Genomic DNA, 57671 nt, shown 5'->3' on the forward strand with positions numbered 1-57671 from the left:
ACTGTGCGTGAGCAGCGAAATATGGATCTATCTAGCAATAATCCGGGGCCCGATTCTGCTCGTCAGCATGGAGAGATGCCCCATCTTGTCGCGTTTCGTGGCTTGATATAGGGCAGCGTGTTCCGTCACGGCAACGTCAGCACTCAGCCTCTCCACGATCTCGATCCCCGACGACTTCACCGCCTGAATCTTCTCCGGATTGTTCGTCATCAGGCGAAGAGATCGCACCTTGAGAAACCGAAGGATGTTCACCGCCAGGGCATAGTCTCGAAGGTCGATCGCATGCCCAAGCCGAAGATTTGCTTCGATCGTGTCCAGTCCCTGGTCCTGTAGCGCATACGCTCGGAGCTTTTCCATCAGGCCAATGCCACGCCCCTCCTGGTGCTCATACACCAGCACTCCAGCCCCCACCTCCGCAATCGTGTGCAGGGCCAGTTGAAGCTGGTCGTGGCAGTCGCATCGCAGAGAGTGAAAGATGTCGCCAGTCGCACACTGCGAGTGAATCCGCACCAGCGGCGGTGTGCTGTAGATTTCTCCCAGTACAAGTGCAACCGCGGTCTCAACTCGCGGTTCTCCTCCATCCACAGCCGTGTCGATACCCTCAAAAGCATGCAGGCGATATGTCGCTGATCGAGTGGGAAAGTTTATGTCTGCGATTTGCTTTAGTTTGATCAACTCAATTCATCTCCGGGTTCGTCGCCGTCTTCCACCTGTCGGGGCTATCACTTTGTTGAAGGAACGCTCGTCCGGCGGAACTGGTAGAGCACATGATCTCCCAGCATCGCAAGCGGACCCGCAAGCCCTCGATCAAGCGTCTCCATCGCCTCGAGCAGCCGCGGGTGTCGCGATACCCATGGCTCAGCGGCGCTGGGTGGCACGGTGACTCCGATGCCGATGCGCTTCTCCAACACAAACCACGGCGCGAAGGCGCGCATCATCTCGCGTTTGCGATGGTAGACCACATGGAACTCGCGCTTGGCCAGCATCGCCGGAGCCTCACCGCGCATCAGGCGCCGTAGTGCCAGATGGTGGCGCCCGCGCAATACCTCGGTCACCATCTCGCCCGGGCAAAGTGTGCCGAACAAGACCAGCATCGCCGGTGCGCCGGGCTTCATAAGTTGCGCCAGGCCACGTGCGACCTGAGATAGATCCACAACGCAATTCAGCGGCGCGAAGTTGGAGAACGCTCCTTCGAATCTCTCTCCGCCCGCAGCAAAATGCCTCTCCGCAAAGGTCTGCATGTCCTCCGCGGCAGCGACCTCTGCGCGTCCACCCAGAGCTCTGAGCTTGGCGTTTGCGATGTCCACCATTGTTGGCGAGGGGTCCGTCAGCAGCACCTCATAGCCACGTTCCGCCAGGAAGCTGGCATCCTCACCTGTGCCACCGCCAAGCTCGAGGATTCGCCCTGCCCTCGGGAACTCCCGCACCAGAGCCGCGCGAACCGCGCGACGCTGTGCCGCGACGCTGAGCCATCTCCCGAAACGGGAGTCGAAGGTTGGAGCGATCGCATCGAACGCGATAGCTGCTGGCCGCAGAGAGGTCATCCTGTCAGCCCCTCCGTCTGCCGGCCCCAGCGATAGGCTGCCCAGCTATAGCGAAGCCCTTCAACAATGTGAAAGCGGAACCGGATGAGCACGTACTTCAACTGCATGCGATATCTTCTCGCCCGCATCCACAGGCTCTCGCCTTCGAAGCCAAGCACTACCTGCGGCGGCAGACGACGCGGAAGCAACGACTCCCATAGCGAGCGCCCCATCGCCTGGCCGGAAGGCTCAAGCTCCCGCACCAGCAGCAGGTAAAGCTTGCTGCCGGGAACGTCTCCGAACACGGTGCGAAGTCCGTGAAGCCTTACCCACAAACGTATCGCCGGCGGCAGCGTATCGACCGTCCACTCCGTCAGTTTGACTGGGGCAAACTCCCCCATGACGCTCGTGATGAGCAGCGTAAGCACCCCGAGCCCCAGCGATACCTTGGGGTTCCCTTCGGCCCGCGACCGCAACTCGCTCCAGAAGATGTCGTCGTGCCACCGCGTCATCACGTGGCGATAAAACTCCAGCAGGTGCGCCGCGCGCGAGAACTCTCCGCAGATGTGTTTGTACGCATGCATACCCTGCCCAAGGAACAAGTCGACTGGGGATAGCACCGGCATATCGATGCCATAAAAGTCCCGCTCTTTCGCCCGGCTCAACACCGACCCGGCTTCCTCCCCACGCGCTTGAAGATGAAGCTCGACTGTCCGGCCGGAGGTGTCCTTGTAGAAGTCCTCCATCGAGATGCCGATCTTCTCTTCTTTCTTGAACTCCCAGCTCTTCCCGCTGACCGCGTACAAGCGATATCCTTGCCGCTCGAGCACAGCCCGAGCGGCTGCGATGGCTTTTTCCGTGATCAGAAAGTCCAGGTCGAACTGATGACGCAGCTCCAAGCGTGGGACCGACTCCGGAGCGAGAGAGAACCCTTTCAGCACCGCGTACGGCACTGCGGCTGCCTGGAACTCTTCCTGGATGGCGACTGACTCTAGGATCATGCCGCGGGTGCGCTCCGTGTTGTCGAGCATGTTCTGCTGCAGCCGGGCAAGCACGTGTTCCGGAAGAATGTGAGTCAGTTGCGACCTGCGCATGTGGTCCAGAAAGTACAACGCCAACCCGCTTACGTCCAGCCAGTGTGAAAGGCTGCGCCACTCCCTCTTGCTGACCTCGTAGAGCTCGAGGCACTCTGTCGGCAAAGGATCACGGAAGCTCAGCAATACCGCCCGGCGAAGTCTCTGCTTACGGCTCAGGACAGCCGTCCGCTCCTGGGCCGCACTTTGGCGAGGGGCGTCGCGCGGTGCGGATGAAGGCGAGGAACCTAGAGCCTCAGAAGCAGTTAGAGATCGTTCCTTGGCAAGCGTTGGCAAGACTTCATCTCCTCGGGCATCTGGCGAAGCAATGCGATATGTCCCGCAAATTGCGGTATATCTGCGGTCTTGGATCGAGAGTAGCCGAGCGCCAGCCGGGTATTGTCACGTCGTGGTCAGGAGATTGTCATCGTATTGTTGCGAAGCCCTGGATCGAACCTCGCGCATCTCATCACGGAGTCAGACCGCTCGACGTACCTGCCGCCCATACCCTCCTGACAGAAATGCCCTTCGGGAGTCTTGCTCGAAGTTTGTCGATCGGGCCACAGCTCCCACGACTCTAAACACAAAGCCAACCGCCCAATCTTTGGGGACGGGAAAGGAGGCGTTAAGCACAACAGCCCTTCAGTAGAAGGGCTGAATCGGTGGCCCTTCTCGATGGGTGCATCGGCAATTTTGCGCACATTGACTCCCCGAGGAAGACGCGGACTGAAGTGCGTTTACCTGGATGATTCTGAGAGTTGCGCGGAACCGCGAACCGATGAATGCTTTAGCCTGGTAGCGACAGTCGCCGTTGAGAGATGTCCGGCTTCCTGCCAACAAACCACCGAACTGTAAGTAGAGCATCAGAAAGTGGAATGCCCGGCCTTTTCTGTACCAGTTAGGAACGATAAAACTGGCGGAGTGAAGGGTCTGAAAAATCTGTACCAAGTCGAAGGTTAGTTTTCAGCTAGTTGTTTGAGTTGTAGCCAGATTGCGGCGGGCTGCGATCTGGCTGGCGAATTCGCCTGGCGCCCTGCCCGCGAGGGATGCGTGAGGACGACTGTCAATATATTCGCGTCTACAGGCTTCGATCAGGTGCTTTGCCTCCTTCAGATTCATGAACCAGTGGGTGTTCAGGCGCGGAAGGTCCCGTTGAAGCTTTCTACGAAGGCGTTGTCAGTCGGCTTGCCGGGCCTTGAGAAGTCGATCTTTGTCCCGTTTTGATAGGCCCACAGATCCATTGCATGACTGGTGAACTCGCTGCCTTTATCACAGAACAACACCTTGGAGACGCCACGTTCGAGTTTAAGCCTGTTCAGGGTGCGCACCACATCGTCGCCCTTCAAGCTCTGACCAACTTCGAATCGCCACCGGCTAAAATTTCAAGAGGTCGAAAATACCGAGGCTGATGATCTCCTCCGGGTTGATCCTTTTGTTCCAAACTGCCGATAGTGAGCGGTGATCTCCGCGACAACGGGAGGAGCAATTGATGCCGTATCGGACGACTACGTGGCTCTTAAGAGCGACGACGCTGTTGCTGCTATGCGAATTGGCTCTGTGCGCCTTCTTTTGCAGCGCCCGGAGAGCTCTGGGCCAGGAGTATGTCTTCCGCGCCTATCGGCAGACATCCGGACTGGAAAACCTCGCGGTAAACTCCATCGCCACAGATCGCCAGGGCTTTCTCTGGACAGGTACCGAAAACGGTCTCTATCGCTTTCTGGGATCTAGCTTTCAGCGCTTCGGGGCCGCACAAGGGATAGCCGAACCCTACATTACGGAGGTATTTGCCGCCAGCGACGGGACGTTCTGGGCCGCAAGTAACGACAATCTTTATCGCTGGGGAGGTCAAGGTTTCTACCCCGCCGCTCTTCAACCAGTCAAAATGAGCCGCAGCTCCAGTCTGGCCTCTGAAGGCTCGGGGAGTCTCCTCGTTATCACTCACAATGAGCTTTACCGCCTCCGGTACAGCCCCGATGGTGACTCGCCCGCTCCGGGACGCACGGAACGCTTCTTCTCCGCGGACCAATTGGCCGCGCATCCTTCTCTCGACCATCTTGGCGCGATCCTCGCTTTGCCCGACGGCACCCTGTGGATGGCTTGCGCGAAGATGCTCTGTTCGTGGAAGCCCAATGGCGTGGTAACGGAATGGGCGGAAGCGCAAGGTGTCCCGACGGAGCTGTACCGTTCCGTCTTTCAGGACCGCCAGGGTACCGTGTGGGCCGTTTCTTTGAATAGCATCGTAGCGTTGCTTCCCGGGGCTTCGGATCGACCCCACCCTACATTCGTCGACCGCTCTCTCCCTAAAACAGCGGGAAATGGGACCTACTCGCGTCTGCCCATCGCCTGCGATCCCATGGGAAGGGTCGTCGTATCGATGGCAGGCGGCATAGCCCGGTGGGACGGGTCCGGCTGGCAGACCGTTGGCAAATCGAACGGCCTTACCTCGACGCATCTCACCGCTCTTCTCTTCGACGAGCGCGGTAATCTCTGGATGGGTGCCATAGGAAATGGGCTCTATCATTGGGTTGGTTATGCCGATTGGCAGGGATGGATCGATAACCAGGGGCTGCCCTCCTCAAACATTTGGTCGATCGGCCCCTTCCAAGGAAACCGTGTATGGGTCGGCACGGAAAAGGGGCTTGCGATCCTCGACACCCGTAGTGGTCTCGTCACTGAGCCTGCCTTTGCCAAGAACTGGGCCTATGGCCAAGTCACGGGGATCATGGCCGCTCCCGACCGTCCTTCGGGAGCCAGCGCTCACGCTAAGCCGGGAGATGTAGCTCCCGATGAAGGTTTGACCCGCGGCGCTCTGCTCATCACTACGCTTCCCGGTAAAGTGCTCAGGGTCGAAGGACATCCGTCCCGGGTTATAGTCCTCGCCGATCTTCAAGACTATATCTACCGGCTCCTCCGCGATCCCTCTGGCCGCACGTTCCTCATCGCAGACTCCGGCGTATTTGATGTTTCGTCGGTCTTCGACGAGGATTCCCGGTCGGGGCTTCAGAACTCTGTCGCCGGACCTGATTCGTGGGCTTCGCTTGGCTCCGGCCATTTACTTCAGTCTGGGCATCGGCCCCTATCGCCTCTCCCCCAGATCCCAGCCCTGCTTGGCCCTCGGGCGTCCACGACACAAGCTTGCCTTACCCCTGACGGGGTCGTCTGGTTCCTGGGAGAGAACGGACTGGTGCGGCTGGCGCGTAAAGGCGATCGGGACCTATGGTCTCGTCCATCGCTTTACGGCTTCCCCGACCCGTTGCCCAGACTCGCCGGTATGGCGTGCGCTAGCGACGGAAGCCTGTGGATCACTGCGGCAGGTGCCACCATTTGGCGCGCTGTCTATCGTCCCGACGGAGAGGCCGCAAAAGGAATAGGTTCCAGCATGGGCCGTCTTACGGCGACCAAATTGGAACTACCCAAGGCTCTGCAGTCGGCAGCTGTAGTCGACATGCTCTCCGACTCTCGCGGATGGCTCTGGGTCGGCACGGATGATGGCGTGCTGGCTTGGAACGGCGTCTCATGGCACCGCTTCACACAGGAAGACGGCCTACTTTGGAACGACATCAACGATGGCAAGATGACTTCGGGGCCGGATGGCTCAATCTGGTTAGCGACCAGCGGTGGTCTCTCTCGCATCCTGCATCCCGAGCGAATGTTAGAAATACCCCTTCCGAAGATCGCTATCATCGAAGCCCGTATTGGGGAGCGTCTGGTCCCTCTCTCTGGCGCGCTAAAGCTGCCTTGGTCCCGGCAGGACATGAGCTTCGAGTTTGCTGCTCCAGACACGATCAACCGTGCCGGTCTGCGCTTCCACTACCGGCTTGCTGGCTTGCACCCCAGCTGGATCGAGAGCCGTGACCAGACTGCGCACTTTGAGAATCTGCAGCCGGGAGAATATTCATTTCAAGTCTTTGCGCTAGATAGCGTCAGCGGCGCGCACTCCGCTCCGATCGCCTTTGGCTTTCGAGTCATGCCGCCATGGTGGCGCACCTGGTGGTTCTATACCCTCTGCGGAATCGCCTGTTGCCTTGTGATTGGCTTGATCTTTCGTCTGCGCACCAGAAACCTGTTCGCTCAGCAGCGCCGTCTCGAAGGCATGGTGCTCGAACGCACTTCGCAGCTTGAGGCGAGCCGCGAAGAGCTGCACCGTCAGGCCACCCACGATGGCCTCACCGGTCTGCTCAACCGCGTTGCAGTTCTCGAAGCCTTCGACCAGGAGCTGGCTCGTGCCCAACGCGATGGCACTCCGGTGACTGTCGTTCTCGCCGACATCGACCACTTCAAACAGATAAACGACACGTACGGCCATCTCGCGGGAGACGAAGCCCTGCGAAGGTTCTCCGCGGCACTGGCGGCCGGCGTTCGCTCCTATGACCACGTCGGCCGCTACGGCGGAGAGGAGTTCTTGCTGATCCTCGTCGGCATCGGGCCAGGTGATATCGACTTAGGCGGCGTCCGCGAACGGTTAACTATGTTGCACAAGTCCATCAGCAGCTTGAGGGTGATCTACAACTCGGCCGAGTTTGCGATCAACTGCAGCCTGGGCGTCGTGCATCTGGAAGCCTTCCAGTGCGGTAGCGATCAGAAGCTCGCCCTCGCCGCCGCCGACGAGGCTCTCTATGAGGCAAAACGTGCAGGGCGCAACCGATTCGTTTTCGGCCATCTTGCAACCGAAGTGCTTCCCTAAGAGATTCCGGGCCATCCTCGTACCGAAAACCTCAGTCAGGACATCCTTCTGAGTGCCGTTAGCGACATTGAGGCTTCAAGGCTCTTCTGCAAGAGCGCGAAGCCGGAAATAGAGCCGACTTCGGCCATGCCAGACTCAGAGAACAACGCATCAGCTCGCCAAGGAAGCGCCCTCCCCCTGAAGAGACCTGGAATTCGATAGCTGTCGGCGGTTCTATTCGATCAAAGGAAACTTACGCAGGGGAGAGTTTGTATTCTGCAGTGTCGGGACACAGACGTTGCGTCTGCCATCAGACATAACGCCGTACTAAAGCTGCTCGTCGACCAGTAGTCGTTTTGTTGCCGTCAAATCCACGTGTTAAGAGAGGAATTCACCTTGAACCGCTGATTGATCGAGCATATGATCTGCTGGTCTCGAGCGGGACGCGCTTTTGCTCCTCCGGTCTGGCACGCGAAGCGTCACATGTACATTCGACCCTCATTTGCCTCTGCACATCGCGGCCGCAGCTACTTATCATCCCATCCCAAAGGACTTTCGGACTTTCCGCAGCCGAGAGACGAAACCATGACCCAAAGCGATTTGCACGTTTCTCAAGCCAACCTGCAATCAGCAAAGCGGCTGATGACACGAAGAGTTCTGTTTCGCGTCGCCACTAGAACTGCCATTCTTCTGGGTGCCACGGCACTGGGCATGGTAACGGGCAGTCTTTTAGGGGTCAGGGTCGCCCTTAACTTCATGCAGCATTCGTTACGGAGCTATGCGGTAGATCGTTTGGGGGAGGTGGACGACTACTCCGCTGAAGCCCTGCGAGTCCTTGCAAAGATGAATGCTTCGAGCCTGCCGCGTTGCTCGGAGGCGGAGCTCGGCAGCTTTCGTAGATTGCTGATGAACGATACGCACTATCTCAAAGACATTGGCCGCATGAGCGGAGGTCGCCTTGAGTGCTCCGCCATGATCGACCGCTCCAGTTTGCCTGAGTACGAGTTTCAGCCTGCCTTCGATGGTTCCGACAACTCCAAGATCTACATCAATGTGGAGCCTCTTCGAGTTGGTCCGTGGACAGCAATTGTCATGCGCATCCAGGACTCGTACGTCGCGTTCGACCCTTATCCGCGTAAAGCGGGACCTCCGGGGAGAGTGTTTACGATCACGATGCGCACCGCCCCCGCCGGTCGATCGCCGTATCTAGGTGGGGACCGTTTTCCTGTGACCAAGGACTTGCTCAAGGAGAATGTCGATCGCCGTGACGCGAACAACCTCTACTCGACGCAGTGCTCGGATCACTATCCGCCCTGCGTAACGGCCTCTATGAATATCCACACCGCGATCCTGGAACAAAGCCGTCAGGTGCGGGTCTGGGTGATTATTGGTGGGTTGTCTGGCCTTTGCCTGGGTCTCGTCTACATGCTCTTAATCAAGCAAGAAAAGGGCATCGAACGACAACTTCGGCGCGCCATCAGGCAGAACCGTCTGCGCGTCGTCTACCAGCCATTGGTAGACCTCGTTTCCATGAAGGTGGTCGGAGCCGAGGCGCTGGTGCGCTGGACCGACGAGGATGGACTCGTTATCTCCCCACAGGTTTTTATACAAATTGCTGAGCAGCGTGGTTTTGTGAACCTGATTACTGCATGGGTCGTCCGCCAAGTGATCGCTGATTTCGGTCCCTGCTTTCACCGAAACAAGGACTTCTTCATTAACGTAAATGTTGCTGCCTCTGACTTGTCCGATACGGCACTCTTGCCCATGCTGGAGGCTTCTCTCCGCGCCGCTGGAGCTTCGCCGCGCAACCTGGTCATCGAGATCACGGAAGGAGCAACGGTCCGGCATCGCGTTGCCATGGAGGCGGTCGCACAGCTTAGAGGCCGCGGCTATCGCGTCTTCATTGACGACTTTGGGACCGGCTACTCGAGCCTCGCCTATCTCAAGGATCTTACGGTTGATGGCATCAAGATCGATAAAGCATTTACGCAGACGATCGGGACTGATTCGGTCACGGTCGGTATCCTGCCGCAGATTTTGGCCATGGGAGAAGTGCTAAAACTGACTGTCGTCGCTGAGGGCATCGAGACTCAGGCACAGTGCGCCTACTATCGAGCAAGGGGACTTCCACTCCTTGCGCAGGGCTGGCTTTTCGGCCACGCGGTCACTCTGGAAGAGTTCCATGACCGGTGGTTGGTGAGCGAGAAGCCGCTTATCAATACCTGCTCGGTAGGAGAAACGACCGTTCGCTAGTCCCCTCATGCAGGGGCGTCGCCGGGAGCACTCGAAGGTCGTCTTAAGAGCTTCCGAGGAAACCTCCAGGCCGATGCCTGCGCGGGATTTCATCGGCTCTCCGAAGGTTCGCTTCCGCAAGGGTGCTAAGGCACTTCTTGCAGGCAGGATTCAAAGCGCAGCAGACTCGTTATTGCAATATGCTTCCCACGCCCGTGCTGCTGTAGCGGATGTCGTTGTATGTGTAGCCGAGGATATTCAAGTCATATGTGATCGTAACGGTTACGTATACACCAGAGCCGATGACATTGCCGTTGGGGTAACTTGAAGTGATGGACCCAAGTGTTCGCGGGAAAGCTGAAGACATAGGGCCTGACGATATTGTTGAGGTCTTGCTGGGTTGCAGCAGAGTAACTGGTGGCGCTATGAAGGGTGGAGTAGCGTAGGGCCGCGCGGCTGGCGAAGTTGGTATTCCCGATGCGGAAGATCATGAGACTGAATCCGAAGATCATGAGGAAGAGAACCGGCAGAATCAGAGCGGTCTCAATGAGCGAATTGCCGTCCTCTCGCCGTAGGCCGCGGTTCAGACGTCGGAAGCAACGAAGCGGATTAAGGACGACTTCCGTCATCAGTTCGTTCCCGTCCACGGAGTGGGTGCGATGGCTACTGATTTCACCGTATATGTAAGCGGCAGGCCTTTGATGGAGAAAAGGAGTGGAAGCTGGGCAGTGGCAGTGACTTGGATGTACTGATTAGGGATCCCGTACGAGCCACAGGAGGTATGGCTCGTACAGAGGATTTGAGAGCTACCTGAGGCGCAGAGGCAATATTGGGTAGCATTAATGCTATATCCGGGATGCCGCTTGCGGAGGAGGTTCCGACCGACTTGGTGTAGTTCAGATTGTTGGCCCATGGGAATGTGGTGGCGGCTTCCGCGGCGGAACGTGCGGAATCTGCGACAAGAAGATCTTGATGCAATATGACTCCGAAATCGACGACGGCAATGAGCATCAGGATCATGACGGGAAGGATGAGCGCGACCTCAATGAGGGAACTGCCTTCGTTTCTACGAACAAATTTAGGCGTGAATGTCATTGGACGAGGCTCGGAAAGAGGCGGAGCGGGTTGCCCGCAGGCAGAGGTGCGTAGTTGTTGGCCGGCGTGACCCCGGCGTCATAGTTGTACATGTTTGCCACCACCATATTGAGGTAATTCGGAACTCTGGAATGCAGTGTTCGCTGCCTAATCGAAAACCACGTCGCCAGAAGAACCGCGGCCGTCGAGAAATTTGCACCAGAGCCATCGTGAGATCACGGACGACAGTGCGGTGCGATGACGGCAGAGCTCTATAAGCGCTTGATGGTTGACGGTGGTGCGGGAGTGGAGCGATCGCTCAGCAGCCAGTCGATGTAGGTGGTGACGTCGGTCTCGCGGGCTTCTCCCATGATGCGACCAATGGGCGTGCCATCCTTGTCAAGGATGATGGTTGACGGCAGGGCGTTGCCCAAAGCCAGACGGTCGAGTGTGCCGATGTCGGCACCGGTCCAGACCTCAAGCGAAAGGTTCTGCTCCTGAATGTAAGGACTAATCTTTGAGCGGGTTTTGGAATCGTCGGCGGAGATGGCGATGAAGCGGATGCCTTTGTTGGCGTAGCGCTGCTTGAGTGTGGAGAGGCGTGGGAGCTCCTCTTTGCAGGGACCGCACCATGTGGCCCAGAAGCTGACGACGGTGATGGAGCCGCGAAGGTCGGAGAGCTTCTGGATGTGACCCGTCAGGTCCTGAAACTTAAGGTCGGGAACCGGCTTCGCCCCTGCGGTAAGGGCAAAGCCGGCGATAGCGATGGTGATCGCGAGAGTGAGAAGTTTCTTCATGGATGAGTGCATGAGTTAGAACCTGCGGGTGTAGCTGGCAAGCCAGACGTACTGTGCGAAGGCTGCGTCGCCGTGGGTCCCGTAGACACTGTCGGGGTAGCTGACGGTGCGGTCGCGACGGACGGCCTTGTAGACGCCGGCGGAGAGGATGTTTCCGCTGCGGGTGTACTCGAGGCCAGGACCGAGGGTGACTGCGTAGCCGGGGCGGCGAAAGCCGTCGTTGCTTACGGGGAAGAGGTTGTAGGCGGGCACACCTTCCCAGCGCGGCCCGACGGTGGCGGTGAGGCCGGGAGCCTTGGAGATCGGGAACGCGAGGCCGGCTTCGAGGAGGTACTGGTCGGCGATGGAGTTGAAGTCGTTGAGCGGCGTGGTGGTGCTGGTGGAGCGCTGCACGCCGTCGGTGCCACCGTTCATGGCGATGTAGTTGCCGTCGGTGTAGAGGGTGAGGTTTTGATGCAGGGTGGTGTAAGCGGACCAGTTGAGGACGCCTCCCCAACCGCCGGTGCCGGGCTGAATGGAGTAGTCGACGGGCGCGGTGGTTGTGGTGGTGACGCCGGTGGTGGCGTTGGTGGAGCTGGTGGTGTTCTTTACGTCGTCGTTGCCGGTGGGGAGATACGCGCCGAGGCCGACGGAGGCGTTCCAGCGGGTAGCTTTCGAGGGATTTCGGATCCAGGAGTTGACGGTGACGATCATGTCGCCGACGCCGGTGGCCTGGTATTCGATGGGTGAGCTCTGCGATTTGCGCGAGGCCCATAGCTCAGGGATGTCCATACTGACGCTGACGCGGGGCGTGACCTGGTAGGTGATGCCGAGGGTCGCGAGGTTAATGCGATTCTCAACCTGCGTTCCCTGCTGGGCGCGGTACTCCTGGTAGACGTCGCCGACATAGTGCTGGTAGGAGAACTGATGGCGCTCGCCGATGGTTACCTGCCAGTGGCCGGGCTGGAGATAGCCTCCCTGTTCGGTGGGAAGGCCAGCTTGCTCTGGTGAACGGGCGAGGATGCAACCCTGCGAGTGGGCGGCGACCGCGCCAACGGTGAAGAGGAGGGCAAAGAGAGGGGCAGAGATGCGGTGAAGCTTGAAGCTCATTGGAGATGTCCTTGGATTCATGCAGGCGCAGGTTCGCGATCATGTGGCGGGGTGGCCCGCGTACACGTTGGCGGCGTGCGTGGGTGCATATTTTGTGCTCACGCGATCTTAGGAAGTTGCTATGAAAGGCGCATCCACCGGAAGGATGAAATTGCTGGGCGTGCCGTAGAGGGTGCCACAGTAAGTAATACCTAGTTCTTAACAGGAGGGTTACAGGTGCGTTTGCCGATCGGCATGCAAGCTCGACGGCGGTGCAGTGGGCTGACACTCCCGCAATGTATGGTCCGCCGTCTGACTGCAAGGGAAAAGTTGAGGGTGAAGGAAAGTCTGCGTCAATGTATCCGGCCTTTGTTGGAGGTTGAGTCTCCTGGCCATGATGAGATACGCGCGTACCTGCCCTGCTAAGTCGGTCGGCCGGTGATGGCCATTTGCGGGATCAGGTTTCAGGTCCGCCGTTTTGACTGTTCTTTCATCCTGCTCGTTCCGGTGCAGGCCTCGGTGGGAAACTCAAATTGTAGCCCTGAAGTGACGCGGAACGGCTTAGGCAGCTATTGCCTCAGCTGCACCGCGATATTCCTCGCCGGTTGAGAGGACTGCCCATGCGATCCGCGCCAGCTTGTTCGCAGCCGCGACGATCAGCACATTGCGTGGAGCTCTCGCTTCAAGCGCTGTCATCCATGGACCCATCGCCAGTCGATCTCGCTTGCATCGCAGAACGACTACCCGTGCCCCGTGGATCAGGATCCTGCGCAGATAGCGGTTGCCCCGCTTACTGATGCCAGAGAGCTTCGCTCTCCCGCCAGTTGAGTACTGCTTCGGCACAAGTCCCATCCAAGCAGCGAACCCTCGTCCCTTACGAAACGCGGCACCGTTGCCGATCGCGGCCACAATCGCTGTTGCGATTAAGGGTCCTATCCCGGGGATCTGGCGCAGACGAATGCAGGCAGCGTCGCTCGAGGCGATCTGTTCCACTTCAAGGTTAAGATCGACGACCTGCTGTTCAAGATTCTTCCACTCGTTCCAGAGTAAAGCGAGCAGGTTCCGCATCCGTGGAGTCAGGTCTTGCTCAGCGTTCTCCAGGACCTGTGGTATCCGCTCTCGAAGTTTCGCCGGACTCTTAGCGAAGACCAGGCCACGCTCAAGCGGGAATGCGCGGAGCTGGTTGATCACCGACGTGCGCCGTGTGATCAATCGCTCACGCACACGATGCAGCGCCTGAAGGTCAAGCTGGTCGTATGTCTTAATGGGAACGAAACGCATGTTGTGGCGATCAACAGCCTCCGCGATCGCCTCCGCATCAAGGAAGTCGTTCTTGTTCGACTTCACGAAGGGCTTCACAAACTGCGCCGGAATGAGCTTCACGTCATGGCCTTGTTCACGAAGAGTCCGTCCCAGGAAGTGCGCTCCGGAACACGCCTCCATCCAATCAAAGCGGTCTGCATGTTGGCAGTGAAGATAATCAGCTGCTTCTGAGAGAACTTCTTCCTCAACAGGATCTTGCCGCTATCGCCGAGAGCTACGAGGTGAAAGGTCGTCTTGCCAAGGTCAATGCCAACTGAGCGAATCTGCATGTCGATGGTCCTCCTTGAACCTGCCTTCAAGATCCTCCACACTGTGTGTGGAGTTCAAGCGGCGGACCATCTCAGTCGTCGGGGTTTTGAGAAACTACGTCAGCAACGGCCGACCGAGCCGATCCGGTTTCCCATAACGCCGTTTTCGTGGGAGCGAACTGGTCAATGAGCGACTCGGTCTGTTGCGTCGGTTGAGCTTATTTGCTGTCGATCTTCCTGGCGGTTAAGTCAGAATCGATTGGCCGCCGGGTCACGGTGCGACTTGCGATGGAAGTCACAGGCAACCCGATCTTCTGCACAAGGGACTGGAAACGTGGTTCACTCTGCAGAAAATCGAATGCGGGATCCGTGGCGATCATAAGGAGCCCAAAATCGTGCAGGCGAAATGCCTCTTCAAGCATTGAGAGCGTGGGTTCCTTCTCGCCGAGTTCAGCGTGGTAGGTTGCCAGCGCCACGGGCGAGACATACTCCTTTTGTTGTCGAGCAGAGTAGAAGGCCAACTGCCAGCGGACGACCGCAGGCCATCCGCCTCTGGCGAAGGCGGTGCGAATTAAGGATGCGTCACGCGGGTCGTCAAAAGCAGAAAATAACTTCGCCGCAGCGTCTGCTGCGTCCCTATAGCTTCTCTTGCGGCGCAAGCATTCCATACGGCAATACAGAAGCGTGGGATTGAAAGGTGCGGCTTCGAGGCGAATCTTCAGGTCATCGAGAGCTTCATCGTATTCGCGGTGGTCCATAAAAATCCATCCGAGCCAAGGGGCGTGTTCAAGCGGCGCCATTTCGATTGCCTTCTTAGCTAACTCAATGGTTTCGGAGCGTCGATCCTCAACAAGCATTACATCGGCCCGGAACGCGTAAAATTCGCCGTTGCTTGGGTCGAGACTGATGGCCCGAAGGATTTCGCGGTCCGCATCCGCGGGGTTCCATCGGGCGATGAGATATGTGGCGGCCATAGCTCCGTGCGCTTCGGCAAGATTCGAATCGAGCGCGATTGCACGTGCAGAGGCTTCTTCTTCTAAAGGAAGTGCAACGCGGGGGTCAACTTCGCCGGCCACGACAGCTTTGCCGTAATAGTTCGCCAGGCCTGCCCAGGCCGCCGCGTAGTCGGGCTGAATCTCCGTGGCTTTCTGGAAATACGGCTCGGATTCAAGCTCTCTGTCGCTGTACCACAAGTACTTACCGCGAAGATAAGCATCGTGCGCCGCGGGATTGACATAGCGCTGAGTCATGGCAACAGGCGTCGCACTATCTAATTGTTTGGCGATCTCCTGAGCGGCTTCCCCGGCAAGCGCCGTGTCGCTTGTATCCCGATTGAAGCTTTGGGCCCAGATGTGGGAATCGGTGTCGGCACGAATCAGTTGCAAGGTCATGTGGACTTGGTCGCCCTTGCGCGCAATGGAACCCTCCACGATGCCCTCGACTCCGAGTTCCCGGGCGATCTCGGAGAGCGGACGATGGGCCCCCTTATACTGCATCACCGATGTGCGCGAGGTGATCCGGAGGGTCGAGTTGCGGGCGATCATGGTGGTCAGTTCGTCTGTCATGCCGGCGGCGAGATATTCCTGGCTGGTGTCGCCAGAGAGATTGTCGAGAGGAAGCACGGCAAGCGACCTGATGACTGGGGCCGTGCTGTTCAACCGATGTCTCGCCAGCAACAACGTGAACAGCAGCACGAGTGCAGAGGCAGCCGCGAGCCACAAAACCCGATGCGCATGGGTGCGCGCCGGCGCATGAATTGGCGCAGGTTGAACGATCGGGGAGGTTTCCAGCTCGCCTCTGGGAAGCTCTGGGACCCGCGGCTGAATAACCTGCGACTGGATAAGGACCGGAGCGATGAAACGGTAGCCAACTCCCGTCACCGTCTGAATGAACTTCGGCTCAGCCGGATCATCCCTTAGTGTCTGGCGCAGCTTTCGAATCGCCGTATTGATCCCGTGTTCGGTATCGACGAACACTTCGCTGGACCAGAGCCTCTCCGCGATCTCCGCCCGGCTCACCAGCTGGCCCTCCCTTGAAACCAGAAGGATCAGCAACTCCATCGGCTTGCGTTCCAGTCGCAGCGGTTGACTCTTGCGCAGCAGCTCAAATCTACCGCAGTCCAGCCGAAACTCCGAAAACTCGTAGACCATATCGGGCCCACGAGCGGTCGCAGAACTGGTCTCCGGACTGAACGCAGGATTAGACACGCTTGTCCTCGCCTTGGCAGACATCTATGGTATACGACGGAAATCTACAGATGGAAAAGACTTAGTGGTTCACCAAAACTTCACCTCGGCCTTCACCCTTACTCCATTGCTGCTTTGGTTCGCTGCCGCTAGTTTCGTCCTCAATCGGCCTCTTCAGCCGAGGAGGAGAAATCAAATGAAAACAACACATTGGAAGTGGATGAACGCGGCGCTGCTGGCTCTTACCCTTGTACCTGGCGCCCTGGCACAGTGCGGTCTGCCAGGCAAACCGATCAAACCTGCAGCGTGGCACCCGCTTTACGGAGCGCCCAGTCCGCACCTCATAAGAACTGGCTTTGAAGACTTCTTTGACCACGAACCGCAAATCGTCGGGATGTGGCACGTCGTCTTCACGGCGCAAACTCAGGGGAGCCAGAACACCCCCATTCCCGGTGGATTGGTCGTCGACAACTCGGTTGTGGTCTGGCACAGCGACGGAACGGAGATCATGAACTCCGCGCGCGCGGCTCAGGACGGAAACTTCTGTCTAGGAGTCTGGAAACATACTGGAGAACGACGGTATCTTCTCAACCATATTCCGTGGCTAGGAAATGTCTTCGACCCCACCGCGCCACCGAGTACCGTCGGACCGCCCCAGGCAGGCGCGCAGTTCATTGAGAACATAACGCTCAGCCGGGATGGTGATTCCTATAGCGGCACCTTCACCCTGCATGCCTACGACACGAGCGGAAACGTCTACGCGTCGTTTACAGGTGTGCTCTCGGCAAAGCGAATCACCCCGGAGACTCCGTTCAGCGATCTGCTCTAAGAGAGAGTTGAGTCAGGGAGGTCGCCAGTCTTCGGACCGGCGATGTCCCTGACTTGGAGTTAAATAGAGCGAAGGTCGCGGCGGCGATTCGGGGTTGAACGGATTGGCAGTGTGCAGCAGGAATTAACAAAACCAAAGAAGACACGATCGAGGCGTAGACCCGTTTAACCATGAGAGATTATCTCCCCCCCGGGGGCCATCAATGTTTAAGCTCGTGAACGGCATTTGCGGAAGGTTCAGCGTACCTGCTTGGGGTTCTTGCACTCGCAGGGATTCTTACCGCAGGCAATGCACAACCCATTGGTCCGCCGCTCCTGGGTCTTCTCAAACGCTGGCGACGGGTGGTTCGTGCCTCTGAAGAGGTCCCAATGTTTGAATTTGCCAGAACGGGGATCGCCATTGGGTGGCTCTTTAGGTTTCTTCATACCAAATATCCTAAGGCATATGAACAAGCTACAAACCTAACCTCCCTGGAAACGGGATTATCGCCAACTTCGACCCGTTCGGGTGCCTAGAGAACCGAACTTGCCGAGAACGCCCAGACTTTCGAGGAACCTCTCTTTTCGCTATGCTTGCGAGCATGCAGGATCTGTTACGGACTAGGGGGCGGTGATGAGTCCCCAGTACCGCCACATTGTCGTCAGCGGTGTCCGCGTAGCCTACATAGAGCGGGAAGCGTCCGGAAGACAATATGAAACGTCAATCCTATTGCTCGATGCGTTGCTGGCTACTGCTGAAACGCTGGCGGAGCTAATCGCCGGGCTGTCGACTGACCGTCGAGTTGTAGCGCTCGACCTCCTTTCGGCCAGTTCCTCGGACAAGAAGAGCGTAGATGTCCATCAGGCGAGTCTCACTGGGTTGATCCACGAATTCATGCAGACTATTGGTTTAGTGCAACCCGTTCTGATCGGGCATTCACATGGCGGGGCACTCGCTTTGCGGCTCGCGGCGACGGCTCCAATGGCTTTGAAGGGTCTGGTGCTGCTGGCTCCGGCGCATCCCTTTGGCGGCTACAGAAGCCGCGTCGTGAACTTCTATCTCCGACAGCCTGGCCGCATGCTCGCATTGAGTATTCCGGTTGCTCCGAGCTGAATGATTCTACGCGCTTACAACCAGGCTGCAGGATCGAAGAGCCGAATCAGGATGCGGCAACTGCGGCCTCATCTCACGGTGTTGCGCAATCGCAACACTCTACGCCGAGTGCTTGAAATACTGCAAACATGGGACGGGGACATGGATGGTTTGCGCGAAGTGCTGGAAAATTCCGCGATAGCCACTCCAACTCTTCTGATCTGGGGAGAGGAAGACCCCGTTGTCCCGATCGCCAGTGCGGCGAAGTTGGAGGATCGTCTTTTAGTGAGCGAGCGCGTGACATTGGCTGCGATGGGTCATCTGCTGGTCGAGGAAGCACCGGAAGAGTGCGCGAGACTGATTGAGAAGTGGCTCGTCGGCCTTGACGCGCATGATTTCCGATAACACGACTTTCCGGGAGCTTCACTTGTTGCTGCAAAGCTAAATTGTCGCTGGATCTGCAAAGCGGTTCTGTCATCATAGTGCGTCGTAGTCGTCGTGCGGTGCGTAATGTGGGAATCGACGTTCTCTGTCGATTTCCAAGGACTGCGGGAAGGGTGGGACGGTTTTATCGTTCCACCCTTTCCTGTAGCGTGAAGACTTATTTGTCGTAGAGTTTGAGGCGGTATCTGTCGTATGCGGCAATATCTCAGGCCTGACCGATCACAAGGCTATCCCTGGCGGCTTCAACGATCTCGACCGAGATGACATCAGCGTCGTTGACCGTAGAGCCCAGCCGGCTCTCAATGTCTCCGTTGCCGATCTGGTTGACCGACCCAGCCTGATCGGTATCGAGCAATGTGTCTTCGGTGATCACGTTGACGGATTGTTGTAGCGAGGAGATCTTCAGCCTTATGTCTTCACGCAAGGAGATGGAGGATTGGATCTCGAAGTCATGCCACAGCGGCTCAAACCCCGCCTGCCCGATCTCCACGCGATAGAGGCCGAACGGCAGATGCTGTGATGGTATTGGCGTAGTGATTGCTTTTACTCACGATGCGAATAGGTGCCTTCACTGCGACTCCGCCGGGCCGGTAATCGTGAGCTGCAATTCGCCTTGATTGGCTTGCCCAAAGGCTGTCGCGGAAAGACCTAAAAGGAAGTAGAAGGCCGCTTTCATCGCGAGAGCCACCTCGATTGGGTCACAGCTTTCCACAGGGTCTGAAGCTGTGAGTTGCCGCCTCACCTTTATATATCTCACGGCCCGCTCTTCAATGACCGGCGAGATGCGGGATCTGCTTTTGCCAGACTACGACTCCATCGACACGCTCGATCGAGGAGACAGAGCGAACTCCCCGCAGCGAATTACACAGGAAGATCTCGTCGGCGATCTCTAGATCCTGGAGCTGCAGCAATCCCTCTTCAACACCAGGGAGGTCTTTGAGTAATTGCCTGCGTTTGATGCCGGGAAGGACTCCGCAATCGAGGGAGGGTGTGATCCATTTGTTGCCTCTACGTAGGAAGAGATTGCTGATGGCTCCCTCTGTCAGGCACTCCTCTTCGTTGAGGAAGAGAAGTTCATCGAACCCGTTCTTCCGTGCCTCCGCGAGAGGGCCATCATAAAGACCTCGGTTCGTGGTCTTGTGACGCAGAAACACGTCGGTTGAGCGCGTCCGTTCCGTTGCCACGAGCAGTCGGCCGCGCCATGGAGCGTGGCTCAACGGAGTGGCATCGATCTCCCAATCTCCATTCCCGTCGAGTTCGATTCGTACCCGGCTTTCGACGCTTCCACAGCTCTCAGCAGCTACCGCCAACTCGGTCCGCAGTTGAGTTCTGTCGTATTCGATGCCAAAGTATCTGGCTGAACTGGAAAGCCTCTCCATATGAAGCGCGAGAAGTGGAATGCCGGCGTCGCAACGCATGGTTTCGATCAGGGAGAAGGGTGGCTGCCGCCTGGTGAGAAACGCAGCCTTCAAATTGCATTCCTCGAACTCTTCTTCAGCTTTGGAGCCGGCAGTAATTCCACCTCCGACACCCATCGTCAACTGATCGCCTCGAAGCTTCAAGGAGCGGATCGCGACGTTGAAACAGGATTCGCCCCTTGGACCGAAGTATCCGATCGCCCCGGTGTAAACCCCGCGAGGTTGGCGCTCCAACTCGTGGATGATCTCCATGGCCCGCCGCTTCGGCGCTCCCGTTATCGAGCCGGATGGGAACATGGTTGCGAAGATCTGCGAAGGCGAGACGTCGTCGCGAAGCACTCCCGAGCAGGTAGAGGTCATCTGAAGCAGCGTCTTGTAACGCTCGACGTGGAAGAGCTTGTCGACTTTGACCGATCCGTACTGGCAGATGCGGCCCAGGTCGTTGCGGAGCAGGTCCACGATCATCACATGCTCGCTGCGATTCTTCTCATCCGTTCGCAGATGAAGCACCGCAGCTTCATCCTCTTTGAGATCGCGACCTCGCCGCCATGTTCCCTTCATCGGACGAACTTCGATGCGACCGCGATGGGTGCGAAAGAAGAGCTCTGGTGAGAAGGAGAGAACAGGGCCATCAGGCTCGTTGAGGAAGGCGGCGAAGGGAACAGGCTGCTGCTTCAGCAGAGTTTTGTAGAGAGCGAGTGGTTCAGATGCGGTGCAGCCCCGCACGTTGTCCGTGAAGTTAATCTGATAGGTGTCGCCTTCCTGCAGGTAATGATGGATCTTTTGAATGGCCGCGTCGTAGTCCTTTCTGGCAATGGTCAAGCCACCTGTAAGGATGTCGGCCTGATCCTGCTGGACACTGGCAATGCTCTTGGCGGCCGGGAGTGCGCCTCTGATAACGCCGCTTGAGTGATCAAATTCAATCGGGGCGCTGAAGACTCCCAGACGCGCGATCGGCTCTTGTCGCGCAAGAGCCGCATCTTGCTTTGGAGGCAGCCCGACGAAATGTTCGCCACACTCATAGCTGAACCAGCCCGCCACAAAGAGGCCGTCGGCCAGATGATGCTCAAGGTCCGCGAAGAGCCTATCGAGATCGTGGACGGTCCATGCGATCAGCTCCGAGGTTGGTTCCAGGAAGAGCAGACTCTTGTCAAAGTCTCCGTCCGGCTTCGCCGTCTCGAGGAGCACCGACCCGATGGTTTGCGCTGCGAGTTGGCGAAAGCTCGCTGGGAGAGCATGCCATGCGGGTGAACGGCCGGCGGACTCTCGCTGCAGAGATTCCTCCAGCAATGCGTTAGCACTTCCCACTTGGCTCTTCGACCTCAATCCCATTGAACTTCGTGCATCACGCGAATGGCTTTCGACGCAAGGTTCAGATTCTTAAAGAATAAATCCACCATCCTGCTCAGGAATGAGACCGCGTTCCTGAGTCAAAGAAATGGTCAGTGACCCCGTACGGGAGCCACTGACCTTTGGAGATAGCTATACCCCGACGCTGGATGCACGCAACTGCGCTGCAGCGTGGCACATGTTGGTGAGGGCAGCTACTGTCTCTGGCCATGTTCTGGTCTTCAAACCACAATCCGGATTCACCCAAATCTGTTCCGGTTTGAGGACCTGAAGTGCAAGGTCAAGCAGCTTCTTCATCTCGCTTGTATCGGGCACGCGGGGCGAGTGAATGTCATACACCCCAGGTCCGATTTCGTTTGGGTAACCATGAGCGCGGAAGGCCTCGAGCAACTCCATCTGCGAGCGCGCCGTCTCCATCGAGATGACATCAGCATCCAGGGCCGCGATCGCCGGCAGAATGTCGTCGAACTCGCAGTAGCACATATGCGTATGAATCTGCGTTCCATTGCAGACGCTGCTGGTGGCCAGCCTGAAGGCCATCACGGCCCATTCAAGATAGGCGTGCCAGTTGGCACGGCGAAGCGGCAGGCCTTCGCGCAGCGCCGGTTCATCTACCTGGATGATGCGAATGCCCGCAGCCTCGAGATCGCGAACCTCGTCGCGAAGTGCGAGAGCAATCTGCCAGGCCGTGTCCTTACGCGGGATATCGTTCCGGACAAACGACCATTGCAGAATGGTGATTGGGCCGGTGAGCATGCCCTTCATCGGACGGCTCGTCAGCGATCGCGCATACTCGGTCCACTTCACCGTCATCGACCGCGGACGCGCCACGTCGCCATAGATCACGGGCGGCTTCACGCAGCGCGAGCCGTAGCTCTGAACCCAGCCGTTTTCCGTGAAGGCAAAGCCGTCGAGGAACTCCGCGAAGTATTCGACCATGTCGTTGCGCTCGAACTCTCCGTGTACCAATACATCCAGACCGATTGTTTCCTGCTGACGAATGCAGTCCTCAATCGAAGAGCGGAGGTAGGCTTCGTACTGCTCGGTTGTCTCGTGCCCATGCTTGTGTGCGGCACGATGCTTGCGCACCTCAGCGGTCTGAGGAAACGAGCCGATCGTCGTTGTCGGGAAGAGTGGAAGACCCAGCTCCGCTCGCTGAATCTGAGTCCGGTCTGCATAGACGGCAGCGCGGGCAAAGTCCTTTGCTTCAAGAGAAGCAATTTGCGAACGAACCTTGGGATTGACAGTCGTTTCGGCTGCCTCGCGGTCGGCGATGGCCTCGGCATTGGCAGCAATTGCGTGGGTGTCGAAGCTTCCCAGCGCAACGATCTCGCTGAGCTTCTCTTCTGCGAAGCGCAGCCATCCCGCGAGACGCTTGGGTAGCTTGCTTTCGCTGCGAAGGTCGTGAGGCACATGGAGGAGCGAGGAAGAGGGCGCGACGATCACGCGGTCTTCGCCGAGAAGCGCAACCGCCGCCAACAGGGAGGATGTCGCATGGACGAAGTTCGTCAACCATACATTGCGGCCTTCGACGCAACCGACACTCAGCACTTGTTTGGGCTTGAGAGATTCGGCGACAGTTTGCAGCTGTTCCGGCGCGCGAACCAGATCGATGTGGATACCAGCCGTTCCGAGTTCCACGGCGAGTGGAAGATTGCTTCCAATCGCATCGAAGTAGGTGGTCAACATCAGCTTGATCGGCGTCTCCGTCAAAGCGGCATAGGCCGTCCGAAAAGCGTCTGCCGCGCCCTCGGGAAGATCCGTTGCTAGTATCGGCTCATCGATCTGCACCCATGCGACGTCTTCTGCCGCCAGTTGTGCGAATACTTCGCGATAGGCCGAGATGACACGGGGAAGCAGAGTCAGAGGGGCAAATCCGCGAACGCCTTTCCCGAGCAACAACAAGGTGAGAGGCCCGATGATGACTGGCCGCGTCTCGATGCCGAGCTCGCGAGCTTCGCGCAATTCAGCGACCAGTTTGGAGGGGTCGACCGTGAAGGCGAGACCTTCAGACCACTCCGGCACCAGGTAGTGGTAGTTAGTGTCGAACCACTTGGTCATTTCCATGGCGGTCTGCTCGCGGCTGTTGCGTGCCATTGCGAAGTAGCGGTCGAGCGTGACCGGGCCAGCACCAAAGCGTTCAGGCGTGGCCCCGATCAATACGAGCGCATCGAGCACATGGTCATAGAGCGAGAAGTCGTTGGAAGGGACGAAGTCGATGCCGGCGGCCTTTTGAAGGCACCAGTGTTCGGCGCGCAGCGTTCTGGCAACGTTCAGAAGGTCCTCTGCGGTTCGCTTGCCGCTCCAGTAGCCTTCCAGGGCAAACTTCAGTTCGCGTTCGCGCCCCATGCGCGGAAAGCCCAGGTTCGCCGTTTTAAGTTTTGATGGATATGTCGATTCCGGTATAGCCATAGCTTGGTTCTCTCCTAAGACTTGAGAACCACCCATGCGCAGGCAGATCATCCACGCTTGCGCGCGGAGATTGCATTGGTCACCGGTCCAATCCACGAGAACGGTATCCTCAAGCGCACCCAGGGTGAGCGGATCAGCGCTTCCATGGTGGTGGCGGCAGGCACGGTATTCGGACTCTGGGCGACCTACTATGTTGCGGCTTCCCATCTCAAGAGAGACAGTGCCCGGCTCGCGCCATGCAACCTTTCGTTCCCATCACCGCTGCGGGACAGCGCCGGATTTGCACCGGCTTCCCGTTTAACAAGCTGTCCGTAGACAGCCTGACCTGCACTTCACGATTCTACTTCAAGCCCAGTGGCGTCGAAGCCCGCGGAGAGATAGAGTCTGGAGGAATCAGGCCTCGAGTGTGCCGCCCATGAGCGGATCGCTGAACGTGGGCTTCCCGGTCTCGACACGCCCTGCATAACGCGCCTCTGCACTCGAACCCACAGCCTTAACGGTGAAGTCATACCAGCCGTGGGTGCGCTTCAGATCGAGCACAGCAGTGAAATCCTGGCCTGGATGAAGGTCTCTTGCGATGGGTGCAGCCTTGTACGAGTTGTCTTCGATCGTGACGCTTATCTTCTTCTCGAACCTGTTCTTCAAACGAATCTGCAGGTTTCCTGTGGGCGCCCTTCGATTCAGCTCAAGCTCTGCCTTGGATTCCAAAATCGGCGGTGTAGGGCGGCCTTGGAAAGAGCGGTAGAAGCCATTGGCGCTGACGACCTCGATCGAATAGCCAGTATCGCCGAAGTGCGATAGCGGAATCTGCGTCTTCAGCGTGTCGCCCGCCTTGACCGCATAGCTCGAGGAGATCATGCGTCCAGAGGGATGGGAGTCTTTCAGGTTGCGAAGGTAGACGTTGAATGGAGCTCCGGCCGACCGGCTGCCATGGACCTCGGTTGCGGCGGTCAAGCGAAGTTCGAAGTGCTTGTTGTCTGCGGTCAGATTCCCTTCCGCGTAGAGCTCATAGGGGAGAGCGCATGCAGGCCGGATACCCTTCTCCTGCTTCGCCAGGAAGCTGGATTGAAGAGGGGCGCGATTGATCTCTTCGATCTGCTCCGATGTGAGCTTCTGGAAGTTTGACGGAACCTCCTTGAAGCGCGCCTTCTCGATGCTGACGACGAACTTGTCCCGGTCGAGCGACTCCATGGAGGGCTCGTTGGGATCGTAGGGACGGAACGCGGAAGTGAGATCGCCTGAGACGGTGCGGCGCCACGCGCTGACATTGTCTTCGCGCACTTTCTTGCCAAACTTCGATTCGACGAAACCTTCAAGAAAGGTAAGGACCGAGGTGTGGTCAAACACCTGTGAGTTGACCCATCCGCCGCGACTCCAGGGCGAGGCGATGATCATCGGTACACGGAAGCCCATGCCGATGGGGCCGGAGCGGGCGTCGGCATCTTCCACTCCCATACGCAACTCATCTTCTTTGTAGGTGTACTCAAGACCGGTGTCGATTCCCGATGAAGCGCCGCCGGTTTGCGGGCGCTTCGGGTCGGCGGCGACGAACGACGGCGCGTGATCGAAGTAGCCGTCATTCTCATCGTAGGTCAGGATGAAGATGGTCTTCTTCCATACCTCGGGATTGCTGGTGAGGATGTCCATCACCTCGGAGACATACCAAGCGCCAAACCAAGGCGAACTTGGATGGTCGGAGAACCTCTCGGAGGCCGTGAGCCATGAGACGGCTGGCAGCTTGTCCTCGTTGACGTCCTTGCGGAATTTATAGAGAACGTCCCCTTTGGGAACCTCCATGCTGCGAGGTTGACCCTGTTCCTCGTATGGCAGAGAGTGCAGGGTCTGGTAGTCCGGGTCCGCCGCGTTGGTTACAAAAGCCGCGTTGTGCAGGGCCTTCTGGTGATCGGAGAGCTGCTGGTAGCGCGCCTCGCCCGCTCCGGCAAGCGTCGACTGGATGGCATCGGCGCGACTCCGCATCTCCTGGAGTTCCTTGGCGAGCTTTGCCGCCGCCGCGTGATCTTTCTGTTCGGCGAGCCTCTTCTCGAGCTTCGCGGTACGGGCTGATATCTCACTGAGTTCCTGTTTCGCGGCCAGGACAAAACCCGGGTACGCCTCAACGTTATATGCGGAGAAACATTCGAGCACGTTGTCGCCGAAGTTGGAGAGCCACGCGTCATGTTCCCCTGATAGTCCCGAACGAGTGAGCTCGTTCTGATAGGACTTCCAGGTGATTCCGGCCTCTTCCAGCCGCTCAGGAAAGGTCTTCCAAGTCATGCCGCCGTCATCGATCTGTTCGTTGCGTATATGGACCTTCGCGTCCACACTCTGGTGTTCACGAATCGTGCCGGTCCACAGGTAACTGCGGTTAGGCGAGGTGCTGGTCATCACGGAACAGTAGTTCTGATCGCAGAGGGTAAAGGCGTCTGCGAGTGCGTAGTAAAAGGGCAGGTCCTCGCGGGTGTAGTGACCCATCGTCAGGGGCAGGGGCGCATACTCCTTTTCGCCGGAACGCTTCGCGTCCAACCAACCGTCATGGAGGCCTTCGTTCCAGGCGTCGACCTGGCTCTCACGAGAGTGGGGAAGCGACCCCATCCAGGTGATGCGGGTGTCTTTGATGTCGAGCCGCCATGGAGCGAAAGAGTTCCCCGCCGCATCCGTCTGCACGAAGACGGAGTTGCCATTCTGCTGGCGCAGAGCGCGCGGGTCATTGAATCCCCGGACTCCGCGCATGGTGCCGAAGGCATGGTCGAAGGAACGGTTCTCCTGCATCAGGATCACGACGTGCTCTGCGTCGAGGAACGTCGAGCCCGGTGCCGCTTCAATCGCGTAGGCCTTTTGCACGGTCTCGGTGAAGAGGCCGCCTAGACCGGCGGCACCGGTCACCAGGGTCGCAAGTTTGAGAAAGTCGCGTCGTGTTTGCATAGGGATTACCTCCCAGAGTAGTTGCCAAAGACCGCGCCTGGCGGGTTGCGCCATCCGCCGCCTGGCGTTTTACGATGGGATTGTTGGTCTTTTTACAGTGGCACCGAAAATACCGCAAGGCGACGCCCGTTCAAGGCGATTTCTCTCGTCACGGATGCAGATGGACGGCGACGACTTGTGCCGGCCCAGCGCTCTCGCCCAGAGTATCGGACTCAAGCAGCATCTCGAAGTGGGGCAGAGTGCCGTTTGGCTTGCGGATCTTGGTAAGGATGGGGAGGAGACGATCGTCATCCATCGCAAGATCGACGGCCGCCTCGGTCCCGACCATCGACAGCCCTTCCAAAAGCAACACATTTCCTGTGCCACTTAGGTTCGGCAGGAAGGCGATGACGGAGAAAGCTTTCGTCTTCGTCGACGGCGTGTAGGAGCTGTAAACCGGCGACTCGCCCGAGGCGGGATGCTGGTTGAGGAAGACGGAGTGCGTCTCCGGGTTGTCGATGCTGAAGACGAAGTCCATGTGGTTCTCAAAGAGCTCCACCCAGGGCACCGCCTCCTGGGCGCCGATCATGATGGCGTTTCCTGTCTTGAAGTCGTTCAGGTGCATGTCGCGGCTGTAGCGGACGAGAGTGCGTTCTGGAAAAGCTTCGGGCAGGCGCAGTAGATGCGTGAGCGCGTTAGCGTCCACGGTAGAGGTGTACCTGCGATGCAGGAGGAAGCGCGCGAAGTCCGGGTCTACATGCTGGACGTATGGCATCTGTGCGCTTACGTCGTCGTTGAGGTAGTCGTGCAGCGAGACATGACGCCTGGCGACCGCATGGAAGAGAACGAGGCCGGAGTCTCCGAGGACGATGCTGGTGGGCTGGTCGTCGGTAAAGAGCTGCCCCCACAGAATGTGATGGCGCTTGCTCGGGAAATGGGAGCGAAGATGAATACCCAGGAAGACAACAAGGGCAATGCAAAGCAGAGCCAGCAGACCGGTGATGACGCGGTGACGCAAGAGTTCGCTGGCTATGCGCCTCGGGGCCTCCGGGTTGGGGGCGAAGTTCTCCGATCGAGACGGCGGCGGCTGACGATCGACCTCAGACCTGCCTGCGACGAGAGCAGATGGGGCAAGCAGGGACGATTCGGGCGCCGTGATCGCGCTGGCTGGCTGGGCGTGGGATGAAGTCGCGAGAAGCTCGCCTCCGCCGTACTCCGAACGGGGAACAAAAACCGGCGTGTAGCCACCTCGCGGAATGATGAGGAGCAGCGGCTCCTGCTGTCCTGCGGAGCGGAAGAACTGCTCCAGGCGGCGGCGCAGACGCAATGCGTGGGAGCGAACGATCGTGTCGGCGGCGGAGTCGTAGTCGCGCTCACGGCCGAAGACCTCGACGCCGATGTGCTGCTCGCTGAGCAGGTCTCCGCGGCCTTCGAAGGTCGCGGTACAGATATAGAGGAGAAACTTCGCGAGCTGCGGTGAACGGGTGAACTCCGGGGTGGCGAGTATTCGCTGAACAAGCTGTGCCCGCGGGTCTTCGTGAGAAGGAATCGCCTCAACCCCGTCAAGACTCGGATCATCCATCAAGAATCGGCCTGCTGCCTCGGTGCTCACACTCTCCCCTGGTTCGACTTTAGCTTTCAAATGATTACAAACGTGTGAATCACCTGGTTTCACCCCCGCCAATGCGGGTCGTCTGCGCTTGCTGAACTCCCTTTGCTTCCTGCGCGGACCGTAAATCCACCGCAAATCTCGGAGAAATCACTGAACTTCTCGTCAGCGCCTCCTCTAGCTTCAGCGAGGCGGGTAGGTGATGTCGCGCTCCCGCCAACTTTCCAAACTTGAGAACGAGAGACGCACATTTTGGCTAGCGGGGGTTTTGGTTCGATGAAGATCAGGAATCTAAGGACAGGGCGATGGGTCGGCATGCTTTTGATGCTGGCATTGTGCCGCGCAGGGTTTGCCCAGGACACGGGCGCAAGTCTGTTTGGCGAAGTGAAAGACAGCCGTGGGGCCGTGGTGAAGGGCGCCAATGCCGTTGCCACCAACACGGCGACCAACCAACATACCGATGCGACCACCGATGATCAGGGTGAGTACGTGCTGCTCAAGTTGCAGCCCGGAACGTATACCCTGAGCATCTTCGCGCCGGGCTTCAACAGCTACAAACAGGATGGAATCCGGCTGGACCTGAACCAGCACGCGAACCAGGATGTGATCCTGAACGTGGGCGACGTTCAACAGGCGGTCACGGTGACGTCCGACGTTACCGGTCTGGATACGGAGTCGTCGCAGGTGAGCGACGAGGTGAATGGAGCATCGCTTCGGCAGCTACCGTTGAACGCTCGCAATCCCTATCAGCTTGTGACGCTGGTGCCGGGGTTTGCGGGATCGACCGGAGATGACTACAACTCGAACAGCTTTTCGATTAACGGCACGCGACAGGGCTACACGGACGTGCTGGTCGATGGTAGTCCAGCCGGCTTCCCGACGGTGAATGGAAACTCGGGCATTGGTGTGTTTCCGTCGATCGACGCGATCGGCGAGTACCGCGTCCTGGCGCAGAACTACTCCGCGGAGTATGGGCGCACGGCCGGTGGCATCGTCAACGTCGTCTTCAAGGCCGGAGCCAACCAGTTCCACGGGACACTGTTCGAGTTCCTGCGCAACAACGACCTGGACTCCGACGACTACTTCTCGAAGCTGCATGACAAGCCACTGCCCGCCTTCCATCGCAACCAGTTCGGCGGCATCCTCACCGGCCCCATCATCAAGGACAAGACCTTCTTCCTGCTCTCGACCGAGTTGCTCCGCCAGAACGCGTTCCAGTCGCTCACAGCGACCGTGCCCACGGACCTGCAGCGGGAGGGAGATTTCTCGCAGACCTTTGGCGCGAATGGACAACTGATTACCATCTACAACCCATTTTCGACACGCGCGAACCCGAATGGCTCGGGCTACATCCGTGATCCCTTTCCGAACAACAAGATCCCTGCCAATCTTCTGAGTGCCGTTGCGCTGAAGGCACTCGCTTACTATCCCGAGCCCAACACGGTGGGCAACTCGATCACCAACGCCAACAACTACTTTGCCAACGGCAGCACGATCACCCAGACGACCGCGTGGGACGTGCGCGTGGACCACAACCTTACGCCGAAGCAGAAGATCTTCGCACGCTACTCGAACCGCTACTACAGTTCGGCACCGAACGCCCTTTTTCCGGCGCAGGACGCGGTCGCGGAAGGCTTGATCAACGGCGAGGACTACGCACGCGGCTTCACGTTCGGTCATACCATGACGATCAACGACAGGACGCTGCTGGATACGCGGCTTGGCTTTTCGCGAACTCTCTACAACTACCTGAACACGAGCCTTGGGTTCCAGGCCTCAACGCTGGGACTGCCGGGCACTCTGGATGCCGCGGGCGGAACTCCGACCTTCCCCGTGTTTTCGCCCGCGGGCTATACAGGGCTTGGCAACAACGGCGATCGCCACAATGCCTTTATGACGTACAGCCTGCTGTCTTCGCTGACGATGGTGCGTGGCAAGCACACGTTCAAGATCGGCTTCGACGGCCGTCTGATCCGGGTCAACGATCATGAGAGCGCCGATGCGTCGGGTAACTTCAGCTTCGGCACAAACTTCTCGCAGGGGCCAGACCCGAATGCAGCCAGCGCGAATACCGGCAACGGCATCGCGTCGATGCTGCTCGGCACAGGAACGGGAGACCTCATCCAGTCGTACAAGAATGACGCGTCGCAGAGCTATTACTTCGCGGAGTATCTGCAGGACGACTGGCGCGTTACGCACAAGCTGACTCTCAATCTCGGTGTGCGTTACGACCTCGACACCCCCCGCACCGAGCGCTATAACCGCATGAACTACTTCGACCCGAGCGCTCTGTCGCCGCTCTCTGCTGAAGTTCCTGGACTCAGCGGCGGCCTGGTCTTCGTCGGAACCGACGGGCACAGCCGCTACCAGTACCGTGCGGACACGAACAACTTCGCGCCTCGCCTGGGCTTCTCCTACGCTGCACTTCCAAGCACTGTCGTCCATGGCGGCGCTGCAGTGGTCTACGGGCCGTCGGCGCAGGCTGCTGCTGGAACCGTCGGGCCTTATGGGTTCCGTGTACAGAACTCATGGGTGAGCACGCTTGATGGCATCACGCCGTTCAACACTCTCGACAACCCATTCCCGAATGGCTTTCAGCCACCTCCAGGCGCAGCCGCCGGGTTGCTGACCGGAGTTGGCGGGCAGATCGAAGGTGCGATCCGCAACACGCCAACGCCATACGCTGTGCAGTGGGACCTCGATGTGCAGCACACGCTTTCGCGCGATACGACGCTGGAGGTCGCTTACGTCGGCAACCGTGGGCGCAAGCAGCAACAGAGCCGCGAGGGTGGCATCGACTTCGATCAACTGCCGACTGCGGACCTCTCGCTGGGGTCCCAGCTTGAGGCTTCCGTAGCCAATCCGTTCTATGGCTTTATCACCACGGGTGCCCTCAGCCAGCCAACCACAACGCGCGGTCAGTTGCTCCGCCAGTACCCGCAGTTCACGAGCATGCTGCCGCTGTTTCTTTCGGGAGGCAACACGCAGTATGACGCTCTGCAGGTACGCGTGAACAAGCGCTTCAACCAGGGTCTACAGGTGCAAGCGTCCTACGTGCTGGCGAAGAACTTCGACAACGGAACCAACCATCAGGACAGCTTTGCCCCGATGAAGGACTTCGCGGTCAGTTCGCAAGATGTTCACCAGCGCTTCGTGGGCAGCTATATCTACCAGTTGCCCATCGGACGTGGACAGCGCTTCGCTTCCAACATGTCGCGCTGGGAAGACCTCGCAGTGGGCGGATGGCAGATCAACGGCATCACGACGTTGCAGGGAGGCACGCCCCTTCAGATCAGCGCAAGCAACTCTCTCTCCAGCTTCGACTTTCAGACGCTGTATGCCAACACCAACTTCCAGAATGCCTCGCTCTCAGGCGACATCCACAAGCGCCTGAACGCATACTTCAAGACAGCCAATTTCAGCCAGCCAGCGCCGTTCACACTGGGCAACGGGCCGGCCTACTACGACAACCTGCGTTCGCCGAGCCTCGACAGCACAGACCTCTCGCTCTTCAAGGAGTTCGAGACGGTCGAGCGGCTGAAGCTGCAGTTCCGCGCCGAGATGTTCAACGCGTTCAACCATGTTCAGTTCGGCTCGCCAGATACCGGCGTGACGGATTCGACCTTTGGTGAGATTACGTCACAGGCAAACTCTCCAAGGCAGATTCAGTTCGGCCTGAAGCTGCTGTTCTAATTGTGGGTGGCGGGCTGTCCCGTTCTATGGGGCAGTCCGCCGATTTACTCTGAACCTGCATGGAGACTCAAGAAAGTTTTTTCAGGCAAGACAAGGGAAGGGACGATCTTGATTCAATCTTCCGGGCGGCTGTTGGCGAGCGCCCTTCTATCGATCAGCGCAACCATTTGTTTCGCAGCACAGCCTTCTTCACCGAACGCGCCTCACGTGGTGGTGATTACCATCGACGGATTTCCGGCGCGCGCGCTCCAAGACCCGCGCCTGCCGATGCCCACTCTGAGAGCGCTGGCCGCCTCAGGTGCTGTAGCTTCGGGAATGCAGCCGATCAACCCTACCGTCACGTGGCCGAATCACACGGCCATCCTCACCGGAGTCAACGCCAGCCAGCATCACGTCATAGCGAATGGTCTCATCATCCTTCCAGCAGATGGAAGTGCGCCGGAGATCGAACCGTGGACCGACAAGGACAAACTGGTCCATGCGGAGACGCTGTATGAAGCGGCAGATCGCAAAGGGCTGACGACGGGCCAGGTCGATTGGGTCGCCATCTACGGGGCGAACGGAGTGCGTTGGCAGTTTGGTGAAAAGCCCGATGTTAACGGGGAGATTCCGCAGGAGCTGATTGCCGATCACATCGCAACGCGGGAGCAGATTGAGCAGTTTGGAGAGAAGAGCACACCTGCGTGGCGCGATGAGATCTGGACCGATGCCGCGGTCGACATCATCGAGAAGCATCAACCGAACCTTACCCTCGTGCATCTCTTGGAGACTGACTCGCTGCAGCATCAGTATGGGCCTTTGACCCCGGCTGCCTATGCCGCGTATGCGTATGCCGACCAGTGCGTGGCACGCGTCGTCGATGCCGTGCGCTCTGCCGGCATCCGCGATCAGACGACCTTCTTCATCCTCTCCGATCATGGATTCGCAACCTACACGCACACAATCAGCCCAAACGTTGCTCTCGTGCAGCAAGGGTTGCTTCACTTGGAGGGCGGAAAGTACAAGGGAAGTGTTTGGGTGAAGGCGGAAGGTGGCGCGGCCTCGCTATATATCCTCGATCCAAAGCTGCGGGTGAAGTTGGTGCCGAAGTTGAAAGCCTATTTTTCCAATGTGCCTGGAATCGCCCACGTCTACACGAACCGTGAAGCTCTTGCTTTGGGTCTACCCGATGAATCCGATACCGAGCAGGCGCCGCAACTCTATCTTGCAGCAGCAGCCGACTTCGCCTTCGGCGACGACACGACCGGAGATCTGGTGCGGACCAACCCGCCCCGCGGACAGCATGGCTATCTGAATTCGTTATCGGATATGCAGGCACTGTTCATCGCATCGGGTGCGGCGATCAGGCCTGGGGTCACCCTTGGCTCAATCCCAAACCTCCAAGTCGCGCCCACCATTGCGAAGATCCTGGGCATTCAATTGCCAGCGGCAAAGCAAGCTCCTCTGAACCAGATTCTCCGTGTTGATCCTGATGGGCAATAGCTTTCGTTGAAGAGGGTCAAATCGATCTCTGGTTCAGCCGGAAGCTCGTCTTGAGACTCGCTTCCGACGAGCCTCCGGCGCATAGGGTGTAGCTTCCCGGTTCAACGACCCATTTGCTCTCGACATTCCAGATTTACGGAAAGCCATCAAGAATGAACTCCTGTATTCTTTCAACACATGCCGGTGCGCCCACACGCCACAGTTGGCGAGTCTATCGTGTTCGGAGGTGCCTCGCAGATCAATAGGCGAGTACGGTAGGGAGCGGTCAGCGTGGCCGAACCCATATTCCGCCTCGTTATTCTGGGGCAATATGCAACTTCGGACAAGCCACTCGCGTATCGGAATAAGAGGCTCACTCCATGCGAAATCCAGGCAGGCTTCAGGAATGCCGTGTTTCCTCATGCCGGTTGAGGGGCCTTCCGCCGTGACGGTCATTCGCGCAGCACACAGATTCCGAAGCCTCCCGGACGCCACGGGAACCTCAAAGTATCCAGACGGCGAGAGCTGATTCAAGGTGCCCTCGCGGCACCGGAACGGGCGACGTTTAGCTTGCGGCCAAGCTTGCGGCCAAGATTGCGGCCAAGCTTGCGGCCAAGATTGCGACTGCTATTATGAAACCGCTCTTGCGACTTGAGAGCAGATGAATGTGATCGAGCGATTCACTCTCCAGTAGCGATTGTTCTTTTGAGATTTGACTATGCCTTCATTTCCATCGGGGAGATTCCAGACTCTCCTGGCGACTTTTCAGGGTGCAAGACCGGCTGGGGATAGCCGTCACAAGCCGGAACCGGATGGGTCAACCTATGCCAATACCGAAGAGTAGTGTGCCGACGTTGGTGGACGTCGCTCGTGAAGCCGGGGTCTCCCTCAAGACGGCATCGAGGGTCTTGAACAACTCTCCTGAAGTGCGGGAGGAGAAGGCGGCCAAGGTCAGGGCGGCTATGGAACGCCTTGGATATCACGCGAACGCCCTGGCCCGCGGACTGAAGGCGCAGCGATCGGCCGCTGTCGGAATGATCGTTCCGGACCTTTCGGACCCTTTCACGGCGAACTCCGTCCACGGCCTGCAGGAGGTAGCGCGCCGGTGTGGATACGCTGTGATCCTGGCAAGCTCAGGCGGTGATGTGGAGTTGGAACGCACCGAGATTCAGGCCTTGATCGGCCGTCAGATCGACGGTCTCGTGATTGCCCCAGCCGACAGCCGGCATGATACGTTTACCGGCGTGATCCCGGCGGGCGTCCATGTAGTCGCGTTTGACCAGGTCTTGAGAAGTGCCAAAGTCGATTCGGTGACCGTCACCAACCGGCGAAGCGCACGAGAAGCCACCGAGCATCTTTTGGGACATGGATTGCGCCGGGTGGTGGTGATTGGCGCGCGGCCGCATCTTTACACCATCAAGGAACGGGTCGCGGGCTATCGCGCGGCGATGCGTGCGGCGGACCAGCAAGAGCGAATCTGCATGGTGGAGCACGAGAATGTGCTCACGCCCCAGTGGTTCGCGGAGAACATCTTCGCCCTGCACAACGCAGATGCCATCCTGACGTTGAACTGGGTATGCACCATGGCGGCCCTGCGGGGACTGCGGCAGCTCGGCAAGTCCGTTGCACGAGACATTGCCATGCTCTCGTTCGATAATTTCGACCTTGCGGATTTCATCACCCCGGGACTGTCCGTAATTGTGCAGCCCGCCGAGGAGATTGGCCGGGTAGCGGCGAACCTTCTGTTCGAGCGACTAAACGGTAGTTCGGGAAGCCCGCGCTCCGTGGTTTTGCCGGCCAAGCTGGTCATACGGCAATCTTGCGGATGTTCGCTGACCGATGGGAGACATTGAAACGATGGGGCAGTTAACTTGTCGAGCGGGAGCTTTCCTGCTCGTTGCAGCTTCTCTTCTTGGGTGCGCCTCGCACACCGTGAAGAACTCCGTTCCCACTGCAACTGATGTGGACAATCCCGATCTGCGTAGGGCCAGCGATGCGATGGCTGCCTTGCAGCGGTGGTATGTTCCGGCGACGGGGCTATACCAGACGACGGGGTGGTGGAATTCCGCTAATGCCACGACCACATTGGCGGATTATGCGCGGGTGAGCGGAAAGCGTGTCGACTACGAGGGAACGCTCGCGAACACGTTTGCGGTTGCCCAGAAGGAGGCTCCGGGCTTTCTCAACAAGTTCTATGACGATGAAGGGTGGTGGGCGCTGGCGTGGGTGGATGCCTACGATCTGACAGGCGACCCGCGCTATCTGACGATGGCGGAGTCGATCTTCAAGGATATGGCTGGCGGCTGGGACGATACGTGCGGCGGCGGCATCTGGTGGAGCAAGGACCGGGGGTATAAGAATGCGATTGCGAATGAGCTGTTTCTGGCGGTCGCGGCGCATCTTGCGAACAGGACCCGAGGCGCAGAGCGGCACGCGTACGCGACATGGAGCAAGCGTGAGCTGAAGTGGTTTCGCGGGACAGGGCTGATCAATGCGCAGGGGCTGATCAATGATGGGCTGGGCAAGGCCAAGGATCAGACGAGCGGAGGGGGGTGCTCGAACAACGGGCAGACTACGTGGACGTATAACCAGGGGGTGATCCTGGGCGGGCTAGCGGAGATGTCGAAGGGCGGCCATGGCGCGGCGGAGTTGAAGCTGGCACGGGAGATCGCTCGAGCGGCGATGGCGCATCTTGCGGACAAGGATGGCGTGCTGCATGACCCCTGCGAGCCGAAGTGCGGAGGCGACGGAGTGCAGTTCAAGGGGATCTTTGTGCGAAACCTGGCGGCGCTCTACCGGGTTGATCCCGAGGCGGAGTTTGCGGCGTTTGTGCAGGGGAACGCAGAGGCGATCTGGACGAAGGATCGAGGGCCGGAGGATCGGCTGGGGGAGACGTGGTCGGGGCCGTACATGGCCGCGAATGCAGGGGCACAGAGCTCGGGGCTGGATGCGTTGGTGGGCGCTGTGGAAGTGAGTCATAGGCAAGGGCGATCTGCGCTCAATTGACAACGATGTCATCGTTGAGGAACAATCCTCTGCGTTATCCCTTTGAATTGGAGAGAGTACCCATGAAATTCCGTTGGAAAACAATGCCAGCCAGCCTTCTGATGCTTCTGACGTTCCCGAGCCTTGCGAACGCGCAGAAGAAAGACGCTCCGGACCTGAGCAAGGTTCCAACGCTCTACGTAGTGGGTTATGCGCACCTCGATACCGAATGGCGGTGGGAGTACCCGCAGGTGATCGACGAATACCTGCGCAAAACGATGGAAGACAACTTCCGGCTGATCGACAAGTACCCGCACTACATCTTCAACTTCAGCGGCGCGAATCGCTATCGGCTGATGAAGGAGTACTTCCCGGAGGACTTCGCGAAGCTGAAGCAGTACGTGGCGGAGGGGCGCTGGCATCCGGCGGGGTCGAGCATGGAAGAGGGTGATGTGAACGCGCCGAACGCCGAGGCGATTATCCGGCAGGTTCTCTATGGGAACGACTGGTTCCGCGCAGAGTTTGGCAAGGCGAGCGCGGAGTACATGCTTCCGGACTGCTTCGGTTTCCCGGCATCGCTGCCGACGATTCTGGCGCACTCGGGAGTAAAGGGCTTCTCGACACAGAAGCTGGTGTGGGGATCGTCGGCGGATGGCGGAGGTCCGGAGAGCCTCGAAAAGACTCCTGAGGGGACGCCGTTCAACGTAGGTGTGTGGGTTGGGCCGGACGGCGAGACGGTGCTGGCTGGGGTAAATCCTGGAAGCTATGGCGGCCACATTACGACCGACCTCAGCAAGCCGCTGCCGGAGCGTGCTCCCGACCCAAAGATCGGAGACGACGCCAAGAAGATTGCGGAGATGGAGGCCGAAGGCGAGGCTGCCGAGAAGGCTGGCAAGAAGATCGACCCGCAGCGTTACGAGGAGTATCAGAAGCTTCGGTTTGAGCACGATGCTCTGGCCCATGAGCAGCAGGTGAACGACTTCAACCGCTACCAGCACGATTGGGCGGCGCGGGTGGAGAACAACGGCAAGGTGACAGGTCTGTTCACCGACTACCACTACTTTGGCACCGGCGATATCGGCGGAGCTCCGAACGAAGAGTCGGTGAAGACGCTGGAGGCGATCGTCACGAAGGGAAGCGTGAGCCTGCCGGTGGAAGGGATGCCGCAGCGCGACAATGAAGCGCCGACGACGCCGGCGGTGAAGGTCGGTGAAGGGCCGGTCCATGTGGTCTCTTCCAACGCGGACCAGATGTTCCTGGACATTACGCCGGAGCAGGCTGCGAAGCTGCCCCGGTACACGGGCGAGATGGAGCTGACGAATCACTCGGCTGCATCGTTGACCTCCGAGGGGTATCAGAAGCGTTGGATTCGGCACGAAGAGCTGCTGGCGGATGCGGCGGAGAAGTCTTCGATTGCGGCGGCATGGCTGGGAGCTCGGCCGTATCCTCTGCAGCGCCTGAATAGCGCATGGACACTAGCGATGGGAGGCCACTTCCATGATCTGGCGGCAGGCACGGCGACGCCACGTTCGTACGAGTTTGCGTGGAACGACGACGTAATCGCGCTCAACCAGTTTGCCGACGTTCTGAAGGACGCGGTCCAGGGCGTGGTTGCAAAGATGGACACGCAGACCAAAGGCGTTCCCGTGGTCGTCTTCAACCAGCTCAACATAGCCCGCCAGGATGTGGTTGAAGCGAAGGTGGACTTTGCAGGCGCGACGCCGCAGGCGGTTCGCGTGATCGCGCCTGATGGGACGGAAGCGCCCTCGCAGCTCGTCGACGGCAACGTGCTGTTTGTGGCAAACCTGCCTTCGGTGGGCTACGCGGTGTACGACGTCCAACCGGTGCAGGGCGGAAACAATGAAGCAAACTTATTAAAGGTTTCAGACCGGGAGCTTGAGAACGAGTACTATCGCGTGAAGCTGAACGATGATGGCGACGTCGCGAGCATCTTCGATAAAGAGAACAACAGGGAGCTGCTGTCGTCTCCGGCGCGGCTCGCGATCTCTTACGACAACCCCAAGCAGTGGCCGGCGTGGAACATGGACTGGGACCAGGAGCAGGCTGCGCCGAAGGAATATGTCTCGGGCCCAGCGAAGATCCGGGTCGTCGAGAATGGCCCGGTCCGCGTCGCGATCGAAGTGACACGCGACACCGCGGGATCGCACTTTGTGCAGACCGTAAGTCTCTCTGCCGGCGATGGCGGCAAGAGGGTGGAGTTCGGCAACGTGATCGACTGGAAGACGAAGGAGTCGAACCTGAAGGCGAGCTTCCCGCTGACCGCGAACAACGAGATGGCCACCTACAACTGGGACATCGGGACGATCGAGCGGCCAACGGCGAGACCGAAGAAGTTTGAGGTGCCATCGCACCAGTGGATCGACCTGACGGATGCGAGCGGTAAGTTTGGCGCGACGGTATTGACGGACAGCAAGAACGGTTCCGACAAGCCGAACGACCACACGCTGCGCCTGACCCTTCTGGTGACGCCGGGAACTGCGGGCGGATACGAAGACCAGGCCACCCAGGACATCGGGCACCATGAGTTTGTGTATGGCATCGCGGGGCACTCACTGGGCTGGCGTACAGCGCAGACGGACTGGCAGGGGCAGAGACTGAACTCGCCGCTGTATGCGTTTGAGACAGCGAAGCATGAGGGCCCGCTGGGCAAGACCTTCTCGCTGCTGAAGGTGGACAACCCTCGGATCCGCGTGCTGGCCGTCAAGAAGGCAGAGCATAGCGACGAAGTTGTGGTGCGACTGGTGGAGCTTGACGGCAAGCCGCAGGAGAAGGTGACCGTGTCGTTTGCGGCCCCGGTCGCGAGTGCGCGTGAGGTGAATGGGCAGGAACAGCCAGTGGGTCCGGCGACCGTGGAGCAGGGAGCGCTGGTGACTTCGTTTGGTGGCTATCAGCCACGGACGTTTGCACTCAAGCTGACGTCCGCGACCACGTCCGCTGAGGGTGTCCGTTCGGCTCCAGTGCCGCTCAAGTTCGATCTGGCGACGGCGACGACCGATGGCACCAAGGTCGTTGGCGGCTTCGATGGCAAAGGAAACTCGCTGCCTGCGGAGATGCTGCCGAGTGAGATCAACTTCAACGATGTGAAGTTCGAGCTTGGGGCTGCAAAGACCGGCTCGGCGAATGCTTTGGTCTCGAAGGGTCAAGTCGTCAAGCTGCCGGCGGGCGAGTACAACCGTGTGTATGTGCTGGCCGCTGCAGCGGATGGGGATCAGCAGGGAGTCTTCGAGGTTGGCGGCGCGAAGACAGAGCTGAAGGTCGAAGACTGGGGCGGCTTCATCGGGCAATGGGATGACCGCCAGTGGAGCAAGGATGATTACAAGAACGACGACTACGGCCAGATGACCGGTCTAAAGCCAGGGTTCATCAAGCGCGACGATCTCGCGTGGTTCGCGAGCCATCATCATGACGCTGCAGGCAAGAACGTCGACTATTCGTACTCGTACCTGTTCGCGTATGAGTTGGACCTACCCGCGGGTGCGAAGACGCTGAAGCTCCCGAACAATAAAAACATCCGCATCATGGCCATCTCGGTAGCACAGGAAGACCCCAAGGTCACAGCGGCTCGACCGCTGTACGATGTGCTGCCAGCGGGTACGAAGTAGTTCTATGCGGGTCGGCCTGGCGGCCCTTATGGCTGCCAGGCGGCCGCGAATCATCGTGTGAGCGCGGACACAATCTCTTGCCTTGCTCCATCGGGACAGAGTATCTCTGAGAGCCCGCTGGAGCAGTGCGCGTTGCGGCGAAGGGAAGGCGCACGGGCTGTCCTGGACGCTGCCCGTGCGCTTGTTCTGGTCGTCGTCATGCGAGGCGCCAGGGCCGTTAAATTGTGAAAAATAGCTGTTGACAACGATATCATCCGGGGCGTAAGTTTCGCGTCGTTCAAGATTGACAACGTTGTCGTGTTTTGAGATATGCGTGGCTCGCGCCATGAAAGCGCATCACTTTTGGGGAGGAACTATGACGCACATCCAATCTTTGTACAAGTCGAGGCGAGCGGGCCTCTGGGCTAAACCCGCCGCGCTTTTGCTTGCACTCTTCGTTCTCGTATCGGGTCACTTCAACTCCGCATGGGCCCAGGCGAACGCCGGTGTCACCGGCACGGTCACCGACAACACAGGCGCGGTCGTTGCGAACGCCAGTGTCGTCGTCACCAATGATGGAACGTGCATCTCAAGCCATCTGACGACCAGCAGCGCCGGTACCTACACCGCTAAGGGCCTGAATCCCGGCAAATACACCATCACGGTCGACGCTGCCGGCTTCAAGAAGGCAGTCCTAACCGGCGTAAACGTCGATGTCAGCGTGATCTCAACTCTAGACTTCACTCTCTCCAACGGCGACGCAAGCGAAACGGTTGAAGTGACCTCGAGCGCGATCGCCCTCAACACCACCGAACCACAGCTTGGAAGCACGATCGAACCAGAGGTTGTGGCAGCGCTTCCCGTAGAGGTCTCTGGCCGCGGACGGCAGATCGACCAGCTTCAGTTTCTGGCTCCTGGCGTAACGGGTGACAGCTTCTCTCACCGCGACGGTGGTGGCGCCGACTTCGAGCAAGAGATCGTTTATAACGGCATCCCGGCGCCTCAGTCAGAGACTGAGGGCTACACGCAAAACTTCAATCCACCCTTTGAGATGGTCCAGGAGTTTCGCGTCGAGCGCTCCACGTTTGCAGCTCAGTTCGGTCTTGGCCAGGGTGCTCTGACCTATCAGATGGCTACCGGCACCAACAAATATCACGGCGATCTGTTCGAGATTAACCGTAATAACCTCTTCGACTCTGTCGGCTTCTTCAACGGCAAAGCGTTCAACCCGACGACGAATCCGAATGACCATGTTCCCACTGATCATGAGAACAACTATGGCTTCACTGTGTCGGGGCCGATCAGCATTCCTCATCTCTACAATGGCCACGACAAGACCTTTGGCCACTATAGCCAGGAGTGGTACAAGGAAAACAATACGAACACCTATCCGGGTACGGTTCCGACCGCACGAGAGAAGACGGGAGACTTTACCGATTACGTCGACGGTTCAGGAAATGTCATCCCCATCTTTGATCCAACTACAGGGAAGCAGTTTGTCTGTAACGGCGTGGCGAACGTGATTTGCCCTGAGCGCATCAGCCCGCTCTCGGCTACGTTGATTCCTTCAATTCCTGATCCGGATCGTCCGGGCCTGGATAGCAACAAGAGCCCCGTTGATTTCATTAATCCGAACATCCAGCATGTATGGGGATTTACTGTCGACCAGGTGATCAACCAGGCGCAGGGCATCCACTTCAGCATGTGGCACAACTACTTCCACAACTTCGGTTTCGATCAGGCCCCGATTGTTCTTGCTCCGAACCCGCTGAACAGCCTTCGCGAGTACCCAAACAAGGGTAGCGGATACCTGTTGACGTACAACAACGCATTGACGTCGCATCTTGCCATGACCGCCGGTATCGGCTGGATTGGGGAGATCAACAACCAGTTCAATAACTCCAGATACAGCTTTCCTGGAATTGCAGGCGGCATCGTTCCGCCAAACTTCACTTTCGATGGCCAGCACACGCTGACGCAGTGGGGCACAAGTGGCGCGAACACCGGCTCTGTTAACCGCAAGTTGGGTCTTGTCGCTGTAAACAACTGGCTCTGGTCGCTGGGACGGCACACCTTCAATATCGGTGGAGAGTTCCGTCGCACTTACCAGGACGACAACGAAGAACAGACTGCCGGCGGTCAGTTCAACTTCAGCCACAACACAACCTCCGATCCCGCAAAGGATCCCGCCACTGGCGCGCCCGTCGCCGACTTCAACACGGACGGCAGCGCCTTCGCAAGCTTCCTGCTTGGAATTCCCGACAGCGACAACCGGGCCAATAGCCAGGAGTTGAAGTTGCGGAACGTCGATCTGTCGCCTTATGTGCAGGACGATATCAAGTTGAATCCGAAGCTAACTTTGAATCTTGGCATTCGCTGGGACATTCAAGTGCCATTCACCGAGAACAACAACAACATTGTTTACTTCAACCCCAACGGCACTGACGCGCACTTCGCCAATGCCGCTGGCAACCCGATTCCTGGTGCGGCGACCAAATTCGGCAACTGCACTGGCTGCGCTGGCGTCAGCAGGGCGGATACGCACTTTACCCACTTCGGTCCGCGCCTTGGCTTTGCCTATAAGCTAAGCGATAAGAGCGTCATCCAGGCTGGCTTCGCGATCGCTTTCCTGAATGGTGGCGCGTATGAGTACGGCACCAATAAGGTCGCTGTTAACTACGGCAATCTGCTCGTAGGAACTTACACCCGTAACAGTCTCGGTACTACTGCCTCGGCAGTTGGGAATTGGGATACCGGTACACCCATTCTTCCCAACCCGCCTGCAACGCCGTTCTCGACCGGACTTGGCGCAGGGACGCAAATCATGGCGTTCGACACCAAGAAGGACGGCTTCGCACCCTATAGCCAACAGTGGAACGTAAACTATCAGCGCGAACTACCTTACAACCTCTTCCTTACCGCGGCCTTTATTGGCAACCGCGTCATTCATCTTCCGAGCAATATCAACCAGATCAACCAGATCGACCCGAAGATCCTCGCACTGAAGAGTGACCTAACCCTCAGCTTCGCAGATGGTAGCGCTCAACAGGCAGGCTATACACTTCCGTATCAAAATTTCGTAGCCGACTTTGGTGGTAATGCGACGGTTGGACAGGCCCTATCGCCCTATCCGCAGTACTCCTATATTCGGAACAACTTCGAAGGCTTTGGTACGGCCTACTACCAAAGCGCACAGATCGAGGTCGATAAGCGCTTCACCAACGGCCTATCCTTCCTGGTTGGCTATACGCTCTCCAAGGAGATGGATAACGCGAGCAGTGGATTCTCTACCTTCACCAATGGAGGCATCAACAAGTACAACCAGAAGCCGGAATGGGCTATCTCAAGCTCCGACGAACTTCAGACCTTGAAGGTCAGCGGAACCTACCAGCTTCCCATCGGTCCTGGTAAGAAGTACCTAAACAACAAGGGCATCACCGGTCAGGCGCTCGGCGGCTGGCAGATCGGCTGGATTACGTCGTACCAGTCCGGCAATCCTACCGGCGCAACCCAGAATGGCACACCCGTTCCGACCCAGGGCGAATTCTATCGGCCGGTACTGACCGGGCCGCTCGGAACTGCCAGCTACAGCCGAATTCGTGACAATTTTGTGGGCAAGGGGGGTACAGGAGCTGTCTGGAACGTATCATCATGGGCGGACTCTCCGGCTTACACGCTTGCGGATACCAAGCGGAACTACTATGACCTACGCAATCCGCCAAACTACAACGAGGCAGCGAACGTGTCGAAGAAGTTCCACTTTGGAGAACGGTTTTCTGGCGTGTTGCAGGTCGACTACTTCAATGTGTTGAACCGAACGCGCTTCAATAATCCTGATCAGAACATTGACAACGGACACTTTGGACAAGACGTAAACAACCAAGGCTCACAGATTTCAAACCGTCAGGGGCAGGCGCAGTTTCGGCTTGAGTTCTAACGGATCTCTGGAGTCCCGCATTCATCGCGCGTCACTGATAGGGGCTGCTCTCGGGCAGCCCCGCTTCTCTTCATAAGATGTTTCACGCCTTCATGGAGGCAGGGCCAATGATCTGCAATCTCCTCTATAATCTTGCCAAATGAGCGCTGTTCCTTCCTTCTTACGGCTCACACTTGCGCTTACGCTGCTTGCTTTCGTGATGCCTCAGCCAGTACCGGCCCAGGCACATGGCGACGAGGTCTCGCCTGAGGTGGAGAGGCTGTATGCCGAGGCCGGCGAGGCGCAGGCGGCGAACGATACGGGCACTGCGATCGCGAAGTATCTAGCCATGATCAAACTCGCTCCGCATCTTGCCGCCGCTTATAACAACCTCGGCATGCTGTACTTCAACGACCGCGACTACGAGCATGCAGTCGAGACTCTCGAGCGCGGCCTGAGGCTTCATGTAAGCATGCCGACCGCAACAGCCATGCTCGGTCTCAGCTACTACCAGCTTGGCCAGAACGCGAAGGCCGAGCCACTGATCAAGACCGCCTTATCCAGCAAGCCCGGAGACGACCAGCTTGAGATGGCACTGGCGCAGGTTCAGATCAGACAAAGCGAATACCAGCAGGCGACGGTTACGCTGACCCACTATCTCGGCCGAAATCCGAAGGATCAAAGCGGCTGGTATCAACTGGGCAAGACGTATCTGCAGATGTCCCAGGACGCGTTGAGCAAGATCAATCAAATCGATCCGAACTCTGTTGTTGCCCACGAGATCACCGGCGAGATCGACGAGAGTATGCATAACTACGACCTGGCCCTGGTGGAGTACAAGAGGGCGATCGAGCTTGCTCCGAACCAGCCGGGGACGCATATGCACATGGCGAATACCTACTGGCTGATGACGAACTGGGAGCCAGCAGAGAAAGAGTTTGCCGCTGAGATCGCCGTCGATCCGAATAATTGTAGCGCGCGGTGGAAGCTCGCAAACTCGATGCTTGAGTTGAACGAACCAGCGGACAAAGCATTGAACGAGTTGAACCAGGCGGTCGACCGCTGCCCAACACTCATGCAGGCGAGGGTCGATCGCGCTCGCGCTCTGGTGCGGTTGGAGCGGCAGGAAGAGGCGTTGCCAGACCTCAAGCTCGCCTTGGCTGAGAGCCCCAGCGAGCCATCGATACATTTCCTCCTGGCGTCGGTCTATCGTGCCGAAGGCGACCAGGAGCGAGCCACGAAGGAGATGCAGCTTTATGCCCGTCTGCAGCGCGAGGCCCGCGATGCCGCAGCTGCTCAGGCCGCAGACGTGTTGCAGGTGAAGAAGGATGCGCAGTAGGGCGAACTTGCTGAGGCTATGCGGACGATCACTCGCGCTGTTCCTGCTAGCGGTGAGTTCTATCGCTCAGGTTCCCACTCCGGTTCGGATTGCCGACGCGAGTTGCGCCAAGTGCCACGCGGAGATCTACAACAAATACCTATCGACTCCCATGGCCAACGCAAGCGGTGCGGCGGAGGAGAGACCGCATCCGCCAAGCACTGTGCGGAGCCTGGCGGGAGCAACTTACACCATCACAAACAGTGGCCATGAAGGAAGAGCGAGTCTTCTCAGCACGAGCAGCCACGGCGAAACGATGACCGTGCCTTTGGACTACTTTCTCGGCTCGGGGCATCTTGGCACGACGTATATCTATGGCGCCGATGGGTTCCTCTTCGAGTCTCCGATCGCTTGGTATGCTGCGTCGGCGAGTTTCGATATGAAGCCCGGCCTTGCCGGGATGCAACATGCGGTTCCAGCGCTTCCGCTACAGAGCGGATGTCTTCGATGTCATATGAGCGAAGTGAGACGCAGTGATGCTGGAACCATCAACCGTTACAGTAACTCCGCCTTCCTGCATACCGGTGTGACCTGCGAGTCCTGCCATGGCGACAGCAGTGGGCACCTCTCCAGTGGCGGCAACGCCCTGCCGGTAAAGCTCGCGCGACTGGATGCTTTGAAGAGAGATTCCATCTGCATCAACTGCCACCTTGAAGGAGATGTGCTGGTCGAGCGGGCGGGCCGGTCAGCCCTCGACTTTGTGCCCGGTCAGTCCATCACGGCTCTCGTCGCTTACTACGTCTTTGGCGGCAAGGACGCGACAGCGCGCGCAGTGAGTGAGGTGGAGCAGTTTGCTCAGAGCCGTTGCAAGCTGGAGTCCGGCGAGCGGATGTCCTGCACCACTTGTCACGATCCGCACTTCACCCCGGCTAGCGAGGTTCGTGCGGCATTCTTTCGCAGCAAGTGTCTCAGCTGCCATACTGACGCGAAGTTTGCGGAGTCGCACCACCCTGAGAACAAGGATTGCGTGAGTTGTCATATGAAACAGACCGGAGCGCAGAATATTCCGCATGTTGCCTGGACAGACCATCGCATCCTCAGGTTGCCGGATTCAGAGAAGCAGGAACGCCCGCGCACCAAGCTCAGCAAACTCACCCCGATCTTCACGGAGTCTGCGTCGAAGCGGGACCTGGCGATGGGATATTACAAGGCGATGCTTGCGGGAGACAGAGCGCTGGAGCCGCTTGCGTGGTCGCAGTTGAACGCTCTTCGTGATGAGATAACAGGCGATGCAGAGGCGCTCGATGCCCTGGGAGTGATGACCGCGGCTCGTGGCGATGGGGCCGCGGCGGGAGGTCTATTTCGGCGGGTTCTCGCGCTCGACAGCAACAACCTGACTGCACTTTCAAACCTCGGAACCCTGATGGCTAAGGAGGGCAGGTTGGATGAGGCCCAGCGTCTACTGAACGCCGCGTTCGCGACGAACCAGGACATTCCCGGTCTGGCGTTAAACGTTGCCCGAGTCGACTGCATGGCAGGGAGCTCCGAAGCAGCGAAGAAAGCCCTGCGGTCAGCGCTGGTTTATAACCGTGGCCTCGAGAGTTTAGAGTCGCTGAGTACGCAGTTATCGCATTGTCCAGCAGCGAGCGCACGTTGAGCGCGGTGTGTCGAGGATGAAGATGAAAACCCAACTCCGAGTGTTGCTGCTGGCGGCGATGACGTTCATGAAGATACAGGCGCAGTCTCCGGTGGACCCGCTCGCAGAGCCGAAGGCGCTACTGGCGCACGGACTTACCAAGGACGCTGAGACAGCCATCAATATCTATCTTCAGACAAATCCGAACTCTGCTGACGGTCACTATTTTCGCGCGGAGATCTTCTTCCGTGAACAGAGAGCGAAGGAGTCTCTCGCGGAGTTCACCACAGGAGCGAAGGGAAGAAATCCGACCGCACGCGAGTTCGGGATCATTGCGTCAGACTATGTTTTGCTGGGGGATTATGTCGACGCCGACCGCTGGTTCACCCGGGCGACTGCTCATGATCCTGCGGAGGCGAGCTATTGGTATCTCCTAGGCAGGACAAGATATAAGGAAGGCGAGTACGCAGATGCCGTGAGTGCGTTCGAGCGTGCGCTGTCACTGCATCCGCGTTATGTTGAAGCGGAGAACAACCGGGGTCTCGCGCTATCTGTCCTGCAAGAGAAAGACCTGGCGGCGCAGGCGTTTCAACAGGCGATCGACTGGCAGGGAAGCTCCGGGACAGACTCGCAGCCTTACTTCAATCTGGGATCGTTGTTGCTCGAGCAGAACGAACTTACAAAGGCCGTGGCCCTTTTGAAGAAGGCGGTCACCCTATCCCCTTCGAATCCCCGTATGCACGAAGAGCTGGGAAAGGCCTATGTTCAGCAAGGTGACCTCTCCCTGGCTGAGCGCGAGATGGAGACGGCTGTGGCCTTGTCCCCCGAGACTTCGTCGCTTCATTTTCGCCTGGGACAGATTTATAAAAAGCAGTCGAAGGACGATCTGGCGAAAAACGAGTTTGCCATCTGTGCCAAGCTCGCAGGAACGCACTCTTCCAAGGAGACTCCCAACCCCTTTGGTCCGGAGTAGGCTGGCTGCCGGCTCAATTGCCGAGCGACCGCACCGCAACAGTCTCGGCCCCGAATCCGGCTCCGGCCAATCTACTGCCAAAGTTTGTAATGGGCGTGCAAGCCTGCCAGCAAGCTGGGAACGACGTTGATTCCATCACATGCGGAAGACCTCGGTAACGCCCAAGGTACGTCACGCTTCGATCCAGACGACGATGAACATCTATGGACGAGCGATGACGGACTCCAAGCGCAAGGCAAACAGCCAAGTTGTTGGGCTTGTCTTTGGGGAACCATTGATGTTGGAAAGGGGGATGTAAAAACACGAAAGACCTTCGAGAGTGAAGGTCTTTTGGGAGCCATTTCCGATTGGGGGATAATGGGGTCTTGCTTGGGATTTGAGTGCTCGTAACTTATTGATTCTTTGGTTGCGGGGGTAGGATTTGAACCTACGACCTTTGGGTTATGAGTGACCCTTAACTTACGTATGTTGTTGATTTTACGGTACGAATGGCGACTCAAAGGTACGGCAAAGTACGCATCGGACAGCTTATTGGGAGTCAGTCGGGAGTTCGTTTCGACCTTTGGGTTCCGGGCCAACAGGTCGTGAAGACGCCCCGGAGCACCGCACCATGACGGGCGAACGACTGTGCAAAGTGTCAGAAACTAGAGTATGATCCTGACAGAAGGTGACGTTATGGAACGCCTTACAGAAGCCATTCTTGAGAGGACAAGCGCACTCCCCGAGGGAGCGCCGGTGAGCGCCAAAATGCTGCTGCATCTCGGCACACGCCCCGCTGTGGACCAGTCGCTCTCGCGCCTTGCGAGGCGCGGGAAGCTCCTGAGAGCCGGCCGGGGCATGTACATCTCTCCAGTGACGAGCCGGTTCGGAACTCATGCGCCTTCCGCCCATCGGTTGATCGCGGAGCTGTCCGCTCAACGCGGCGAAGACATTGTGCCGTCGGGCGCTGCGTCCGCGAACGCGCTTGGACTCACCACCCAGGTTCCCACTCAGATGATCTATTGGACATCGGGCCGGAGCCGCAAGCTGAATCTCGGAAAGCTGGCGATCGAACTCGTGCATGTCCCGTCCTGGCAACTCGCCTTCGCCAAGGAACGCGCCGGAGAGATCGTCCGCGCGCTGGCGTGGGCAGGCCCGGAGAGAGTCCATGCGGTTCTGAAGGAGATCGAGGGGAAGGTTCCCCGGACTGAGATTCGGAAGGTCGCGCAGCAGGTCTCCCGTTTTCCGAGCTGGATGGCGAGCGCCCTCAGCCGGAGCGCCGTCGATGCCTGATAGCTATTTCCAACTGAGCAGGCAGAACCAGGCCAGCGCCCTTGCTGCGGGTTCGGATGTCTCCGGTCGTGCGCCTCACTTGTTGGAGAAGGACATCTGGGTCGTCTGGGCGCTTGCGACTCTCTTTCGATCCGACTTGGGAGCGCACCTCGTCTTCAAAGGCGGCACGGCTCTGTCGAAGGCACACAAGGTCATCACCCGCTTTTCGGAAGACGTTGACCTCACCTACGACATCCGCGCTCTCGCCCCTGAGCTGGTTCGCGGTTCCGCGGGCGGCATCGACGCGATTCCGCCGAGCCGCAGCCAGGAGAAGAAATGGTCCGACGAGATCCGTCGCGAACTCCTTCCCGCATGGATTCGGAACCAGGCTCACCCCATCATTCAGGCCGGCTTGGAACGTTTGGAGAATGTATCCAGCCGCATCACTGAGGATTGCATCTTCATCGACTACCAGCCGGTGGCACCGGCGTCAGGCTACGCACTCCCGACTGTGAAACTGGAGTTTGGCGCGCGGTGCAGCGGAGAGCCAAGTACGATCATTCCCGTTCGCTGCGATATGGAGGGGCTGGTATCCGGGGTCGAGTTTCCAAACGCCGACCCTCGCGTCATGAATCTGACCCGCATCTTCTGGGAGAAGGCGACTGCCGCCCATGTGTATTGCGTCCAGGGCGAAAAGGGTCTTAGCAATCGGTTTTCGCGGCACTTCCACGATCTGGTTCGTATCGAAGAGACCGGACATCTTGCCGAAGCTCTCGCGACCCAAGATGTCGCCGAAGCCGTTGCCATTCACAAAAACGCTTTCTTCGTTGAGAAGGACGCCAACGGGAACCGGATCGACTATCTGGAGGCCGTCCACGCAGGCCTGATACTGGTGCCCAGCGGAAGCGGATACGATGCCCTTCGCACGGACTATCTGCACATGCTCGAAGACGGGCTATTGGCCGGCAATGCGGAGACGTTTGACGATCTGATGACACGGTGTTCGGGAATCCAAGCGCAGCTCAAGCACCGCTGACGGTTACTTCAGTCGGCGTTTTCGTATTGGTAGAGATTTCCGGGGGGTAGGTCAAGTTCCCGACTTCTTCAAGCGATAGATAGAGTAGGGTCGGTGTTCAGCAAGCTTTGATTCAGTCGGGGGTCTTACGAGCTCATCTAGGTAGGACGGGATTGAGCTATCGGTGAAGTAGACATCCCCGTTGGCACCAACGACGATTCCGTCTGGCCAAACGATGTCCTTTGAGCCTCCGAGCTTCGATAACTCATGAGTGGCCGGATTGAACGCCATGATCGATCCGTGTTCCACGTCGGTCATGAGGACGCGCCCGTCGTGGTCGATCGTAATGCCATCACTCATTGGCTTTTGCCCAACATCTTCAATGTTCTGATTGAAAGATGCGGTTGTCGTTGCCGGGTTCAACACGACGGACATCGGCACGCGACAAAGCCGGGAGTTGGTCATCGAAGCAATGTAGAGCCACTTCTGATCGTCGCTGATCTCAATGCCGTCGATCCCGACGGCGAAGCTAAGAAGTCCCCCAAGCAATCGGTCGGGGCCATAGGGCGTTTGAATGATCCAGTCCTCGGGCCTCATGCACGGATGATCCGATTGGATCGAAGTAAACGTATGGTTCAAGACGGAGTAGACGACGAGACTTGAAGGGGTGAAACTGAAGAGCCCAGGATTGGGCAGAACCACGTATTTGCCATCGGACGTGACTCGGATGTCTTCCGCAAACTTCGCTTGTCCTTCAGGAAACTCAAAGAACTCCAATCGCTTCTTGGTGTCCAAAGCGAACGCCGAGACGAGCGTGTGTTTGAAGTCAAGACTCGCCGGTTCGATAAACCAGATTCGATTTTGCTTATCGATCGTCATTCCAAACGTGCCTTGAAAGTCCTTCTGTGCCTCGAGCGAGGGGAAAGGCTCCGCTTTGCCGTTGGACCACTTAAAGACGGTTGCCGGCGAAAAACGATCTGCTTTTGCGTTCGGATGGTAGTTGAAATAGACATCGCCATTCGCCGCAACGGCGAGGTTTCCGGGCGGATAGTCCAGTTGAATCAGCTTTTCCAGGACAAACGACTCTGTTGGTAGATTGGCTCCAAGATCTGGGTAATTTTTCCCGCTTCCATACTTGAACTTAATAACGACCAGAAACACAAGTAAGGCCGAGATTACGAATGCCACGCTCTTTAGAACGACCGATCTTTTCATGACGATCCTCTCTGCTACGCAGACTTTTCTTCAAAATAGAGCTGACCCACAAGGTCATCAGAGCTGTCCGAAAAAGGGCACCCGTGTCACCTCATGGTGTGGATCGCAAATTTACGCTTTGGATTTCGCCATTTGGCGTCCAATCATCCGGAACAAAGCGTCGAAGCCGCGGTCGGAAAGAACGCGGCGCATGAACAACATTGTCCGTGCCAACCCGCCGGTCACATAGCGGGTCTTGGGTTTGCTCGCCTGAACCGCTTGAACGATGGTGTTGGCGACAACACTGGGCTGAGCAGGAACTGACCCTTTATGGCCTTCCTCCATCATGTTCGCGTGCGCGGTGGCGCCCTTGGCATAGGGGCCGTCACTGGAATACTTCAGGAGGCTCTCGTGTGCTATCTGGGACCATTCGCTATGGGTCGCTCCGGGCTGAATAACGACGACATCGATACCGAACGGATAGAGTTCCATCCGCAGAGAGTCGCTCAGCCCTTCCAACGCAAATTTGGTAGCGTGGTACCAGGTGCCAAAGGGTTCGCCGAACTTCCCGCCGATGGAAGATACATTGATGATCCGCCCGGAACGTTGCGCCCGCATCGCTGGCAGTACAAGTTGGGTGAGGCGGGCGAGGCCGAATAGATTGACATCAAATTGCCTTCGGGCCTCCTCCAGCGGCACATCTTCAAGCGCCCCATAGGAACCGTAGCCCGCGTTGTTAATCAACACATCAATGCATCCCGCTTCTTGCATGACAGTGTCTACAGCAGCGGCCATTGAGGCATCATCGGTAAGATCCAAAGCCAATACATGCGCACCCGCATCGGCCAAGGATTTCATCCGGTCAAGTCGGCGCGCCCCCGCATACACCGTGTATCCCGCCGTCATAAGGCGCTTGACGGCTTCCTCGCCGATGCCCGATGACGCGCCCGTGATGAGAATGATTTTAGCCAAATCCTGCCTCCTGATGACTCTTGACGGAAAGAGTCTACGTGTCTACTATTGACAATGAGACGTATATTGTCAATAGTAAAGATATGGATCTTGCAAAGAGAGACAAAATCCTCGCGGCCGCTCTCGATGTTTTTGTTCGTTACGGATACAAGCGAGTAACGATGAACGACATCGCCGAAGCTGCCGGTATCTCAAGGCCCGCGCTCTATCTGGTCTTCGAGAGTAAGGAAGACATATTTAAGGGCGTGTACGAGCATTGGGTCAAGGGGACCCTGAATGAGATTGAAGCTAGGATCGGTCAACTCAAGACACCCGAGGAAAAGCTTCGGGCCGCTTTTGAGTTATGGACGGTTCTACCATTTGAACGGATGCGAACCTCCAGTGAAGTGGCAGAACTCCTGGAATGCACCTTTGGATTCGCTCAAGATTCTGTCGATCAGGGCTATCGATCGTTTGAGAAGATTATCGTCCCCGTCCTCAAATCACACTCCAAATTCCAGAGTTCCAAACCAAAAGTCTCCGCTGAAAAGACGGCGCATGTTCTTTCAGGTGCTGTTCGTGGCTTCAAAATCATCGCGAAGGATATTTCCGAAATCCGTTCGCTGATCAAGGATCTTCTCATTCTCTTGTTGGATGAGTAGGCCTTTCTATTGCACACATTTTAAGGTTGACCAACACCCCGCTTTTTTTTCGGCTCACTTCGATGGAGCGCGTTGCAGGGTCAGCTCCTCCCTAGCTCCGCCGTCGGCACTCTCGACCGTGACACCCGCTTTATATCGAGGGTTTCGATTCCACAGCAATCGAGACTCTCGATGTGATTCCGACTACGGGTGGTTCGGCTTTTCCGGCACCCACCAAGCGGGCAGAATTTGCGGTAGGTGGAGCTTGTGAATGATCGGAGCTAATTGAGGTGCAAACTCTGCGAATATATTTGAGATGCCGAGCCCCATGAACTCTGTAAGAGTCCGTTGTTCTGCGTGCGTAACGTCATTGAATCCATTTGGGAGATAGCTCATCCCTACGAAGCCTCCGGCAGCCGCACCGGCGAAGTTGGAGAACGCGAGAGTGCGGTGGCCCGAATCGGTCTTGTCGACGAAGGTGTACGAGATGGCATGGAAGACCCTGACACCTACATTGGAGCCAGGAGCGGCTGGCAGATAGCGCGGATCGTCGTGCAACACGGCCTCTGCAAGGAACTCAGCGGTCCTCGTGGATGTCTGCGTGGCGAGGGCGCTTCCGTAGAGCCTTCCAAAGGCGCCCGCGCCGTCTGTCCACTCATGAGGATAGTGGTTTGGTGGATTTATCATCCGGAATCCGGCACCGAGGGCTGGAAACACCAGCGCGGGCGGTCCAAACGCCTGGTGCGTATAGATTGTGAGCTTATCGTCGAATGACAACCGCTTATTGGTCATCAGCGGAGGCACCGGACCCAATGGCCCCATAAGAGAACCGGATGGCGGAGCATGGGATTCCTGTTCTTTCGGTGGCGTCTCCTGGGCGCAAAGAAAAGAAGGTGCATTCGGCAGATCGTCCAGCTTGACGGACTTCACGGGCTCGGCGTCCTGCGTCGTTGATGATGATGAGCTGACCTGGGCGGGGGGCGGAGTTGGGCCATCCTGAGAGTGGGCCTCCAACGAAACGAAAGACAAGGCAAATGCTGCAAATGGGACTGCGAATAGGGTAATTTTCATGCTTCACTCCTCGGTTGAAAAACAGTTATGCTGTGTCCGCTGCAATACACAGGGACTCTCGATTTGGTCGCTGATACTTGGCTGCTACTGCTTGGCTGCTACGGCCTTTTCTGTTGGAAGCTGTGTGGTATCCCAACCGCCGCCAAGAGCCTCGATCAACTGAACACTGCTTGTCATCTGTTGAACATGGAGGCTCACTGCGGTTTGCTGATCGCTGAGCAAGGACGCCTCTGCGACAAAGACATTGAGGTACGTATCGACGCCGGTCTTATAGCGAATGCTGGCCAGATCGTAATACCGTCGGGCGGCTGCGACCGACTCTTGCTGCTCGCCTCTCTGTTGCTCCATCCAGCGATCGGAGGCGAGGTAGTCTTCAACCTGCTGGAAGGCCGTCAAGACAGTCTGACGATAGGAAGCTTCATCGGCCTTGTACTGCGCCTTGTATTGATTCAAGGTGCCACGACGTAGGCCGCCGTCGAAGAGTGTCTCCGACGCGGAGGGACCAAGTGAGAAAAAACGGCTCGGCCACGTGAACAGACTGCCGATCTTGTTGCTCTGTAGGCCCAGATCGCCACCGATGTTGAAACTGGGATAGTACGCGGCCGTTTCGACACCGATCAGGGCGTTTGCCTCGGCCATCTTCCGTTCCGCCGAGGCGATGTCTGGGCGCCGTTGCAGAATCTGAGAGGGCACCCCGATGGGAATGGCAGGCACTTTGGTGTCGAGCGCACGCTTCGGCATGGAAAAGGAGGACGCTGGCTCGCCAATGAGCAGCGCGATGGCATGTTCATATTGAGCACGCGCGATCCGAAGATTTGTGGTGGCGGCAATGGCATTGGTGAGGTTCAGTTTCGCCTGTGCGACCGACTGCTCGTCATCGACGCCAGTGCTGCTGCGTATCTTTGTGAGGTCGAGGTTCTTCTGATAGGCCACGACACTTTGCTGGTAGAGATTAATCAGTGCATCCTGGCCCCGAAGCTCGAAGTAGTATTGGGCCAGGTTGGCTTGCTCACTCAGGCGTTCGTTCGCGAGGTCTGCCGCGCTGGCCTGTGCAGCATTCGCATACTCGCGGACGCTGTTGCGGATCTTCCCCCAGACATCAGGCTCCCAGGAGACATCAAACGGCAGACTGAAGCTATTGCTGTTCTGATTGACGGTGCCGGAGGATACGCTGGACTGGCCGGATGCGTTTCCAGAAGTGCGTGCTCTTGTATAGGAGGGCTCGACCGTGACGGTGGGGTAATAGGCAGCGCGCGCCTGCTTCACCTGAGCTCGCGCTGCCATGAAGTTCTGAAAGGACTGCGCAATGTTCTGGTTGGCGACGTTCAGCTTCTCTTCGAGGGCATTCAGCTCAGGCTCCTGATAGAGCTCCCACCACTTGCCCCTCAGGACAGCATCTTGCGGCGTAGCAGGTGTCCAGACGGTTCCATCGGCGGATTGTTGCGGCTGGGTCTCCTTGAAAGCGGGCGGAGCCGGCATAGACGGTGCGACATAGCGAGGGCCAACCTGACATCCCTGAATCGAGATGAAACTTGCAATCAGGACGACCGCGACCGCGAAGCGAAATGACATCTGTACAAAGGTTCCGCAGCCAGACAGGCGCAGACGTAGCGTTCGGAGGAGTGTTTCGAATAGGCGTGCAACGTGCATCATCCTTGAACGCCGGCCTAGAGCATGGGAACCTGCCTCCAAGGTCTGTATGCCAGATCGGATGACCGCTTCGAATGTGTTTTGTCCGGCGGCCAGTGAGACGCAATAACCATTGGCAAAGACAAGCGCGATTCTGAGAGCTTCTTTGGCTCTGTGCTTCGTGCGCGGATTCGTGAAGTTATCTTGACTCGTCATGGGTATGTTCCTAGGCGGCGGGGATGCGGTTCACGACAGCAAAAGAGTTTCCGCGATGACGGCTCAATCGTTGGCTGAGGTGATCGAAAAACAGGTAGATCACAGGTGTGGTGTAAAGAGTGAGCACCTGGCTGAAGATGAGGCCTCCGCAGATGGCGATGCCAAGTGGACGCCGCAGCTCTGAGCCAGTCCCCGTTCCAAGGGCCAGGGGAAGGGCACCAAACAGCGCGGCGAATGTCGTCATCAGGATCGGACGAAAGCGCAACATCGCGGCCTCAAAGATGGAGTCCTCGGTGCTCTTGCCGTGCTCTCGTTCTGCCAGCAGAGCGAAGTCGATCATGAGGATCGCGTTCTTCTTCACAATGCCAATAAGCAGGAAGATTCCAATCACGGAGATGACGTCGAGTTCGCTGTGAAAAATCAGGAGCGCCAGTATGGCTCCCACCCCCGCTGAAGGAAGCGTCGTAAGGATCGTGATTGGATGGATGAAACTCTCATAGAGGACTCCCAGGACGATGTAGATCGACAGCAGGGCAGCGGCTATGAGCATCGGCTCAGAGGAAAGAGCAGAAAGGAAGGCCGCGGCCGTTCCGGCAAATTCGCCACGCACTGCTGGTGGTGTACCGATGCGCTGCTGCATCTGGTTGATCGCGGTTGTCGCTTGCCCCAGAGAGACACCAGGTGCAAGGTTGAAGGCGATTGTCACCGAGGGAAAGAAGGATGAGTGGTTGACACTGAGTGGCGCGGTCGCTGCCTGCGTTGAGCTAAACGCCTGTAATGGTATCGCCTTGTTTCCGGAGGCGTGGACGTAGGTGGCTTTGAGCGTACTGGTGTCGCGATAAAACTGAGGTGCCGCTTCCATGACCACGTAGTATTGGTTCAGCGAGCTGTAGATGGTGGAAACCTGTGCTTCGCCGAACTGGTCATTCAGTGCGTTGTCGATCAACTGCGGTGTGATTCCGAACCGCGCGGCGGTTCGACGGTCGTAGTTCAACAACATCTGCAGGCCGCCGTTTTGCTGATCGGTGGTTACATCCCGAAGCTGCGGCATGTTGCGCATCTCCTGGTAGAGCAGCGGTCCCCAAGTGCCCAGATCGGTGACAGTATCTCCGGAGAGTTGATACTGATACTGTGCGTTGCTTTGGCGTCCTCCGACACCGAGCTCCTGCGACGCTTGCAGGAAGGTGGAGGCACCGGGCAGTTTGGCGAGCTTGGTGCTGAGTCGATTCACTACCTCAGCTGCGCTCGCGTCGCGGTCAGCCAACGGCTTGAGCGAGAGAAAGATGAAGCCACTGTTGCTTGCACCCTGGTTTCCGCCGGTGAAGCCAGCGACCGTTTGGACAGCAGGGTCCTGACCAATCACACGCTGTACATCCAGCAGCGAATCTCTCATGGCAGGAAAGGAAGAGTCCTGCGAGCCTTGCAGGCCGCCAAAGATGAGCCCGGTGTCTTGTGTGGGGAAGAGGCCTTTGGGCACCAGAACGACCAGCAACACACTGAGAGCCAGTGTGCCTGGGATGCTGAGGATGACCAATGCAGGGTGTTTGAGAGCCCATGTCAGTGACTTCCGGTATGCATTATGAATCAGAGAGAAAGCGCGCTCGCTGAGGCGATACAAATGCCCATGGTGTTCGCTTGCCGTGGGCTTCAGGAGATAGACGCACATCATTGGGGTCAGGGTGAGCGAGACGAACATTGAGACAGCAATGGAGAGGCAGATCGTCACTGAAAATTCGTGGAAGATGCGACCTATCAGCCCCCCCATAAATAGCAGGGGAACAAAGACGGCGATGAGTGAGAGGCTCATGGAAAGCACGGTAAAGCTGACCTCTTTCGCGCCCTTCAAGGAAGCGTCCCAAGCTGTCATTCCTTCTTCGATATAGCGGGTGATGTTCTCC

At 58.0% G+C, this 57671-nt stretch carries 36 protein-coding genes, 1 pseudogene and 1 riboswitch (1 of these 38 running past the window's edge); of the genes and pseudogenes, 17 read left to right on the plus strand and 20 right to left on the minus strand.

The window, feature by feature from the left end; genetic code table 11:
• Nucleotides 1-27: 27 nt before the first annotated feature.
• The 5 genes from ribA to OHL18_RS23385 all read right to left on the minus strand — a co-directional run bounded on the left by ribA (nt 28) and on the right by OHL18_RS23385 (nt 3942).
• Nucleotides 28-675, minus strand: coding sequence for a GTP cyclohydrolase II (gene ribA / locus OHL18_RS20460; RefSeq protein WP_317890516.1), 648 nt, complete (start codon nt 673-675; stop codon nt 28-30).
• Nucleotides 676-722: 47 nt separating this feature from the next.
• Nucleotides 723-1544 carry a class I SAM-dependent methyltransferase gene (locus OHL18_RS20465; RefSeq protein ID WP_263376737.1) on the minus strand — a complete coding sequence of 274 codons (822 nt, stop codon included), beginning with the start codon at nt 1542-1544 and terminating at the stop codon, nt 723-725.
• Nucleotides 1541-2893: a nucleotidyltransferase family protein gene (locus OHL18_RS20470; protein ID WP_263376738.1), complete on the minus strand. Its 1353-nt coding sequence runs from the start codon at nt 2891-2893 to the stop codon at nt 1541-1543. Before OHL18_RS20470 ends, OHL18_RS20465 begins: the two co-directional genes overlap by 4 nt.
• 666 nt (nt 2894-3559) lie before the next feature.
• A complete protein-coding gene (locus tag OHL18_RS23380; RefSeq protein WP_396274971.1) occupies nt 3560-3715 on the minus strand; it encodes a hypothetical protein in 156 nt (51 codons plus the stop codon).
• 14 nt (nt 3716-3729) lie between these two features.
• Nucleotides 3730-3942: an integrase core domain-containing protein gene (locus OHL18_RS23385; protein ID WP_396274973.1), complete on the minus strand. Its 213-nt coding sequence runs from the start codon at nt 3940-3942 to the stop codon at nt 3730-3732.
• A 143-nt stretch (nt 3943-4085) separates the two neighbouring features.
• Between OHL18_RS23385 and OHL18_RS20480 the strand changes: the two genes are divergently transcribed.
• On the plus strand, nt 4086-7280 hold the full coding sequence (locus tag OHL18_RS20480; protein WP_263376739.1) for a ligand-binding sensor domain-containing diguanylate cyclase: 3195 nt from the start codon (nt 4086-4088) through the stop codon (nt 7278-7280).
• Nucleotides 7281-7844: 564 nt separating this feature from the next.
• Nucleotides 7845-9512 carry an EAL domain-containing protein gene (locus OHL18_RS20485; protein WP_263376740.1) on the plus strand — a complete coding sequence of 556 codons (1668 nt, stop codon included), beginning with the start codon at nt 7845-7847 and terminating at the stop codon, nt 9510-9512.
• Between the two features lie 651 nt (nt 9513-10163).
• Here OHL18_RS20485 and OHL18_RS23390 read toward each other — a convergent pair.
• The 5 genes and pseudogenes from OHL18_RS23390 to OHL18_RS20505 form a co-directional block, all read right to left on the minus strand.
• Nucleotides 10164-10586, minus strand: coding sequence for a TadE/TadG family type IV pilus assembly protein (locus OHL18_RS23390; protein WP_396274976.1), 423 nt, complete (start codon nt 10584-10586; stop codon nt 10164-10166).
• A gap of 251 nt (nt 10587-10837) precedes the next feature.
• On the minus strand, nt 10838-11362 hold the full coding sequence (locus OHL18_RS20490) for a TlpA family protein disulfide reductase (RefSeq protein ID WP_263376741.1): 525 nt from the start codon (nt 11360-11362) through the stop codon (nt 10838-10840).
• Between the two features lie 15 nt (nt 11363-11377).
• Nucleotides 11378-12451 (minus strand): hypothetical protein, encoded by a 1074-nt coding sequence (locus tag OHL18_RS20495; RefSeq protein WP_263376742.1) that lies wholly within the window; start codon nt 12449-12451, stop codon nt 11378-11380.
• Nucleotides 12452-12991: 540 nt separating this feature from the next.
• Nucleotides 12992-14022 (minus strand): annotated as a pseudogene (locus OHL18_RS20500) (IS110 family transposase).
• Nucleotides 14023-14219: 197 nt separating this feature from the next.
• Nucleotides 14220-16151 (minus strand): winged helix-turn-helix domain-containing tetratricopeptide repeat protein, encoded by a 1932-nt coding sequence (locus tag OHL18_RS20505; protein ID WP_263376743.1) that lies wholly within the window; start codon nt 16149-16151, stop codon nt 14220-14222.
• A 232-nt stretch (nt 16152-16383) separates the two neighbouring features.
• Between OHL18_RS20505 and OHL18_RS20510 the strand changes: the two genes are divergently transcribed.
• From OHL18_RS20510 to OHL18_RS20520, 3 genes are all read left to right on the plus strand, one after another.
• Nucleotides 16384-17016, plus strand: a complete 633-nt coding sequence (locus OHL18_RS20510) for a hypothetical protein (RefSeq protein ID WP_263376744.1) — start codon at nt 16384-16386, stop codon at nt 17014-17016.
• Nucleotides 17017-17628: 612 nt separating this feature from the next.
• The gene (locus OHL18_RS20515) at nt 17629-18108 is read left to right on the plus strand and encodes an alpha/beta fold hydrolase (protein ID WP_263376745.1); all 480 of its coding nucleotides are present in this window, start codon (nt 17629-17631) and stop codon (nt 18106-18108) included.
• A gap of 51 nt (nt 18109-18159) precedes the next feature.
• Nucleotides 18160-18492: an alpha/beta fold hydrolase gene (locus tag OHL18_RS20520; RefSeq protein WP_263376746.1), complete on the plus strand. Its 333-nt coding sequence runs from the start codon at nt 18160-18162 to the stop codon at nt 18490-18492.
• A 244-nt stretch (nt 18493-18736) separates the two neighbouring features.
• On the opposite strand, the gene OHL18_RS20525 is transcribed toward OHL18_RS20520, so the two are convergent.
• The 5 genes from OHL18_RS20525 to OHL18_RS20545 form a co-directional block, all read right to left on the minus strand.
• Nucleotides 18737-19021 (minus strand): hypothetical protein, encoded by a 285-nt coding sequence (locus OHL18_RS20525; RefSeq protein ID WP_263376747.1) that lies wholly within the window; start codon nt 19019-19021, stop codon nt 18737-18739.
• A 277-nt stretch (nt 19022-19298) separates the two neighbouring features.
• Entirely contained in the window at nt 19299-21257 is a 1959-nt protein-coding gene (gene pabB, locus OHL18_RS20530; RefSeq protein ID WP_263376748.1) for an aminodeoxychorismate synthase component I, read from the minus strand.
• Between the two features lie 174 nt (nt 21258-21431).
• Nucleotides 21432-23711 carry a 5-methyltetrahydropteroyltriglutamate--homocysteine S-methyltransferase gene (metE, locus tag OHL18_RS20535; protein WP_263376749.1) on the minus strand — a complete coding sequence of 760 codons (2280 nt, stop codon included), beginning with the start codon at nt 23709-23711 and terminating at the stop codon, nt 21432-21434.
• A 143-nt stretch (nt 23712-23854) separates the two neighbouring features.
• Nucleotides 23855-24055: riboswitch (cobalamin riboswitch) on the minus strand.
• A gap of 49 nt (nt 24056-24104) precedes the next feature.
• Entirely contained in the window at nt 24105-26633 is a 2529-nt protein-coding gene (locus OHL18_RS20540) for a phosphocholine-specific phospholipase C (RefSeq protein WP_263376750.1), read from the minus strand.
• Between the two features lie 148 nt (nt 26634-26781).
• Nucleotides 26782-28224: a hypothetical protein gene (locus tag OHL18_RS20545; RefSeq protein ID WP_263376751.1), complete on the minus strand. Its 1443-nt coding sequence runs from the start codon at nt 28222-28224 to the stop codon at nt 26782-26784.
• A gap of 321 nt (nt 28225-28545) precedes the next feature.
• Here OHL18_RS20545 and OHL18_RS20550 point away from each other — a divergent pair, with 321 nt between their 5' ends.
• The 11 genes from OHL18_RS20550 to OHL18_RS20600 all read left to right on the plus strand — a co-directional run bounded on the left by OHL18_RS20550 (nt 28546) and on the right by OHL18_RS20600 (nt 50092).
• Complete coding sequence (locus OHL18_RS20550; RefSeq protein ID WP_263376752.1) at nt 28546-31914, plus strand: TonB-dependent receptor; 3369 nt, start codon at nt 28546-28548, stop codon at nt 31912-31914.
• A gap of 132 nt (nt 31915-32046) precedes the next feature.
• Nucleotides 32047-33396, plus strand: coding sequence for an alkaline phosphatase family protein (locus OHL18_RS20555; protein ID WP_263376775.1), 1350 nt, complete (start codon nt 32047-32049; stop codon nt 33394-33396).
• Between the two features lie 803 nt (nt 33397-34199).
• A complete protein-coding gene (locus OHL18_RS20560; RefSeq protein ID WP_263376753.1) occupies nt 34200-35228 on the plus strand; it encodes a LacI family DNA-binding transcriptional regulator in 1029 nt (342 codons plus the stop codon).
• A gap of 4 nt (nt 35229-35232) precedes the next feature.
• Nucleotides 35233-36381 (plus strand): glycoside hydrolase family 76 protein, encoded by a 1149-nt coding sequence (locus OHL18_RS20565; protein WP_263376754.1) that lies wholly within the window; start codon nt 35233-35235, stop codon nt 36379-36381.
• Nucleotides 36382-36464: 83 nt separating this feature from the next.
• Complete coding sequence (locus tag OHL18_RS20570) at nt 36465-39983, plus strand: alpha-mannosidase (protein ID WP_396274982.1); 3519 nt, start codon at nt 36465-36467, stop codon at nt 39981-39983.
• 355 nt (nt 39984-40338) lie between these two features.
• Nucleotides 40339-43899: a TonB-dependent receptor domain-containing protein gene (locus OHL18_RS20575; RefSeq protein ID WP_263376755.1), complete on the plus strand. Its 3561-nt coding sequence runs from the start codon at nt 40339-40341 to the stop codon at nt 43897-43899.
• Nucleotides 43900-44038: 139 nt separating this feature from the next.
• Nucleotides 44039-45217, plus strand: coding sequence for a tetratricopeptide repeat protein (locus OHL18_RS20580; protein WP_263376756.1), 1179 nt, complete (start codon nt 44039-44041; stop codon nt 45215-45217).
• Nucleotides 45218-45224: 7 nt separating this feature from the next.
• The gene (locus OHL18_RS20585) at nt 45225-46853 is read left to right on the plus strand and encodes a tetratricopeptide repeat protein (protein ID WP_263376757.1); all 1629 of its coding nucleotides are present in this window, start codon (nt 45225-45227) and stop codon (nt 46851-46853) included.
• Nucleotides 46854-46875: 22 nt separating this feature from the next.
• Nucleotides 46876-47805 (plus strand): tetratricopeptide repeat protein, encoded by a 930-nt coding sequence (locus OHL18_RS20590; RefSeq protein WP_263376758.1) that lies wholly within the window; start codon nt 46876-46878, stop codon nt 47803-47805.
• A gap of 675 nt (nt 47806-48480) precedes the next feature.
• Nucleotides 48481-49077, plus strand: coding sequence for a DUF6088 family protein (locus OHL18_RS20595; RefSeq protein ID WP_089841906.1), 597 nt, complete (start codon nt 48481-48483; stop codon nt 49075-49077).
• Entirely contained in the window at nt 49070-50092 is a 1023-nt protein-coding gene (locus OHL18_RS20600; RefSeq protein WP_263376759.1) for a nucleotidyl transferase AbiEii/AbiGii toxin family protein, read from the plus strand. Before OHL18_RS20595 ends, OHL18_RS20600 begins: the two co-directional genes overlap by 8 nt.
• A 51-nt stretch (nt 50093-50143) precedes the next feature.
• Here the strand turns inward: OHL18_RS20600 and OHL18_RS20605 are convergent, their stop codons facing one another.
• Nucleotides 50144-51286, minus strand: coding sequence for an L-dopachrome tautomerase-related protein (locus OHL18_RS20605; RefSeq protein WP_089839571.1), 1143 nt, complete (start codon nt 51284-51286; stop codon nt 50144-50146).
• A 111-nt stretch (nt 51287-51397) separates the two neighbouring features.
• Entirely contained in the window at nt 51398-52237 is an 840-nt protein-coding gene (locus OHL18_RS20610) for an oxidoreductase (RefSeq protein ID WP_089839572.1), read from the minus strand.
• Nucleotides 52238-52320: 83 nt separating this feature from the next.
• Between OHL18_RS20610 and OHL18_RS20615 the strand changes: the two genes are divergently transcribed.
• Nucleotides 52321-52878: a TetR/AcrR family transcriptional regulator gene (locus OHL18_RS20615; RefSeq protein ID WP_263376760.1), complete on the plus strand. Its 558-nt coding sequence runs from the start codon at nt 52321-52323 to the stop codon at nt 52876-52878.
• Nucleotides 52879-53061: 183 nt separating this feature from the next.
• On the opposite strand, the gene OHL18_RS20620 is transcribed toward OHL18_RS20615, so the two are convergent.
• The 3 genes from OHL18_RS20620 to OHL18_RS20630 all read right to left on the minus strand — a co-directional run.
• Nucleotides 53062-53928, minus strand: coding sequence for a hypothetical protein (locus OHL18_RS20620; RefSeq protein ID WP_263376761.1), 867 nt, complete (start codon nt 53926-53928; stop codon nt 53062-53064).
• Between the two features lie 84 nt (nt 53929-54012).
• The gene (locus tag OHL18_RS20625) at nt 54013-55500 is read right to left on the minus strand and encodes an efflux transporter outer membrane subunit (protein ID WP_263376762.1); all 1488 of its coding nucleotides are present in this window, start codon (nt 55498-55500) and stop codon (nt 54013-54015) included.
• Nucleotides 55501-55783: 283 nt separating this feature from the next.
• Nucleotides 55784-57671: the 3' portion of an efflux RND transporter permease subunit gene (locus OHL18_RS20630; protein WP_263376763.1), read on the minus strand. It continues 1220 nt past the right edge of the window; 1888 of the gene's 3108 nt are visible here — the last part of the coding sequence; its start codon lies beyond the right edge, outside the window; the stop codon is at nt 55784-55786.

This window comes from Granulicella aggregans, from assembly GCF_025685565.1.
GTDB classification, from domain to species: Bacteria; Acidobacteriota; Terriglobia; order Terriglobales; family Acidobacteriaceae; genus Edaphobacter; species Edaphobacter aggregans_B.

Excerpts from the sequence above, each read along its gene's own strand:
- OHL18_RS20465 (WP_263376737.1), bottom strand. The coding sequence starts at position 1,544 with ATGACCTCTCTGCGGCCAGCAGCTATCGCGTTCGATGCGATCGCTCCA.
- OHL18_RS23380 (WP_396274971.1), bottom strand. The coding sequence starts at position 3,715 with ATGAATCTGAAGGAGGCAAAGCACCTGATCGAAGCCTGTAGACGCGAA.
- OHL18_RS20480 (WP_263376739.1), top strand. The coding sequence starts at position 4,086 with ATGCCGTATCGGACGACTACGTGGCTCTTAAGAGCGACGACGCTGTTG.
- OHL18_RS20485 (WP_263376740.1), top strand. The coding sequence starts at position 7,845 with ATGACCCAAAGCGATTTGCACGTTTCTCAAGCCAACCTGCAATCAGCA.
- OHL18_RS23390 (WP_396274976.1), bottom strand. The coding sequence starts at position 10,586 with ATGACATTCACGCCTAAATTTGTTCGTAGAAACGAAGGCAGTTCCCTC.
- OHL18_RS20490 (WP_263376741.1), bottom strand. The coding sequence starts at position 11,362 with ATGAAGAAACTTCTCACTCTCGCGATCACCATCGCTATCGCCGGCTTT.
- OHL18_RS20495 (WP_263376742.1), bottom strand. The coding sequence starts at position 12,451 with ATGAGCTTCAAGCTTCACCGCATCTCTGCCCCTCTCTTTGCCCTCCTC.
- OHL18_RS20505 (WP_263376743.1), bottom strand. The coding sequence starts at position 16,151 with ATGGTCTACGAGTTTTCGGAGTTTCGGCTGGACTGCGGTAGATTTGAG.
- OHL18_RS20510 (WP_263376744.1), top strand. The coding sequence starts at position 16,384 with ATGAAAACAACACATTGGAAGTGGATGAACGCGGCGCTGCTGGCTCTT.
- OHL18_RS20515 (WP_263376745.1), top strand. The coding sequence starts at position 17,629 with ATGAGTCCCCAGTACCGCCACATTGTCGTCAGCGGTGTCCGCGTAGCC.
- OHL18_RS20520 (WP_263376746.1), top strand. The coding sequence starts at position 18,160 with ATGCGGCAACTGCGGCCTCATCTCACGGTGTTGCGCAATCGCAACACT.
- metE (WP_263376749.1), bottom strand. The coding sequence starts at position 23,711 with ATGGCTATACCGGAATCGACATATCCATCAAAACTTAAAACGGCGAAC.
- OHL18_RS20540 (WP_263376750.1), bottom strand. The coding sequence starts at position 26,633 with ATGCAAACACGACGCGACTTTCTCAAACTTGCGACCCTGGTGACCGGT.
- OHL18_RS20550 (WP_263376752.1), top strand. The coding sequence starts at position 28,546 with ATGCTGGCATTGTGCCGCGCAGGGTTTGCCCAGGACACGGGCGCAAGT.
- OHL18_RS20560 (WP_263376753.1), top strand. The coding sequence starts at position 34,200 with ATGCCAATACCGAAGAGTAGTGTGCCGACGTTGGTGGACGTCGCTCGT.
- OHL18_RS20565 (WP_263376754.1), top strand. The coding sequence starts at position 35,233 with ATGGGGCAGTTAACTTGTCGAGCGGGAGCTTTCCTGCTCGTTGCAGCT.
- OHL18_RS20570 (WP_396274982.1), top strand. The coding sequence starts at position 36,465 with ATGCCAGCCAGCCTTCTGATGCTTCTGACGTTCCCGAGCCTTGCGAAC.
- OHL18_RS20575 (WP_263376755.1), top strand. The coding sequence starts at position 40,339 with ATGACGCACATCCAATCTTTGTACAAGTCGAGGCGAGCGGGCCTCTGG.
- OHL18_RS20580 (WP_263376756.1), top strand. The coding sequence starts at position 44,039 with ATGAGCGCTGTTCCTTCCTTCTTACGGCTCACACTTGCGCTTACGCTG.
- OHL18_RS20590 (WP_263376758.1), top strand. The coding sequence starts at position 46,876 with ATGAAAACCCAACTCCGAGTGTTGCTGCTGGCGGCGATGACGTTCATG.
- OHL18_RS20595 (WP_089841906.1), top strand. The coding sequence starts at position 48,481 with ATGGAACGCCTTACAGAAGCCATTCTTGAGAGGACAAGCGCACTCCCC.
- OHL18_RS20600 (WP_263376759.1), top strand. The coding sequence starts at position 49,070 with ATGCCTGATAGCTATTTCCAACTGAGCAGGCAGAACCAGGCCAGCGCC.
- OHL18_RS20605 (WP_089839571.1), bottom strand. The coding sequence starts at position 51,286 with ATGAAAAGATCGGTCGTTCTAAAGAGCGTGGCATTCGTAATCTCGGCC.
- OHL18_RS20615 (WP_263376760.1), top strand. The coding sequence starts at position 52,321 with ATGGATCTTGCAAAGAGAGACAAAATCCTCGCGGCCGCTCTCGATGTT.
- OHL18_RS20620 (WP_263376761.1), bottom strand. The coding sequence starts at position 53,928 with ATGAAAATTACCCTATTCGCAGTCCCATTTGCAGCATTTGCCTTGTCT.
- OHL18_RS20625 (WP_263376762.1), bottom strand. The coding sequence starts at position 55,500 with ATGTCATTTCGCTTCGCGGTCGCGGTCGTCCTGATTGCAAGTTTCATC.